The organism is Streptomyces thioluteus, assembly GCF_039535865.1.
Genome location: NZ_BAAAXZ010000034.1, coordinates 1 through 55948, shown reverse-complemented (window position 1 = coordinate 55948; position 55948 = coordinate 1). Strand labels below are relative to the sequence as shown.

Sequence of the window (55948 nt, the reverse complement as noted above, 5' to 3'; positions counted from 1 at the left end):
CCTGGGCTGCTTCTGGGGCGCCGAGCGCCGCTTCTGGCAGACCCCCGGCGTCTGGACGACCCTGGCCGGCTACCAGGGCGGCCGCACGCCGAACCCCACCTACGAGGAGGTCTGCAGCGGCCTGACCGGCCACGCGGAGGCCGTCCGCGTCGTCTTCGACCCCGCCCTCGTCTCCTACGAGTCCCTGCTCAAGCTCTTCTGGGAGTCCCACGACCCCACCCAGGGCTTCCGCCAGGGCAACGACCGCGGCACGCAGTACCGTTCGGCGATCTACACCCACTCCCCCGAGCAGCAGTCGGCCGCCGAGTCCTCCCGCGACGCCTACCGGTCCGTCCTCCGCGGCTCGGGCTACGGCGACATCACGACGGAGATCCGCCCGGCGGGCCCGTTCTTCCCGGCCGAGGAACACCACCAGCAGTACCTGGAGAAGAACCCGGCGGGTTACTGCGGGATCGGCGGTACGGGCGTCTCCTGCCCGGTGGGGATCGCCCCGGCAAGCGGCAGCTGACGCCCGGCGTTTCCGCTCAACCGACAGACAAAAAGGCCTCGTTAGACCGCCGACGCGACAGGCATGCCACTCGCCTGGGCCGCGTAACAAGTGACGCACCACACCCGCCGCACCCGCGCATGCCCGTGGGCGGCGCCCACGCCGTTCGGACGGTGGAGTTCCGGGCGGGTGACGCGGAGGTGCGCGGGGCAGAGGCCGGAGCTGCAGCCGTGGCAGACGGCGACCGCGGTCACGGCGGCGCCGTCGGTGGCATGGCAGTCGTAGCAGTTCATTCAGGGCTCTCCTTCAACGTCCGGGCGAAGCTCGTCGCCCCGGGGCCCGGCCTCCCGCCTTGACGGCGCAAACATGACAAAGCTTCCAAGTCTGGCTTCCCTCGGGGGCCACGAGCGTAGCAACTTTGGACGACGTTGCAACTTAGACAGAGTCTAAGTCAAGCGTCGGAAGGATGCTCGTGACCTCATCACCCGACTCGAAATCCGGGGTGACCTCGCCCCTCCGGGCGGCGGAACGGCCGCCCTCCACCCCCCGCCGCCTGCTCCCCTACGCCCTCGCGGTGCTGCTCGTCGGGATCAACATGCGGCCCGCCATCGTGGCGGTCTCCCCCCTCCTGGACGACATCCGGCACGCCACCGGCCTGTCCAACGGCGGCGCCGGCGCGCTCTCCACGCTGCCGCTGATCTGCTTCGGCGTCTTCGCCCCGCTCGCGCCCCGGCTGGCCCGGCGCTGGGGCATGGAGCGCACGCTCGTCGCGGTCCTGGCGGTGCTGCTGTGCGGCACCGCGGTGCGGCTCGTCCCGGCGACGTTCCCGCTGTTCGCCGGATCGTTCCTGGCCGGCACGGCGGTGGCGGTGGCCAACGTGGTCATCACCGCGTTGATCAAAAGGGACTTCGACCGACGGGTCGGGCTGATGTCCGGCCTGCACACCACCATGCTCGTCGGCGGCGGCGCGGTCGCGGCCGCCACGACCGTCCCGCTGCGCGACGCGCTGTCGCTGTCGTGGGCGGGCGGCCTCGCCCTGTGGAGCGTCCCGGCGCTGGTGGCGCTGGCGGTCTGGGCGCCGCGGCTCCCGGCGCCGGCGGCCACGGCCGGCGGTTCCGGAGCGGACGGGCGGTTCGGTGTGGCGCAGCGGAACGGCCTGGGCGGTCGCCCTGTTCTACGCGTTCCAGTCCCTGCTGTACTACACGGCGACCACCTGGCTGCCGTCGTTCGCCGTCGACCACGGCTGGTCCGAGGGCGGCGCCGGGGTCCTGCTGGCGGTCTGCATGGGCTCCGCGGTGATCACCTCGCTGCTGGTGCCGGTGTGGGCCCAACGGTCCCGTCGGCAGAGCTGGTTGGCGGTCGCCGGGACCGTGCTCTGCATGGCCGCGTTCCTCGGGATGCTGTCGGCACCGGCCGGGCCGGCGGCCGTGGTGTGGGCCGTCCTGCTGGGCCTCGGCCTGGGGGCCGTGCTCTCCCTGGGCATCGCCTACATGTCCCTGTGCGCCCGCACGGCGCACGAGGCGGGACTCCTGTCCGCGATGTCCCAGTGCGTGGGCTACCTGCTGGCCGCCGCGGGCCCCGTCGCCTTCGGCGCCGCCCGTGACCTCACCGGCGGTTGGACGGCGGGGCTGGTCGCGCTGGTGGTCCTGGCGGTGCCGATGGGGGTCGCGGGGGCGCTGGCGGGCCGCGGCGGCCGGGTCGGGCCGTAGCCGGGCCCGCTCAGCCCCCGGCCAGCCGGTCGACCGCCGCGACGACAGCGGCCGTTCCGTCCTCCGCGCGGATCCGGACCCCCAGGGCGCGGGCCCGCTCGCGGTAGGACGGGTCGGTGGTGACGCGCACCAGGGCGGCGATCAGGGCGTCCGCGGTGAGGCGGCGCAGCGGTACGGGCCCGGGCGAGACACCGAGCGCGGCGCCACCACCCGGACCAGCTGTCCGGCGCCGGTGGAACAGCGCTGCAGGGCACGCCCCTTCTCGGACTCCATCGCCGCGCGCGGATCGGTGGCCAGCGGCTGGAACGCGAGCCCCGCGTCGGCGGCCAGCGAAGCGAAACGCCCATGGGTGACCAGGGAAACCTCGTGCCCCGCCCGCCCCAGGGCGTGTCCCAGCCCGGTGTAGGGCGCCGCGTCCCCACGCGAACCGGCGGTCATCAGGGCCACTCGCATGGGCGGCAGTATGCCGCGCTCCGGGGCGCCACGGGGACGGCCCGTCACCCGTTCGGAGGGCAGGGCCCGATACCCCTGGGTAGGCTGACGAAGGGGGACGAAGATCGCGCCCATGGGAGAAGCAATGACCACGTCGGCCGCCGGTCAGCCCCTCATTCCCCAGCCCCCCGCGACGGTGACGGCGCTGCGGCAGGCGGTCGCGCAAATCGCCCCGGCGGCCCTTCCCGCGTTCACCCGCGAACTCGACCAGGCCGCGGACCAGTCCAGACAGGGTTCGGACCTGGCGCCCCTGCAACGGTTCGTCGCCCAGTGGGCCGTCTACGTGCACATCCAGCGGCAGCCCCGGCTCGCCTCCCGTTTCCGGGAACTGGAGGACCTGGCGACGACCGGCGACGCGGCACAGGCGCGCGGCGCGGCGTCGGAGATCGGCCGGATGCTGGACGACGCGCACACGGCTCTGTCCCTTCTCCCTCGGTGAGCAGCGACTGGCGCTGGGAGTACGACCCGGATGCCGCACATGTCACCGGAGGGATCCCCGCCGAAATCGTGACCGAAGCGGAGCGCCTGGCCGGCCAGTTGGCGGAGCTGGCCCACATGGGCGCCGACATCGGCGATTTGGGGAACGGCCCCCGGCCCGGAGGGCTGCGCCGCATGGACGCCGCAGGCGGCTGGTTCTCCTACCTCGCCGCTCCGCGCGACCAGTTGCTCGTCGTGGTCCGGATCGTCCCGCCGTACGACGCCCTGTAGGCCCTTACCGCAACCGCGCCTCGTCCGCCGCCTCCCGCCCCCGGGCCCAACCCTCCGCGTCGCGGCCGCGCAGGCGGTGGGACGTGGTGGTGGGGAAGAGGCGTTCGGCCGTCTCGCCGACGGCGAGGTCGCGGGCGGCGAGGACGGGGAGGACTTCCGAGGGGGCCTGCCGGGCCGTCACGTCGCGGGCCGTGGTGGACAGGCGGTCGCCGATGCGGGACGCGTAGGCGATCAGGAAGGACTCGCGGAAGTCGCGGGTCCGGCGCGAGCGGCGGTCGCGATGGTGGGCGTCGGCGGCGCGGCGCATGGCGGTGTCGGCCTGGACGAGGAGCGAGGTGTACATGAGCTCGACGAGTTCCAGATCCGCGTCGAAGCCGACGACCGTCGAGAAGCCGAGCTCGGACGACCACACCGCGCGGCAGTGGTTGGCCTCGGCGACGGCGCCGAGGAGCAGGGCCTTCGCGGGCTCGTAGGGGCCTTCGACGCCGAGGCGGCAGGAGGCCGGGCCGTCGCCCGCGGTGGCGTCCCCGGCCGGGAGCAGCGCCGCGTCGATGGAGTGACGCGCCATCAACTCCTGCGCCTTGGCGGAGAACGCCTCTGCCTCCTCGGGGAAGTCCGTGGACTCGGCCTTGGCGAGCAGCGCCCGGATCCGGCCGAGTGCCTTCGGCGGGGCGGTCACGGGCAGGGCGGCGGCGGGGCGTCCGGAGCGGGACGGCACGGGGCCCGCCGACTCGATCCGCGGCAGGCGGGCGATCAGCCGCAGCGCCGCCAGGGCCACCGCGACGGCCTCGAAGCGGGCGATCCGCTCACGCCGCGCGAAGCCGTCCAGGAACGCCCCGTCGCCGTCCCACCACACCGTCGCGGACAGGGCGTCGAGCTGTCCGGCCCAGCGGGCGTCGAAGGCCCCGGCCGGATACCGGCGGGCCTCCGCCGCGACGGCGTCGACGACGAAGCGGGCCGCGGCGGGCGCGGCGTCCCGCCGGGCGAGCCGGACGGCGTCCGCGGGCTGCCAGCCGCGCTCCCAGGCGCCGCGCACCGCGGCCTCGGCGGCGCGCAGGAGCGCCCGGCCGAGCGCCTCCGGCCCGGCGGGCGAGGCCGCCAGCGCGGAGGCCGAGGCGTCGGCGGCGTCCTCGGCGTCCGCCGCGGGGAGCGCGCACAGCCGTCGCACGGCCGCCTCGACGGCCTCGCGGAGCGCGGTCTCCCCGGGTGCTTCCCGGCGCTTGCCCATGGGTGCTTCCTTACGACACTTACGACACTTACGACACTTACGACACTTACGACGTGAAACGCCGGGCGGCGGCCGCGGTGATCAGCGGCCGCCGCCCGGCGGGGGGGAACGGGGGTCAGGGGATCAGGCGCCGGTGGCGCTGCCCTTGACCCACTCCGACCAGCTCATGTTCCAGCCGTTGAGGCCGTTGTCGGGAGAGATCGTCTTGTCGTCGGAGTTCTTGACGACGACGACGTCACCGATCTGGGAGTTGCTGAAGAACCAGGAGCCCGGCGTGTTCGGGTCGTTCGCGCCCTGCACGTCCTTGAGGCCCACGCAGCCGTGGCTGGTGTTCTCGTTGCCGAAGACGCCGCCGCCCCAGTAACTGCCGTGGATGAACGTGCCGGAGGTCGACAGGCGCATCGCGTGCGGGACGTCCGGGATGTCGTACTCGCCCTTGCCGTCGCCCTTGGTGAAGCCGACGGTCGAGCCGTCCATCCGGGTCTCCTTGAACTTCTCGGAGATCACCATCTTGCCGTTGTACGTCGGGTTGGACGGGCTGCCCGCCGAGATCGGGATGGTCTTGAGGACCTGGCCGTCCCGGACGACGGTCATCTGGTGGGTCTTGGCGTCGACCGTGGAGACCTGCGAGTGGCCGATCCGGAACTTGACCGTCTTGTTCTGGACGCCCTTGATCCCCGGGGCGGCCTCGACCTTGTCGAGGCTCATCTTCAGGGTGACCTCGGAGTTCGCCTTCCAGTAGTCCTGGGGGCGGAAGTCGAGGCGCTGGTCGTTGAACCAGTGGCCGACGACCTTCTGGCCGCTGCTGGAGGTGACCTCCAGGTTCGACTGGACGGCCTTCCGGTCCTTGATCGGCTTGTCGAAGTTGATCGACACCGGCATGCCGACGCCGACGGTCTGGCCGTCCTCGGGGGTGAAGGAGCCGATGAAGCTGTTGTTCGGCGAGACGGTGGAGAAGGACGAGTTCGCCACGGCCTTGCGGCCCTCGGAGTCCTTGGCCTCGGCGACGATCTGGTACTTGGTCGAGCGCTCGAGGTTCTTCTTCGGCTTCCAGGACTTCTTGTCCGCGGACAGCTCGCCCTCGACCGGGGCGGGCTTGCCCGTCTTCTCGTCGATGGACGTCATCTTGACGCCGGTGAGCTCGCCGTCGCCGACGGTGACCTGGGCGACGTCCGCGGTGACGCCAGCGTTGGCCGTGCCGGTCTTCGTGGCGATCTTGATCTGCGCCTTGGAAGCTTCCTTGGCGGCCGCGGCGTCGACCTTGCTCTGCGACTTGTCCTTGCCGCCGCCCTTGCCGTCGTCGCCGTCGCCGCCACCGCAGGCGGCGAGGGTGAGCACACCACCGAGCACGGCGGCCGCGGCCACCAGGCCCTTGCGGCGCTTGCCGTCCTTCATCACACGCATCTCCATCGCTCTGGACCCCGAAATCCCCGAACCGGGCCGCGGAGGCGCCTCCGCCCCTCGGCCTCACCCCGCCACCGCCGGGCTCCTCACGGGCACCCGGCCGTCCCGGTTACGCATAGGGAACGCCTGACCCGAATCGCCCGTTCCACCATTGGGAAAAGTGTGGGGAAGACCACGCCAGTAAAGACCCTAGAGGCGCACCCGCCCAAGCCGGGGTCCCCTCCGGGTCTCCGGACCCCGTACGGGTTCCGGTCGGCTCACGGCTTCCCCATCACCCGTGCGGGTCACTACCATCTGTTCGGTCGCGATCCGTTGACGCTCCACCGGACGGGCACGGTTCCGCGACGCCGCTCCACGACGTGGGGTCAACACCCTTGCCCCCGCTCGTCCTCCGCTCCCGAGCTCCGCCGAGGGGATGCGCCGTGACCGCACGCCGCCCGCTGCTGACCGCCGTCGCCGCAGGAGTGCTGCTGTGCGCGGGCTGGCTGGTGCCGACCGCGCATGCGACCCCGGAGCACGCCTCGTCCCCCACCGCGCCCGCGACCGGGAAGAACGGGCAGAAGGACGAGCAGAAGCCGACCCGCGGCGTGCGCCTCGCGGACACGGGAAGCGTGGACACCACGCCGTACGTCCTCGGCGGCATCGGTTTCGTGACGGCGGGCGGCGCGCTGGTGACGGTGGCCGTGCGCCGGTCGCGCACGGCGCACGACGGCTGAGCCGCCGGAGGCTCACCCCCGGCGACCCTGCGACTCTGCAGCTCAGCCCAGCGGGCCGGTCTCCCGCTCCGCGGCCTCGACGAGCTTCCCGGAGCGGACGAACGCCTCGGCGGCCGCCAGGTCGGGGGCGAGGAACCGGTCCTCCCCCGGCCCCTCCACGCCCGCCTCGCGCACCGCGCGCAGCACGGCGGCGGTGGCCGGGGACGGCGTCAGGCCGGTGCGCAGCTCGACGGCGCGCGTGGCGGCGACCAGTTCGACGGCGACGACGCGGGCCAGCGCGTCCAGCGCCGTACGCAGCTTGCGCGCCGCCGACCAGCCCATGGAGACGTGGTCCTCCTGCATGGCGGAGGACGGGATCGAGTCCACGGAGGCGGGCACGGCCAGCCGCTTCATCTCGCTGACCAGGGCTGCCTGCGTGTACTGGGCGATCATCAGGCCGGAGTCGACGCCCGGGTCGCCCGCGAGGAACGGCGGCAGGCCGTGCGAGCGGTTCTTGTCGAGCAGCCGGTCGGTGCGGCGCTCGGCGATCGAGGCGAGGTCGGCCGCGGCGATCGCGAGGAAGTCGAGGACGTACGCGACGGGCGCGCCGTGGAAGTTGCCGTTCGACTCGACGCGGCCGTCGGGCAGGACGACGGGGTTGTCCACGGCGGAGGCGAGCTCGCGGTCCGCGACCAGGCAGGCGTGCGCGAGGGTGTCGCGCCCGGCGCCCGCGACCTGGGGCGCGCAGCGGATCGAGTACGCGTCCTGGACGCGCGGTGCATCGTCCTGGTGATGGCCGGTGAGGCCCGAACCGGCCAGCACGGCCAGCATGTTGGCGGCGCTGGTCCCCTGGCCGGGGTGCGGGCGGATGGCGTGCAGCTCGGGGGCGAGGACCTTCTCGGAGCCGAGCAGCGCCTCCAGGGAGAGCGCGGCGGTGACGTCGGCGGAGGTGATCAGGCGGGCGAGGTCGGCGCAGGCCATGACGAGCATGCCGAGCATGCCGTCGGTGCCGTTGAGCAGCGCGAGCCCCTCCTTCTCGCGGAGCTCGACGGGCTCGACGCGGTGCGCGGCGAGCAGCTCGGCGGCGGGCCGGACGACGCCGTCCGGGCCCTCCGCCTCGCCCTCGCCCATGAGCGTGAGCGCGCAGTGCGAGAGCGGCGCGAGGTCGCCGGAGCAGCCGAGGGAGCCGTACTCGTGGACGACGGGGGTGATCCCGGCGTTGAGCAGGGCGGCCATCGTCTCGACGACGACCGGGCGGACGCCGGTGTGCCCCGAGGCGAGGGTCTTCAGGCGCAGGAACATCAGCGCGCGGACGACCTCGCGCTCCACGCGCGGGCCCATGCCGGCGGCGTGCGAGCGGACGATGTTGCGCTGGAGCTGGGCGCGCAGGTCGGGGCTGATGTGGCGGACGGCGAGGGCGCCGAAGCCGGTGGAGACGCCGTAGACGGGGTCCGGCTTGGCGGCCAGGTCCTCGATGACCCGGCGGGAGGCGGCCACGGCGGAGAGGGCCTCGTCGGACACGACGACGCGGGCGCCGTGGCGTGCCACGGCGATTACGTCGTCCGCGGTCGTTCCGGACGTGCCCACCACCACTTCGCCCTGCATCTGCATATCCATATTCAGGCACCCTAGAGACTGAATCGCGGTCTGTCACTAGGTGAGTTTGTCCGGTACAACGCCGTGGTGGGCGGGGAGATGCCCCGGTCCCGCCCTTTCACCGTTTCTCGCGCGCTCCGCGCGGGGCATCGCGGCTTCGCCGCGAGGTCCTCAAGCGCCGGACGGGCTGATTCAGCGCCGCCCGCGGAAGCGGCGCCGCTCCGCCGCCGCCGGCCGCGGCGGACGATCGGCGAGCCGGACCACCGGATCCGCGAGCCCCCCGTCGCGCCCCGCGACGACCGGCTTGCGCGACCCCGCCGCCTTCGCCCGGTACTGCGCCGCGTCCGCGAGCCGGAAGAGCCGCCGGGCGGACCGCACCTCACCGATGGGATCGCCCGTCGAGGCGATGCCGCACGCGACACCCTCGCCGAGCTCCAACCGCCCGGCGGACAGGCAGAGTTCCTCGGCCGCGCGCACCACCTCGTCCGCCGGCGGTCCGACGCTCAGCAGGCAGAACTCGTCCCCGCCCAGGCGCGCCGCGAGCGCGCCCGGCAGCCGGGCGCCGCACAGCGACAGCAGCGAGCCGAAGCGCTCCAGCAGCCGGTCGCCCTGCGCGTGCCCGAGGGTGTCGTTGACCCGCTTGAGCCCGTTGAGGTCGCACACGACGAGGCTGACGACCACGCCCTCCGCCAGGTGCCGTTCGACGGCCTCGTCCAGCCGGGCGTCGACGGCGCGACGGTTGCCGAGGCCGGTCAGCGGGTCCGTGTAGGCGAGCCTGCGGACCTCCTCCAGCCGCTCCGTCTGGACGATCCCCGCCGCCGTCACAGCCGCCAGCACGGTCGCGAAGTCGGCGTCCTTGCGGTCGAAGACCGGCGCGCCCTGCGGCCGGGCCACATACAGCTCGCCCCAGGCCCGCCCGTGCAGCACGATCGGCGCGATGACGCAGCTGCTGCGGCGGTGGCGCCGGAGGGAGACGACGCGGTGGCCCGCGTACTCCGCGCACTCGTCGGGCCCGTCCGCCCGCTCCACCCAGGCGTGCGGCCGCCCGCCGACCCACTCCTCGTGCAGGAACTCGGCGATCTCGGGGAAGTTGTGCACCGGGTACGACTCGTCGGCCGGCAGCCGCTCCTCGTCCCCGTCCAGCTCCCCCGCGTTGACGAGCACGCGCAGCCGGCCGCGCTCGCGCTCCCAGACCGAGACCGCGGCGAAGCTGCCGCGCAGGGCGCGCAGCGCGCCCTCCGCCGCGGCCGCGACGCCGCCCGGCAGGTCCGGTTCGGCCGCCATCGCCTGGGCCAGCGCCACCACCGCGGACAGGCGGTCGTCAAGCTCCCCGTCGTCCACCACCCGAGCCTCACATTCCCCGCCGTGCGCGGCGGCCCTCGCACCTCCAGCGTAGGAACGTCGCGCGCTTTCCGCTGGCCGAGCCGGACGCGCTGTCAGAGGCCGGGCCAGTCGGGCGTGCGCTTCTCGTTGAACGCCGCGACACCCTCGGCGCGGTCGGCGGAGAAGGCGACCGAGCGCCAGGCGGCGTCCTCGACCTCCAGCCCGGCCCGCAGGTCCAGACCGTGGCCCACCCGCAGGGCCCGCTTGGCCGCGCGCAGCCCGACGGGCGAGTGGGCCGCGATCCGGGCGGCCAGGGCGAGCGCCTCCTCCCGGTCCCGCCCCGCGGGCACGACCCGGTCCACCAGCCCCAACTCCCGCGCCTCGGCGGCCTCCACGCGTCGCGCACTGAAGATCAGCTCGGCGGCGCGGGCGGCACCGACGCGGCGCGGCAGCAACTGGGTGCCGCCACCGCCGGGGATCACGCCGACGGACACCTCGGGCAGGCCGACGACGGCGGTCTCGTCCGCCACGATCAGGTCGCAGGAGAGCGCGAGCTCGTAGCCGCCGCCGAGGGCGAAGCCGTGCACGGCGGCGATCGCGGGGACGGGCAGCTCCAGGACGCCGGTGTAGGCGGCCCGGGCGTGCGGGCGCTGGCGCGCGAGATCGGCGTCGGTGAAGGAGTTGCGCTCCTTGAGGTCGGCGCCGACGCAGAAGGCGCGCTCGTTGGTGGAGGTCAGGACGACGGCGCGGACGGCGGTGTCGGCGGCGAGCGCGGCGGTCGCCTCGGCGATGGCGCGGCCCATCTCCGTGGAGACGGCGTTCATGGCCTTCGGCCGGTCGAGGACGAGCTCGGCGACGTGGCCGTGCTCGTGCGTGCGGACGACCACGTGCTCGCCGTGGCGTTGCTCGTACTGCTGCTCGCTCACGATCGGTTCATCCTCTCGGCGCTGCGCTGCGGATGAACCGATCATGCACGGGGACGCGGCGCTTAGCCATACCCGGGGGGGAGGGTGCCCCGGTCCCGCCCTTTCACCATTTCTCCCGGGGCTGCGCCCCCTGCACCCCGCTTCCGGGGCTCCGCCCCGGGCCCCGCAATGCGGCTGCGCCGCATTGTCCTCAAGCGCCGGACGGGCTGATTCAGCCCGTCCGGCGCTTGAGGACAGCACCCGCAGGGCGCTTCGGGGGCCAGGGGGCGCAGCCCCCGGTGGGGCGCAGGGGCGAAGCCCCGCCCACCGCGCGAAGCGCGGACCCCTCGCCGCGGGGTTACGAAGGGGCGCAGCCCCTGCGGAAACGGTGAAAGGGCGGGGCAGGGGCACACCTCACGCGCGACGCGTGAGCAGCCACGGCTCCACCACCCCCAACCCCCGCACCGGCCGCTGCCACATCGGCTGCAGCGCAAACCGGTACGCCGCCGCCCCCGCCCCCGACTCCCCGGACTCCCCCGCGCTCGCCTCCAACTCCGCCTCCGACTTCGGCGCATCCCCGTTCCGCGCCAACTCCTCCGCCAGCGCGCTGTCGACGAGGACCGCGTCCTTCGGCGCTATCGACGTGAGCCGGCTCGCGAGGTTGACCGTCGTGCCGAAGACGTCGCCCATCCGCGTCGTCACCGTCCCGAACGCGATCCCGACCCGCAGCTCCGGCATCGTCTCGTCGTGGCCGAGCGTCTCGATCAGCCGCAGGCCGATCTCGGCGGCGGTCCCGGCGTCATCGGCGGCGTAAAGCACCTCGTCACCCAGCGTCTTGATGAGGCGGCCACCGTGCGCGGCGACCAGATCCGCCGCCGTGGTCTCGAACGCCTCGACCAGCTCGCCGAGTTCCTCCTCCTCCAGCCGCCGCGTGAGCCGCGTGAAGCCGACCAGGTCGGCGAAGCCGACGGCGAGGCGCCGGTCGACCATCTCCGCGTCGTCCTGGGCCTGGACGACCCGGCCGGTCGCCGCGGCCAGCTGGCGGCGCCAGACGTAGACGAGGAACTCCTCCAGCTCGGGCAGGAGCAGCTCGACCAGCGGGTAGGTGATCTCGGCCCGGGTCAGGCCCGGTTCCTGAGGCTCGGTCAGGCCCTCCAGGAAGGAGTCGATCTGCCAGTCGGCGAGCCGGGCCGTCGTCTGCCCGGTGGACCGCGCCACCTGCACGGCCATGGGCTCGCTGAGCAGCCCGGCCTCGACCAGACCGGCCAGCCGCCGCAGCGCGAGGACGTCCGCCTCGGTGAGCGCCTTGGCCTGGCCGATGTCGGCGAAGCCCATGGCGCGCCAGAAGCGCGCGGCCAGGTCCATGGAGACGCCCGCAGCGCGGGCGGCCTGGAAGGGGGTGTACCGCCGTTCCGCGCCGAGGATCAGCGCCTCCAGACGGAGCGCGAGGGGGTCTCCTTCCTCCTCACCGCCCGCGTCGATCTCCTCCGGTTCAACGGGACGGGGGGTCGCCCCGTCCTCGGCGGTCACCGCCCGCCCCCAGTCCGATCCGTGCGCACTGCCCTGCCGATCGCTCGCCCGCTTTCCGGGCACAACGATACGGCAGGTGTGCCCTAGCTCACTCTTCCGACGGCGCCGACGCCTCGGCCGGGCCGGACGAAGCGGGACGGAGGTGGACGATGTCCCCGGCCCCGACCGGCTCCTGCACCCCGTCCCCGGTCGCGAGCACGAGCCGCCCGTCCCCGTCGACGGCCACCGCCTCGCCGACGAGCGCGCGGTCGCCGGGGAGTTCGGCCCGTACGGTCCGGCCGAGGGTGGCGCAGCCGGCCGCGTACGCCTCCGCCAGGCGGCTGGGGCCGGGGTCGCCGCCGGCGTCGCGCCAGCGGAGGTACCAGTCCTCCAGGGAGCGGAGCACGGCGCGCAGCAGCGGGTCGCGGTCGAGCACCGCGGCGCCCGCGAGGGCGAGGGACCCGGCGGTGGGGACGGGCAGTTCGGCGGCGCGCAGCGAGACGTTGAGGCCGATGCCCACGACGACGGAGTCCCCGGCGCGCTCGGCGAGGATGCCGCCGGCCTTGCGCTCCTGCCCGTCGACGGTGACCAGCAGGTCGTTGGGCCACTTCAGGGCGGTGTCCACGCCGGCGGCGCGGGAGAGCGCGGTCGCGGTGGCGACGCCGGCGAGCAGCGGCAGCCAGCCCCAGCGGCCGACGGGCACACCGGGTCCGGGGGTGAGCCGGACGGAGAAGAAGAGGCCGGAGCGGGCCGGGGCGGACCAGGTGCGGTCCAGCCGCCCGCGCCCGGCGGACTGTTCCTCGGCGACGAGCACGGCGCCCTCGGGCCCGGCGGCCGCGGCGAGGTCGGTGTTGGTGGAACCGGTGTGCTGGACCACGTCCAGGGAGGTCCACAGCCCGCCGGGCCGCACCAGCGCGCGGCGCAGCCCGGTGGCGTTGAGCGGGGGCCGGTCCAGGTCGGACCAGCGGCCGCGGCGGTCGGAGGGGTCGGGGGAGGGCGTCATGACAGCCACCCTAGAAGGGGCGCGGGTGTGGCCAACGACGCACTGCCGGAACGCATCCGCGCCGATACGCTACGACCCGGTAGCCCCCAAGACGACCCGGTAGCCCCCAGGCGGGACCCGGTCCACCGACCGTCCCAGGACGAGCAGGAGCCGCAGCCCGATGTCCGAGCCAGCCACCGCCCCCGGCTCCGAGGGAGCCGACATCCACACGACCGCGGGCAAACTCGCGGACCTCCGGCGCAGGATCGACGAGGCGACGCACGCCGGTTCGGCCCGGGCGGTGGAGAAGCAGCACGCCAAGGGCAAGTTGACGGCCCGTGAGCGGATCGGACTGCTGCTGGACGAGGACTCGTTCGTCGAGCTCGACGAGTTCGCCCGGCACCGTTCGACCAGCTTCGGCATGGAGAAGAACCGCCCGTACGGGGACGGCGTCGTCACCGGCTACGGCACGGTCGACGGCCGCACGGTGGCCGTGTTCTCGCAGGACTTCACCGTGCTCGGCGGATCCCTGGGCGAGGTCTTCGGCCAGAAGATCATGAAGGTGATGGACTTCGCGCTGAAGACGGGCTGCCCGGTCGTCGGCATCAACGACTCCGGCGGCGCCCGCATCCAGGAGGGCGTGATGGCCCTCGGGATGTACGGCGAGATCTTCCGCCGCAACACCCATGCCTCCGGCGTGATTCCGCAGATCTCGCTGGTCGTCGGCCCCTGCGCGGGCGGCGCGGTCTACTCGCCCGCGATCACCGACTTCACGGTGATGGTGGACCGGACCTCGCACATGTTCATCACCGGCCCGGACGTCATCAAGACGGTCACCGGCGAGGACGTCGGCTTCGAGGAGCTCGGCGGGGCGCGCACCCACAACGCGACCTCCGGCGTCGCCCACCACATGGCGGGGGACGAGAAGGAGGCGATCGAGTACGTCAAGGCGCTGCTGTCCTACCTGCCGTCCAACAACCTCTCCGAGCCGCCGGCCTACCCCGAGGAGGCCGACCTGGAGGTCTCGGACGCCGACCTCGAACTGGACGTCCTCATCCCGGACTCGGCGAACCAGCCGTACGACATGCACACGGCCATCGAGCACGTGCTGGACGACGGCGAGTTCCTGGAGACCCAGGCCCTGTTCGCGCCGAACATGCTCACCGGCTTCGGCCGCGTCGAGGGCCGCCCGGTGGGCGTCGTCGCCAACCAGCCGATGCAGTTCGCCGGTTGCCTGGACATCGACGCCAGTGAGAAGGCCGCCCGTTTCGTGCGCACCTGCGACGCCTTCAACGTCCCGGTGCTGACCTTCGTCGACGTCCCCGGCTTCCTGCCGGGCGTGGACCAGGAGTACGGCGGCATCATCCGGCGCGGCGCCAAGCTGATCTACGCGTACGCGGAGGCCACGGTCCCGCTGATCACGGTGATCACCCGCAAGGCGTTCGGCGGCGCCTACGACGTCATGGGCTCCAAGCACCTCGGCGCGGACCTCAACCTGGCCTGGCCGACCGCCCAGATCGCGGTCATGGGCGCGCAGGGCGCGGTCAACGTCCTGCACCGCCGGGCGCTGGCGGCGGCCACCTCGGACGAGGAGCGCGAGGAGCTGCGCGCACAGCTGATCACGGACTACGAGGACGCGCTGCTCAACCCGTACACGGCGGCCGAGCGCGGCTACGTGGACGCGGTGGTCCTGCCGTCGGAGACCCGCCGCCACGTCGTCCGCGGGCTGCGGGCGCTGCGGGACAAGCGCGAGGCGCTGCCGCCGAAGAAGCACGGGAACATTCCGCTGTAGCGATCGGTCATGACAGAGGGGGCCGGTGACAGCGCACAGCGCGGAGAGGGAGCAGCTGGTGATCAAGGTCGTACGCGGCAACCCCCACGCCCGAGGAGCTGGCCGCCGCGCTGGCGGTGGTGCAGGCGCGCGCCGCCGCGCGCGCGTCCGCCGCCGCGCCCGGGGACGAGGCCGTGCGCCCGGAGTGGGCCAGCCCGGCCCGGCGGGCCCGCAACGCGCGGGCGCAGGCACCGGGCCCGCGGGCCTGGCGCACGTCCCTACTGGCCGGCCTGACGGCCGACGGGAGAGCCGTGTCACACCGAGCCTGAGTACCCGTACTCAGGCCGTGTCGCCCTGCCCGGCGGACCATGGGGGCGTGCTCTGGTCCGACCCGTCCGACAAACCCCCCGACGAGCTGCGCGAGGCCCAGGCCATGCTCCGGCGGGCGGGCCTGGTGCTCGCCGTCGGCATGGTCCTGCTGTTCCTGGTCCTGGGCATCCCCTGATGGCACAGGTAGCTCACAGGTTCCCTCCCGCCGCAACCGCACCTGTCCGCTTTCGCATCTTCCCCGGTGAATTGCCGCGAACCGGGGAGTTATGTCATGAACAAGCCCGTGCGACGTGTGGCGCTCTTCAGCGGACTGCTGGTGCTGTCGCTGCTGATCAGGAGCACGTGGTTGCAGTTTGCCCAGGCGGACGAGCTCGCCAACAACGAACACAACCGCAGAGTGAAGATCAACACCTATGCGCAGCCGCGCGGCGACATCGTCGTCGGCGGCAACCCGGTCACGGGCTCCGCACCCACCACGGGCGGCGATCTGAAGTACAAGCGCACGTACAAGAACGGGCCGATGTACGCCCCGGTCACCGGCTACACCTCGCAGATCTACGGCAGCAACCAGCTGGAGTACGTCTACAACAAGTTCCTCACCGGCACCGACGACAAGCTCTTCCTCCAGCGCACCACCGACATGCTCAGCGGGAAGAAGCCCCAGGGCGGCGACGTGGTCACCACCATCGACCCGAAGGCCCAGAAGGCCGCCTACGAGGGGCTCGCCAAGTACAAGGGCGCGGCGGTCGCGATCGACCCCTCCACGGGCAGGATCCTCGCCCTGGCCTCGACGCCCTCCTACGACCCCTCGGTCTTCTCCGGGGAGGGCTCCAAGGACCAGAAGGCCTGGGAAAAGCTGGAGAAGGACAAGGACAAGCCGCTCTCCAACCGGGCGATCAAGGAGCTCTACCCCTCCGGCTCCACCTTCAAGATCCTCACCGCCGCGGCCGCCATCGACCACGGCCTCTACACGGACATCAACGCCCCCACGGACTCCCCGTACCCGTGGAACCTGCCCGACACCGTGACCCCGATGAAGAACGAGAACGAGAGCGCGCCCTGCCGCAACGCCTCGCTCAAGGTCGCGATGCAGTACTCCTGCAACAACGTCTTCGCCAAGATCGCCGCCGAGCTGGGCCAGGACAAGATGCGCGAGACCGCGGAGAAGTTCGGCTTCGACAAGGACGTCTTCATGCCCGTCTCGGTCGTCAAGAGCATCTACCCGACCAAGCTCAACCGCCCGCAGACCGCGCTCACCGGCATCGGCCAGGGCGACCTGCGGGCCACCCCGTTTCCAGATCGCCATGATGACCGCCGCCATCGCCAACGACGGCAAGCTGATGAAGCCGACCCTGGTGGACAAGCTGCGCGGCCCGGACCTGTCCACCGTCGAGCAGACCAAGCCCGAGACCATGGACCAGGCCGTCTCCCCCGAGACCGCGAAGAAGCTCCAGGAGATGATGGAGTTCACGGCCAAGGAGGGCACCGGCAAGGCGGCGCTGATCGACGGCACCACCGTCGGCGCCAAGACCGGCACCGCACAGCACGGCGTGAACAACGACAAGATCCCGTACGCCTGGTTCGTCTCCTACGCCAAGCAGGCCGACGGCTCCCCGGTCGCGGTCGCGGTCTTCATCGACCCGGAGGGCTCGGGCGTCGACCGCGACGACGTGTCCGGCGGCGGGCTCGCGGGACCGATCGCGAAGAAGATCATGGAAGCGGTCATCAAGAAGTGAGCGTCGCCTAGTCTGGCCCCCATGACCGCAACGCCTGCCCGCCGCCTCGTCCTCGCCTCCCAGTCCCCGGCCCGCCTCGGCCTGCTGCGCCAGGCCGGGCTCGCGCCGGAAGTGATCGTGAGCGGGGTGGACGAGGACGCGCTCACCGCCGCGGACCCGGCGGCGCTGGCGCTGGTGCTGGCCGAGGCGAAGGCCGCGGCGGTGGCCGCCCGGCCGGAGGCGGCGGGCGCGCTGGTCGTCGGCTGCGACTCGGTGCTGGAGCTGGACGGGCGGGCGCTGGGCAAGCCGGCGGACGCCGAGGACGCCACGGCCCGCTGGAAGTCCATGCGGGGCCGTTCCGGGGTGCTGCGGACCGGCCACTGTGTGATCGACACGGCGACCGGGGGCCCGCACCTCCGCGACGGCCTCGACCACGGTCCGCTTCGGTGAGCCGACCGATGCCGAGATCGCCGCCTATGTGGCCTCCGGCGAACCGCTGTACGTCGCCGGGGCCTTCACGCTGGACGGCCGTTCCGCCCCCTTTGTCGAGGGCATCGACGGCGATCCGGGAAACGTGATCGGCCTGTCGCTGCCCCTGCTCCGCAGGCTGCTGGCGGAGCAGGGGATCGCGATCACCGATCTGTGGGCGTGACGCCCGAACCGCGGGTGTGCGCGGTGGTCAGAGGGGCAGCTGGCTGGCGACCTGGCCGACCTGCTTCAGCTGGCTGAGCTGGTTCACCTGCTTGAGCTTGCCGAGCTCGTTGACGGCGTCCGGGTAGAGGCTGGTGGGCGGCGACGAGGGCGGGGTCATCGCCTTCGGCGGGGGTCATGCCCTTGGGCGGGGTCGCCCCCTTGGGGGCGGCGGTCACCGGAGCCGCGCCCTTCGCGGCGGGAGCCGCACCCTTCGCGGGAGTCCCGCCCTTCGCCGCGGGGGTCCCGCCCTTCCCCGACGTCCCGCCCTTCGCGGGGGTCCCGCCCTTCGCGCCGGGGGCCGCGCTCTTCGCCGGGGCGGCCGCCGCCGGGGCGCCGGCCTCGGGCGGGGCGGTGGACGTCCCCGGCGCTCGCCGTGGGCGACTTCGGCTGCGGCAGGGGCAGGGGCGCCGCGGACGCGGTGGCGCCGGAGGACATGGAGAGGGCGGCCCCGGCCAGGGCGACAACTGCTGCGATGCGCTTGATCATGACTTCTTCAACGATGTCATGGCATATCGGTCACCCCTCCCCACCAACTCCGGGAATCCCGCCCTCCCCTGGAACACCCCGTGGAACACCCCGGGATTCGCACGGACTTCGGGCCACGCCGGTATGCGTGCGAATGACCGCACCCCGGACGCCACACCCGTACTCCCGCGCCACGACGCCCAGTTGACATACTCGCCGCGCTCATCACCCCCACGGGAGCCCCGTTCACCACCCACCCGCCCCATACCAGCCAGTAACCGGCTCCCCTGCGCGTCCGTCCCGTCACGCGCTGCCGCAAACTTTCCTTCACCCATTCGTAGGGTCTCCACAAAGATTCCGCCCACCCACCCCTCGAAGATCGCCGAGGACCTTGGCCACACCTACGCTCCGGCGGCACCCGAGCAGGGGCGGCGTACCGTGGGAGAGCAGGGAATTTCGCTCTGCGCTGGTCACGCGCCTAACGCTCCGTGTGGGCAAGGTCACCCTGGACGTCGGGTCGGCATGGAGTGTCGCCAGTACCTAAACTCACCTTGTTTCAAGGAGGGAGCCATCGTGCGCAAGGTGCTCATCGCCAATCGTGGCGAAATCGCTGTCCGCGTTGCTCGTGCGTGCCGGGACGCCGGGATCGCAAGCGTGGCGGTCTACGCGGACCCGGACCGGGACGCCGTGCATGTCCGGGTGGCCGATGAGGCGTATGCGCTGGGCGGTGACACTCCTGCTACCAGCTACCTCGACATGGCCAAGGTGCTTGCCGCCGCGGCCGAGTCCGGGGCCGACGCGGTCCACCCCGGTTACGGCTTCCTCTCCGAGAACGCCGAGTTCGCGCAGGCCGTCATCGACGCCGGGCTGACCTGGATCGGCCCGCCGCCGCAGGCCATCCGCGACCTGGGCGACAAGGTGGCGGCCCGTCACATCGCCCAGCGGGCCGGTGCCCCGCTGGTGGCCGGCACCGCCGACCCCGTCTCCGGGGCCGACGAGGTCGTCGCCTTCGCCGAGGAGCACGGCCTGCCGATCGCCATCAAGGCCGCCTTCGGCGGCGGCGGGCGCGGCCTGAAGGTCGCCCGCACCCTCGACGAGGTGCCCCGAGCTCTACGACTCCGCCGTCCGCGAGGCCGTCGCCGCCTTCGGCCGCGGCGAGTGCTTCGTCGAGCGCTACCTCGACCGCCCCCGGCACGTCGAGACCCAGTGCCTGGCGGACAAGCACGGCAACGTCGTGGTGGTCTCCACCCGCGACTGCTCCCTCCAGCGCCGCCACCAGAAGCTCGTCGAGGAGGCCCCCGCGCCGTTCCTGAGCGACGAGCAGAACGCCGAGCTGTACCGCGCCTCCAAGGCCATCCTGCGCGAGGCCGGCTACGAGGGCGCCGGCACCTGCGAGTTCCTCGTCGGCCAGGACGGCACGATCTCCTTCCTGGAGGTCAACACCCGCCTCCAGGTGGAGCACCCGGTCACCGAGGAGGTCACCGGCCTCGACCTGGTCCGCGAGATGTTCCGCATCGCCGACGGCGAGGAGCTCGGCTACGACGACCCTGCGGTGCGCGGTCACTCCTTCGAGTTCCGCATCAACGGCGAGGACCCGGGCCGCAACTTCCTGCCCGCCCCCCGGCACCGTCACCCGCTTCGACGCGCCCACCGGCCCGGGCGTCCGCCTGGACGCCGGCGTCGAGTCGGGCTCGGTCATCGGCCCGGCCTGGGGACTCCCTCCTCGCCAAGCTGATCGTCACCGGCGCCACCCGCGAGCAGGCCCTCCAGCGCGCCGCCCGCGCGCTGGGCGAGTTCCGCGTCGAGGGCATGGCCACGGCCATCCCCTTCCACCGCGCCGTGGTCACCGACCCCGCCTTCACCTCCGACCCGTTCCACGTCCCACACCCGCTGGATCGAGACGGAGTTCACCAACACCATCGAGCCCTTCGCGGGCGCCGTGGCGGAGGACGACGAGGAGGCACCCGGCCGCGAGACGGTCGTCGTCGAGGTCGGCGGCAAGCGCCTCGAGGTCTCCCTGCCGTCCTCCCTCGGCATGACCATCGCCCGCACGGCCGCGGCCGGCGGGGCCCGCCCCAAGCGCCGCGCGGCGAAGAAGACCGCCTCGGCCGCCTCCGGCGACGCGCTGACCTCGCCGATGCAGGGCACGATCGTCAAGGTCGCGGTCGAGGAGGGCCAGCAGGTGGAGGCCGGCGAGCTCATCGTCGTCCTGGAGGCCATGAAGATGGAGCAGCCGCTGAACGCGCACCGCTCCGGCACGGTCAAGGGCATCACCGCCGAGATCGGCGCCTCCGTCTCCTCCGGCGCCGTCATCTGCGAGATCAAGGACTGACGTCCGCACATCACGCCTCTCGGGCCCCGGCCGACCACGGCCGGGGCCCGTGGCGTTGATGGCATCCTTGAACGGGGAGCGAGCGGGAGGACACAGTCCCATGACGACGGATCTGACGGCTACGGCACGGCCCCCGCGGCCGATGCGCGCGGACGCGCGGCGCAACTACGAGCGGCTGCTCACCGAGGCCCGCACCGCCTTCACCGAGCACGGCACGGACGCCTCGCTGGAGGACATCGCCCGCCGCGCCGGCGTCGGCATCGGCACGCTCTACCGGCACTTCCCGCACCGCACGGCGCTGATGTGCGCGGTCTTCCAGGGCGAGGTGGACGGCCTGCTGACCCGCTCCCGCGAACTCCTCGCCGCCGAGGAGCCCTGCCGGGCCCTGGTCGACTGGCTCCGGGCCGTCATCACCCACGCCGCGACCTACCGGGGCCTGTCCAGGGCCCTGATGGCGGCCCAGAGCGACGAGGCGTCCGCCCTGGCCCGGTGCAACGTCCCGATGCGCGAGGCGGGCAGCACGCTGCTGGCCCGCGCCCAGCGGGCGGGCGCGGTCCGCGCGGACGTGGACATCACCGACCTGATGCAGCTGACGAACGCGATCGCCCTGTCGGTGGAAGAGGCACCGGGCGACCCGGAGTTGGGGGACCGCCTGCTGCGGCTGACGCTGGAGGGCATCAAGCCGCGGCACGCGTGACCCATGGGACTCCCGCTATCTCCTCCGCGGCGCCAGATCCGCCACCCGGGCCGTGGCCTGCGCCCCGTCCAGCGGCACCGCCCCCCGCAGCTGCCCCCCCGGCGGAGGCCCGCCGCGCTCCGGCCCGGGGTAGCGCCCGTCGACCGGCGGATGCCCCCGCCGCTGCCCCGGCAGCGGGGCCACGTCCCGCCGCCGCGGCGGCGACACCGGCTCCGCGTGGGCGGCGGCCCCCCCGACCCCCGGGCCCGACCCCGCGCCGGGCCCCGCGACCGAGATGTGCACGCCCTGATCGGCGAGCGCCTGCAACTCGGTGGCCGCACGGTCGTCATGCCCCGGCGGCTCATCCGTCACCAGTCTCGTAATGACATCGGTCGGCACCGTCTGGAACATGGTGTCGGTGCCCAGCTTCGTATGGTCCGCGAGGACCACGACCTCGGCCGCGGCCTGCACCAGGGCCCGGTCCACGCTCGCGGAGAGCATGTTGGGACGTGGAGAGCCCGCGCTCGGCGGTCAGGCCGCTCCCCGGACAGGAACGCCCGCGACACCCGCAGCCCCTGGAGCGACTGCTCGGCACCGCTATGCCGACCAGCGCGTAGTTGGAACCCCGGAGGGTGCCGCCGGTCATCACGACCTCGACGCGGTTGGCATGGGCCAACGCCTGGGCGACGAGCAGGGAGTTGGTCACCACGGTGAGCCCCGGCACGCGCGCGAGCCGGCGGGCCAGCTCCTGCGTGGTCGTACCGGCGCCCACGACGACGGCTTCGCCCTCCTCGACGAAGCTCGCCGCGAGATCGGCGATGGCCGTCTTCTCCGCGGTCGCTAGATGGGATTTCTGCGGGAAGCCGGACTCCCTGGTGAAACCACCCGGCAGCACCGCACCGCCGTGCCGGCGGTCGAGCAGTCCTTCCGCTTCGAGGGCCCGCACGTCACGCCGTACGGTCACTTCGGAGGTCTGGACGACGCGGGCGAGCTCACGGAGCGAAACCGCCCCGTTGGCGCGCACCATTTCGAGGATCAATTGACGACGTTCTGCAGCGAACACGAAACCGACAGTAACGCCAACGACCATCTGTTTTCAGCAGGTTGCTTCAATTAACGGAAGTTGTTCGCTGCGCAACCCAAGAAGTGGTATAGGGAACCGGAAGGAGAGCCACCCCATCCGGTCCCCCACGCCTCAACTCTCCCTCTGCGCCTTCCTGGTGTGCAGCTGTCGCGCCACCTCGGCGACAGACCCGGACAAGGAGGGGTACACCGTGAACGCGTTCGCGATCTGTTCGACGGTCAGATTGTTGTCGACCGCGATCGAGATCGGATGAATCAGCTCACTGGCCCGCGGCGCGACGACGACGCCGCCCACCACGATGCCGGTCCCGGGCCGACAGAACATCTTTACGAATCCGTCCCGGATTCCCTGCATCTTCGCGCGGGGATTACGCAGCAACGGCAGCTTGACGACGCGTGCGTCAATCAGCCCCTTGTCCACGTCCGCCTGGGAATACCCGACCGTGGCAATCTCCGGATCCGTAAACACGTTCGCGGATACAGCCTTGAGATTGAGCGGCGCGACCGCGTCGCCCAGGAAGTGGTACATCGCGATCCGCCCCTGCATGGCGGCGACGGACGCCAACGCGAGCACACCGGTGCAGTCACCGGCGGCGTACACACCCGGAGCGCTCGTACGCGACACCTTGTCGGTCCAGATGTGCCCCGACTCGGTCAGCCGGACCCCGGACTCCTCCAGCCCGATGCCCTCCGTGTTCGGAATGGACCCGACCGCCATCAAACAATGCGTACCACTGATGACCCGCCCATCCGCCAAGGTCACCTCCACCCGCTCACCGACCCGCTTCGCCGCGGCAGCCCGCGAGCGCGACATCACGTTCATCCCGCGCCGCCGGAAGACGTCCTCCAGCACCGCGGCCGCATCCGGGTCCTCACCCGGCAGCACGCGATCACGCGACGAGACCAGCGTCACCTCGGACCCCAGCGCCTGGTAGGCGCCGGCGAACTCGGCACCGGTGACACCCGAGCCCACCACGATGAGCTCTTCGGGCAGCGCGTCCAGGTCGTAGACCTGCGTCCAGTTCAGGATCCGCTCGCCATCGGGCTGCGCATCGGGGATCTCCCGGGGGTGCGCACCCGTGGCCACCAGCACCGCGTCCGCGACGAGCGTCTCCTCGACCCCGTCGGCCATCCGCACGACCACCTTGCGCGTACCGTCACCGGCCCGCTCGGGATCCAGCCGCCCCCGCCCCCGCAGCACCCGCCCACCAGCACGCGTGACCGACGCCGTGATGTCATGCGACTGCGCCAGCGCCAGCCGCTTGACCCGCCGGTTGACCTTCCCCAGGTCCACCCCGATGACGGTGCCGTCGTCCTGCACACCGTCCTCGACGGTGATGCCCAGCTCCTCGTACGACGAGTCGAAGGACGTCATCACCTCAGCCGTCGCTATGAGCGTCTTCGAGGGCACGCAGTCGGTCAGCACCGACGCCCCCGCCCAGACCGTCGCAGTCGACGACGGTCACCTCCGCACCGAGCTGCGCGGCGACGAGCGCCGCCTCATAGCCGCCGGGTCCGCCACCGATGATCACGATCCGAGTCACGTACTCCATTGTCCCGCACCCATCAAAGCGACTCCTCTCGGGTCCTCCCCCACTCCGCCCGGCGCACGTCGCGCCCCGCACTCCCTTCGAGCCTGCCATCCCAAATGCGGTCCCGCCTCACTCCCGTACCCTCAGAACCATGTCGCTCTACGCCGCGTACGCCGGCAACCTCGATGCGCGGCTGATGACGCGCCGCGCCCCCCACTCGCCGCTGCGCGGCACGGGCTGGCTCGCCGACTGGCGCCTGACCTTCGGCGGGGAGCAGATGGGCTGGGAGGGCGCCCTGGCCACCGTGGTGGAGGAACCCCACTCACAGGTCTTCGTGGCCCTCTACGACATCGCCCCGATGGACGAGGAATCCATGGACCGCTGGGAAGGCGTCGGCCTGGGCATCTACCGCCGCCTCCGCGTACGCGTCCACACCCTGGACGGCGAGGAAACAGCCTGGACCTACGTCCTGAACGGCTACGAAGGCGGCCTCCCCTCCGCCCGCTACCTGGGCGAGGTCGCCGACGCGGCCGAATCCGCCGGCGCCCCCCACGACTACGTCATGGAACTCCGCAAGCGCCCCTGTTAGAGCCCACTCGTCACAACACACGAGACGATCGCCGCAGGACCGTAACCTGCGACATCTACGCGCGTAGGCGAAGCTCGGATACCCTCGTCCGCGTGAACGCATCAGTTACCCCCCAGGCCGACCCGTACGCCGCAGCGGACGCCGCCGCAGCGCGCCTCCGCGAGCTCACCGGCGCCGAGACCCACGACGTCGCCCTGGTGATGGGCTCCGGCTGGCTCCCCGCCACCGAGGCGCTCGGCACTCCCGAGGCCGAGTTCCCCGTCACCGAGCTCCCCGGCTTCTCCGCGGCCGCCGTCGCGGGCCACGCGGGCACCGTCCGCTCGTACAAGGTCAACGACAAGCGCGCGCTGGTCTTCCTCGGCCGTACGCACTACTACGAGGGCCGCGGCGTCGCCGCCGTCGTCCACGGCGTGCGCAGCGCCGTCGCCGCCGGCTGCAAGACCGTCGTCCTGACCAACGGCTGCGGCGGTCTCCGCGACGGCATGCGCCCCGGCCAGCCGGTACTGATCAGCGACCACCTCAACCTCACGGCGACCTCGCCGATCGTCGGCGCCAACTTCGTCGACCTCACCGACCTGTACTCGCAGCGTCTCCGCACCCTCTGCCAGGAAGTGGACCCCACCCTGGAGGAGGGCGTCTACGCCCAGTTCCCCGGCCCGCACTACGAGACCCCGGCCGAGGTCCGCATGGCCCGCACCCTGGGCGCGGACCTGGTCGGCATGTCCACCACCCTCGAGGCGATCGCCGCCCGTGAGGCCGGCGCCGAGGTCCTGGGCATCTCCCTGGTCACCAACCTCGCCGCGGGCATGACCGGCGAGCCCCTCAACCACGAAGAGGTCCTCCAGGCCGGCCGCGACTCGGCCGTCCAGATGGGCACCCTCCTCGCCCAGGTGCTCCCGCGCCTGTAAGAAGCACCCCCAAGGCGCGCGCCCGGCTCCCACGCCCGACGCGCGCCTTCGGCACGTCCGCCCGCCCACACGCCCGGCAGACGGCATACGGCGGAAGGGGGCGGGGCGGGACGGGGTCTGGAGAGGGCGTAAAGCGTTATTTGCGGCCAAGGACACGGCACTAATCCCACGGACCCGCACGGCCGTAAATAATGCAGCCCCGGAAGACCCCGTCCCGCCCCGCCCCGCCCCCGACCCACCACCGACCCGCACCGCACCCCCAGACAACCTCCGGAGGAAACCCGTGGAGCAGGAGCGAGACCTCCTCGCCCGAGCCCGGACCTGGCTCGCCGAGGACCCCGACCCCGAGACCCGCGCAGAGCTCGCCGCCCTCATCGACGCGGAGAACCTGCCCGAACTCAAGGCCCGCTTCGCCGGCACCCTCCAGTTCGGCACCGCCGGCCTCCGCGGCGAGATCGGCGCCGGCCCGATGCGCATGAACCGCACGGTCGTCATCCGCGCCGCGGCAGGCCTGGCCGCCTACCTCAACAAGCAGGGCCACGCGGGCGGCACCGTCGTCATCGGCTACGACGCCCGCCACAAGAGCGCCGACTTCGCCCGCGACACCGCCGCGGTCATGGTCGGCGCCGGCCTCAAGGCGGCGCTCCTCCCCCGCCCCCTGCCCACCCCCGTCCTCGCCTTCGCGATCCGCCACCTCGGCGCCGTCGCCGGCGTCGAGGTCACGGCCAGCCACAACCCGCCCCGGGACAACGGCTACAAGGTCTACCTGGGCGACGGCTCCCAGATCGTGCCCCCCGCCGACGCCGGCATCGCCGCCGAGATCGCCGCGATCGAGTCCCTCAACGACGTCCCCCGCCCGAACGCCGGCTGGGAAACCCTCCGCGACGGCGTCCTCGACGCCTACCTGGAGCGCACCGACGCCGTCCTGACCGGCGGCTCGGCCCGCGACATCGGCGTCGTCTACACGCCCATGCACGGCGTCGGCCGCACCGTCCTCACCGCCGCCTTCGAGCGCGCCGGCTTCCCGGCCCCGCTCGTCGTCGCCGAACAGGCCGACCCGGACCCGGACTTCCCGACCGTCGCCTTCCCCAACCCCGAAGAGCCCGGCGCGATGGACCTCTCCTTCGCCACGGCCCGCGACGCGGCCGCCCGCGGCGAGGCGCCGGACATCATCATCGCCAACGACCCGGACGCCGACCGCTGCGCCGTGGCGGTCCCCGACCCCGACTCGGTCGAGGGCTGGCGCATGCTCCGCGGCGACGAGGTGGGCGCCCTCCTCGCCGAGCACCTCGTCCACAAGAACGCGGCCGGCACCTTCGCCACCACCATCGTCTCCTCCTCCCTCCTCTCCCGCATCGCCGCCGCGAGCACCGGCACCCCCTACGAGGAGACCCTCACCGGCTTCAAGTGGCTGGCCCGTGTGGGCGGCCTGCGCTACGCCTACGAGGAGGCGCTGGGCTACTGCGTCGACCCCGAGGGCGTCCGCGACAAGGACGGCATCACCGCCGCCCTGCTGATCGCCGAACTGGCCGCGGAGCTCAAGGAGAAGGGCCGCACTTTGACGGACCTCCTCGACGACCTGGCCGTGGAGCACGGCCTCCACGCCACCGACCAGCTCTCGGTCCGCGTCGAGGACCTCTCCCTGATCGCCGCGGCCATGCGCCGCCTGCGCGAGCAGCCCCCGACGACCCTCGCAGGGCTGCAGGTCACCACCGCGGACGACCTCTCCAAGGGCTCGGAGTCCCTCCCGCCCACGGACGGCCTCCGCTACCACCTCTCCGGCGACGAGGCGGGCACCGTCTCCGCCGCCCGCGTCATCGTCCGCCCCAGCGGCACCGAGCCCAAGCTCAAGTGCTACCTGGAGGTCGTCGTCCCGGTCGCCTCGGCCGCGGCCCTGACCGACGCCCGCGCCCATGCGGCGGAGGTCCTGGCCTCGGTCAAGACGGACCTGGCCCGGGCCGCGGGGATCTGACCCGAGGCATGGACGAGGCCCCGGCTCCGGCCGGGGCCTCGCGCATGTTCCGGTGGCCCCGACACCCTTCAGGCGCCGGTACGCCCGATGTGCTCGATGTGAACGGTCTTCGCGTCCATGTCGATCCGGTACAGGACCCGCCAGCCTCCATGCCGAAGACGACGGTGATCAGTACCCCAAGGACGGGACTCCTGCGGACGCGGGTCATCAACAAGGCGGTCCGTAGCCCGAAGGAGCGCGTCAACGCTCCCGGTGTCGTCCTTGAGATGACCGGCGGCAGCATTGAGAGCCGTGGGCTCCCACTGGACCTGCCAGGTCACGTACCCCTCCCGGCTGCCTCGAGCAGGGCGCGCCGCGCTTCGTCATGCGGGACGGAAGCTTCGGTACGGCCGAGGGCACGGTCGCGCTCCAGCCGGGCGAGCGCGAGGGCGTCCTCGAGGTCTTCGAGCTCGGCAGGGGAGATGAGGACCGCCGCGGGAACCCCCCGGTCGGTCAGGGTGATGTGCTCGTGCTGAGCGGCGCGGCGGACAAGGTCACCGAGTCTGCCCCGCGCTTCGGCAATGGGAAACGTAGTGGACATACACCTACAGTACAGTTCACTACATCTCGCTGTCCGCCCTTCCTGCAGCGAGCCCCCGCTTTCCCCCGAGGCCGACATCATGGGTGCATGACGGAGTCGACGCAGGACATCGCAGTGGCACGTGGGCTCCGGGGCCGGATCCTGGACGAGTACCTTGCGGACTACGAGAAACGCTGCGGTACACCCTCCGAGCAGATCGAGGCAGAAGCTCGGCAGATCCTCGACGAGGCGCTCGCGGAGGACACGTCGTGATCGGCAGAAGGCGTTGACCGACCTCTGAGAGGCCGACGAGACGGTCGATGACATCGCGTACGAGTGCGAGATGAGACCGGAACAAGTGGAGTTGATCTGCTGGGCCATGGTGACCTTGTCGCCTGGGTCTTCCTCCTGGACCGGGAGATCCAGCCGGTGAGAGACCTCGGCGCCGTGCTCTGCCACCTCGACAACCAGCAGCTCGGCAGCATGGAGATGGTCGCGGCTCCACGCCCACCGGGAGGCGATGCACAGGGCCGCCGCCCGCGGCGGGCCCGCGGCCTACACCGTTCGGCAGGACCGGATCGAGCGAACCCGGCCCTGACGAGTCCGGAACGGGAGGCCTCGGCTGCACAAGGCCTCCCGCCTCCTCCGTAAGCCTCAACGAACCGGATCGGCCAACAGGTTGGTGATCAGCTTGCGCAACCGCCCCTCGGCGACCGGCAACACGCCGTGCACGAGCTGCGCACCGTAAACGATCGCAGTCCCGGCCGGCGGCGCACTGGTCCAGCGGGTACGCGGAACGGCCCGCAACTCGGCAAGCGCAGCGGCCGGCGCATCATGCGAGATATCCCGGGCGAACCGCGTACCGGGCACGAACCCGCTCCCCGCCCCGGCGAAGCGATCGGTCCACAGCGCCTCGGAGGCGGAGGTGTCGACGAAGAACTCCCCGCCGCGCTCGGCCTCCTGGAGGTGGAAGGCCACCCGGGCGACCCGCTGCCGCCGCGCCCGGGGCTCGTCCACACCGTGGAGGTGCGGCTCGATGCCTGCCCCCGGCCCGAAGTCGTGGTAGTCCCACGGCGTGGGCCCGGCGACGGACGGGAACACCCGCCGGATGGACGGCAGGGCGCGCTCGACGGCGGCGTTCAGGATCTCCTGGACGTCCTCGGGCGCCCGCACACCTTCCTCGGGACGTGCGGGGATCCGTCCCGTCACGGCGAGGTACTCGTCCAGCATCTTGATCACCTGGACGGTCTCGTCGGGGGCGAGGAACCCCTCGACGGTGTGGACGGCCAGTGTCTCGGTCATGTGAATCACGCGGTGACTCCCACCTCTCGCAGTGGTCGGCGTGGAGCGCTCCGTTCGTGCGCATTCCAGTCCCGCGCCCCGGGAAGGCGCAAGCGCCGGGCCGCACTTTGGCGTGTTCACTCGCCCATCACCGTCGGTCGCGCCCCGGACTTCGCCCGGCCTACCGCTGCTCCGGCATCTCCAGCGCCTGCGCCAGCGCCGCACCGAGACCGGCGGCCTGCCCGGGCGCGTACCGCCCGGCCCACGTACGCATCAGCCGCAGGACGTCACCCAACTCCCGCTCCACATCGGCCAGCAGTCGACGAAGCTCGGCGACCGGCAGCTCGATCAACGGACTGCCGTCCTGCTCGCAGTCCACGGTCAACCGGACGATGTCACCGAGCCGTTCGGCAAGCGGCCAGGGATCGTGCCCGAACCCGGCCGTGCCGCCGCCGTCCACGACGTCGAACCACGTCCGCCATTCCTCCAGCCCTTCGCAGCAGCCGGGCCGGAAGGTGACTCCGGTAACCGTGTCGGTGACACGCAGCCCGCCGAGCGCGACCGGGACCTCCGCCGTGAGGAGCCCGTGCAGGAAGACCCCGAGGGGTTCGGCGGGTTCCGGCCCCTCGCCCGCACCGGCGTTGCAGTGGGCGACCGACATCACGGCCGTGCCGACCTCGGCGGAGGTAAGCCCGCCACCGAGGGGAAGGAACGCATACGGTTCGGCCCCGGCGACCGGCCAGAGGGCGAAGCCGTCGTCGGGCATGTGCACCTCCAACACGGCCTGCATCGCGACCACTTGTGCACTCGCCCTTCCTTATCCGTCCGGCCCCGCACATACTCACAGGAGCGGCACGGATTCCTCAACCGCGATTCGCTGGTATCGACGAAGGGCACGCCTCGATTCACCGGACTTCCTGCCGGATGCCGAGCAGGTCATCGTGCCGACGATTCCCCGGCGGGGCAGGGCAGTTCGACGGAAACACGGTTCGGTGAACAGGCCACCACGGCCAAGCTGAGGAACTGCGGTCGTGCCAGGTAGTAGCCGACGGATACGTCCTGGCCCCCGGCCAGGGTGTGAGTGATGTACGCGACCCTCCGTTCGCACCGGACGCGGTCCCGATCGGCAGGTGATGCGAGACGCGGAGCGTACTCGGCCAGTCGGTCAACCACCCAATCCGCGGCGCACTTTGGGTGATCCCAAGTGCCTCGGATCAGCTTGGCCGGCTTGATCAGCCAGTACGCCGTTTCGAGGGGCGGAACACCCGTCACCGGCCATTCGGCCACGGCTTCCCGGTAGCGTTCCAGAACCTCTGGCGGGCTGGTAACTGTCGGTTCGACCGTCGAAGGCGGGCGGCGGAGACGCTCCTTGTCGAAGTCGGCTTTGTCGCCCACCCATTGATAACCGTGAAAGTGCACGGGCTTCCATTCCTGTGCGCGACCAAGACGGCTCCCGGTCTTCCGGGGAACAGAAGACCGGGAGCCGCCGTTCCAAGGGGTCAGGCCGAAAGGCCGAAGCGCGCCGGATCGATGCCGGCCGCGTCCAGCTCGGCCGTGGTGAACCGCAGAGGTTCAGCGTCCGGGCGCTTGCTGTCGCCCATGGCCCAGGCGTCGTCGCCGATCCGTGCGAGCGTTACGCAGGCCTCCCCGTCGGGGTGCGTGTTGCCCCCGCAGGCCCGGGAGAACCGGACGCCGTCGACGACGAGCCCGTACAGGTCCATTCCACTCATGGATATGCCTTCCTGAGCGCCGGAAGAACACCGATCGTCAGTCGCCGCCGTATTTCAGCTGTTCCCTCGTGCGCTTCTCGGAGTGTGCGTAGATGAGGGCATCGACCAGCTTCCGAGCCGTGGCCAAGGGAACAGTGCCCAGATACACATACGGCTCGCCGGACAGAGACGCCCGGCCCTGCAACTGCGGCCAGGAATCCCGGTCCCCCACCCTGATGCCCATCTCCGCCAGCACCCGATCCAGCATGAAGGCCATGTCATCGGCACGCTTCTTGCCTGCCACGAAGGCATCGGACGGCTGCGCGACTGCTTCGGTGTCCGTTGTCACCTGCATATCGTGATGCCACTGCAGGCCAGCCGCTAGCAGGTTTCCTGTTCACTCAAGAACTCGTCACGGAGGCTCACCACAAAGCTACGCATTCCTTCGCCGTAGACGGCCACATCCTCGAAGGCCGCGAATTTGGAAACGTACAGCTCCACGTCCCGCAGCTCACTTGTGGTGATCTCCGCGTGCGGGACTTCAACGATGACGAGACGGGCGTCGAACACCACGAAGGAAGACGTAGGGAGTGTGGGCATCATCCCCGACAACGGGACGATGCCGATGGCGATATTCGGCATCCTTGACATGGTGACGAGCTTGTCCAACTGGGCTGCCATCATCGGGGGTGGGACGATCCGCCAACGCAGCACCGACTCAGTGATCAGGAAGTGGAAGCTGCGCTCTCTGTCGTAGAGCACTCCCTGTCTCCGAAGACGGGCACCAAGCATCTTCTCCAGCGCGTCCTCAGTGAGATCTCGGTTGCGGAGCACACCCCGCACGTACTCCGGCGTTTGGAGCAGTCCAGGGACACACGACGGCTGGAACAGCCTCATCAAATGAGTCTGCGCCTCAACAGCTCCGATGGCGTCTTGATGTTTGTGAAGACCTGAGCGGTGATAGATCCGCCACGCAGTGGCCTCCGTCGCAACCTGCCGTGCGACCTCGGTCAGCTGGCCCTTGACTTCATCGGAGACTTCCAGAGCCGTGAGCACCCGCTCGACATCGATAACACTAGGAGGCAGGGCTCCGTTCTCAATCTTACTCAGCTTGCTCGGGGACATGGCGGCGCTGCGGGCGACCACCTTGGCCTGCTTTCCACTGGCCAATCGTAGTTCCCGCAGCGCCTTTCCCAAGTCCGTCGGGTTCACTCCGCGCCGAACCGCTCCCACCATTCTTGGAGCGGAACGGAGTTGGCGAGAGCGACGTCCCTGTACTCGATCCACCGCGACACGTCGGAGCGCGACTCCGCATCGTGAAACTTTCCGTTCTCCCCATAGTTCATGGAGACAACAGAGGATTCATCGAACATCCAGAAGTCGGGAACGCCGGCCAAGGGGTTGGGCCGCTCAGTTGTGTCGAGGATGAAGAACTCCTCGCCCGCCTCGGCGTTCTTGGCGTAGCCCCAGCCGAGTTCGAACCGGAGGTAGTCCGTCAGCGGTCGGGACAGGATGTGCACGCGGTACATGCGCTTGCCTGCCTGAGCGTTGGCGCGCACATCGTCGACCCACTCCTGGTTGTAGTTCGGAGGCTGCGGTTCACCGGCCATGAAGGCCCGCAGATAGGCCGGATTCGAGGATCCGCTGTAGTCGTCCAAGGTCTCCAGCCTGAATGCCTCCCTCTGGAAGTCCGTGAAATGCTTCTCGAACTCTTCACGCGAGATGTTCACGAGCCAGCCTCCGAAGCAGCTCCATGGGAATTCGCACAGCCGTCTCGTCTGCGGGGAGCTGCATGGTCTCCAGTGTTACCGGGTCCTCCACCTTGAGACCCTGGACTATCGCGTCGTCCGTCCCGTCAACAGCGAAGACCTGCGGACAAGTCCCATTCTCGCACTCGCCGACAAGCAGTGTCAGTGCCACGCTGCGCCCCCTGCTCCACAGTCTGCGGTTGTGTCCAGTCCGATGCTCCCGAAACCGTGACTCACGGGTCAAGACTCGGCAGTTGAGAGAACAGGAAACCGATGGGAGCCGCCGAGGCGCACACCGTTCGCAGCCCAACCATGAGGCTGGAAGGCCGCGTCACGCCGAATCCTTCACGTACTGCGCAAACGGAACGGATGCCGAGACAGCGATCCGCCTCCACCTCCGGCAAGGCTTCGGGTCCCCGTTGAAGAGAACCCGCCCGATCTGCGTGCCGTCGGTACGGTAGTTCAGGTGGACGACCGTCGAATCGTCGAACAGCCACCAGTCGCGGCCGCCGAGTGGAAGCCCATAGTCGTCGCCGGTGACATCGAGGACACGGATGTCTTCCCCGGCACCCACGTTGCCCGGGATGCTCCAAGCGAACTGATACCGCTGGTAGTCCGTGAGCGGCCGCCGCACGACTCGGACCCGTCCGACGCTCTTGCCCTCCGCGCGGTACCCCTGAACTCTTGTGTGCCAGGCCGAGTTGTGGTCAGCCGGCTTCGGCTCTCCTCGGAGGAACCGGTCCACACTCATCGCTTCTCTGGGCATGGTGTACGTGGGCTGCGCCTCGAAACGCCAGGCATCGTGCTGAAACGAGTCGAACACCTCTCGCCACTCACCGTCCGACAGCATGGGCAGCCTCCTTCACAACGTGCCCAAGAACGTACCTCGCCGTTTCAGGGGCGGGACAGACATATGCCGCGCCGCCTCACGCTCCACCGGATCCCGGAGAACCGCGCCCCGGTTACCCCCAACTCCCCTTTAAAGAACCGGAGGAAGAACCCTTCCCAACCCCTCCCCCTCCCCTCTCACCCCATCGGGTGACACGGTGGCAAGCGCCGGGAACGGCGCGGTACGGTCGCGCCAACAACCGCAAACGAAGACGGCCCCCGCCGGGACGGGCAATCCCGGGCGAGGGCCTGATCATCAAGGAAGAAGAGACCTTCCCCATGACTGTCGCGCAGTCTAGCGCGCCCGCGCGCGCCGGCGTCGTGCACATCCGACACCGCCACACCTCCCACTTCGTCGTCATCGGCAACCACCTCGCCCAGCACCCCCACCTCTCCCTGGTGGCGCGGGGGTTGGCCGTCTACGTGCAGTCGCTCCCCGACGGCGTCACCATCGGCATCAAGGACCTCACCCGTCGCTTCAAAGAGGGCGCGGACACCGTCTCCGCCGCCCTGCGCGAGCTGGAGAAGGCCGGATACCTGGAGCGGGAGCGCGTACGCACCGACCGAGGGAGGGTTGTCACCGTCACCCGGTGGCACGAGTGCCCGCAGGCTGCCACGCGTCATGTTGCCGAGCCCCGCCTCGCCCCCGTACCGGCGGCGCCCGAACCCGAGCCGGTTCAAGAACCGGCTCAAGCCCCGGTCCAGGACCGCGAGCCCGAGCCCCCGCTCGCGCCCCTCGACCAGCCCGCCGCCGACATCCTCGCCGCGCTCCGCCGCCTCGACCCCCGGCTGACACTCTCCTCGAAGGACGTACGCCGCCTCGCCCCCGCCGTCCGCGCCTGGCTCGACCGTGACATCGGCGCCCGGCAGATCGTCCGCACCCTGACCACCGACCTGCCCACCGGCCGCATCCCCTGGCCCGCCCGCCTCCTCAACTACCGCCTCACCAACTGGCTACCGCCCCAACTCCCCACCACACCCCTCGAACCACAACCCGAGGCAGCACCCCGTCCCCACCCCCTCCAGAACTGCAACGGCTGTGAACGCGCCTTCCGTTCACCCGCCCCCGGCCTCTGCCGGGACTGCAGAGAGGCAGCAGTTGCTTAGGGGACGGAGAGTTGCCACGGATAGGACGTGTGGAGCTCACCGGGGCCGTACGTGAGATCCAGCCGCGAGGGCTTCGTCTCCGCTGTGAACACATACTCCAGCCGCGTCGACTCGCCCTCCAACACCTTTGCATCCTGACCGGAATTGAGCGCTGCCGGGTAGCCCGTGAGCCGTCTGACGCCCGGGTTCTCCCCTGCGTGGCTTCCCATGTCGTAGCTGCGCAGTTCCACCGGAGCACCGCTGTGGTTCGTGACGGTGACGGGCACCCGGTAGGTGTGCGCTGCCGTCGCATCGCCGCCTGCCATGTCCTCCTTGGCCAGGCTGATCGGCCGGACGGGGCCGATGGTGACCTGAACGCCGTCGTCGTAGGTGACGGTCCCTTCCCGGGCCGGGGACTTGCCGGCGGCTGCCGCGCCCGTGCGATCGCGTGCGGTGACCCCGCCGTCGCGCCGGTAGCGTACGCAACCGCCGTCGGTCGACAGAACGGGCTTGCCGGTGTACCAGTCGATGCCGATGGCGATGACGACGCCGTGGTCGTCGGTGGTCCGGATGCCCGGCCACTGCGGTATCGGGTGTTGGGGGTTCAGGGTCTCCGGTGCCGACGTGTCCTCGGTCTTCCAGCCGCGGCGCTGCCATTCGGCCCGGAGCCTGCCCAGGTCGGTCAGGTAGTCGGCCTTGCCGGAGTACTGGAGCTTCCATTTGTAGTGGGGCTGCTCCCTGCGCACACCGTCACGGTCGAACCCCAGATCGTCGACGCATGAGGTGCTGCCTTCCTCCTGCATCCAGCTCGCGTCACCGGCGCCCGGCCGCAGGCCGCCGACGGCCTGCCTTCCGGCTTCCCGGGTCTTGATGTCCCGCATGCGGTAGTCCGCCGCGGACCGCACCGGGCCGCCCCCGAGGTTCTCGAAGAAGTCGGAGACCGCGGAACACGCCCAGAAGATCGCCCCGACGGCGGCCAGGCAGAGGAGCCAACGCCGCACCACCACCTTGCGGCTCACCCCTGTGGTCGGGGTGTCCACGGAAGCGGCGGCGGGTTCCTGGGGCGGGTTGATCTCCATGGGACGATCCCACGTCATGGGGTCGGCTCGCCGACAGAGATGACGTGCTCAATCCGAGCTGAGTAGGGATACCCATGGAGCGTGCGAGTCGGGTAGGCACGAACTGGCCGACCGGTCACGCCGTCGGACGGTGTACTCGTCGTGCGGCATCCTCTGAAGCTTCAGGGCCGTTGCCACACGCCTCCGGCTCCGCTCATGACTCGCCGATCCCTAACAGGCCACGTTGACCTGGTAGGACCGCTGGCCGGAGTCGATGTCCTGACTCCCGTCAGTCCAGTACGGGCCGTTCTGGTGGAACGTCATGGTGACGTCGTACGTGCCGCAGGCGCTGAGGGCTGCGGGTGAGCCGCCGCCGGGCCGAACCGTTGGCGGACCCTTGTGTGACGGGGTTGGGGGTGGCGTAGTTTCCCGACTTGCCACCAGTGCTCACCGAGCCGCTGGCGTACCACTTGGCGGGGTAGCTCGACGACGCGTTGTACCAGGAACTGCCCCAGTAGTACTGGACGTTGCGGTTGTTCACGATCACTTGGTTCCCACCGGAACCGAAGCGCAGGCACACCTGAACCTCGGCGTAGGTGTACTGCCCTCCGCCGTAGAGGGACTCGGTCGCGCCGCAGTAGTCGCCCGCCGGGACGGCGGCGGCTCGCTGTTGTGCAGCGGTGGCGGGGGTGGCGAGGGCGGACCCGGACAGTGCCAGCAGGGTGGCGCCGAGGCCGGCCGCGATTCTCCGGGATCGTTGCCCGTACACGGTGGGAGGGGATACGGAGTGGGTGGGCGCCGGATTGGTGCGTCGTGAAAGCTGCATGAGCCGCCTCCTGGATCGCGCTACCGCCCTTTGTTGCGGGGTGCGTTCAGGACAGCAGGGGCATCCATCGCATGACACCCCTACGGGCGTAATTCACCCATGAGGGTGGCCGTGGCCACTGCTGTATCAATCGCCCTCCACGCGACGACCAGCGGTTCGAAGCGATCAGGGTCGGCCGCCGTGGCGCGTTCGCAGTCGGTCGCGAGTCGCGCGCGGCATGCCCGCCACCACGCATTCCCAGGAGTGCTCGATCATCTCGGCGAGTTCATCGGCGGGCACGGTGCCGTCCAGGACCACGGTGTTCCAGTGCCGCAGGCGCGCGTAGTAGCTGGGGCCCACCGCCGGGTACTGCTCGCGCAGGTGCAGGGCGAGACCGGGTTCGCATTTGAGGGTCACCTGGTCGGGGCGCGAGCCGGTCGCCCCGGTCAGGACGGCGAACACCTTGCCGTTCACTCTTGTACAGGCACACACATCCCCGGGCCGGGCTCGCCCTCGTCCGTCGCCTCCGGCAGGCTCATGGCGAATTCCGCGACGTCCTCCGGGGTCATGGGCAACCCTCTTTCCCACCGCTCATCGCGCCGACTTTAGTGCGGAAGTGCAGCCCATCACCGACCTTTGGGGATATAGGTCACGGATGGACCTATATCGGTGCCAAGCTCTTCGTACGACTTCCCAAGGGCACGAAAGGCCGACGACGGTGAACAGCAACAAGGGTTTACGCGGACGTCAAACGAACTCGTCCACGAGTGGGTGGACGCTACAACGAGCAGACTTCGAACGCTTCGGGGCGGTGTTCACCGACGACGTCGTCTACGCCTGCGGGGCCTTCGGTCTCGCCTTCACCGGCCGGGACGCCTTCGTCGGCCATGTGCGCGGGAGTACGCGGGCGCTGTTCCGGACCGGGAAGCTGACCCTCAAGCGGGTCATCGCCGAGGGCGATGCCGTCGCCCTCGAATACCGGCTTCGCGGGCACCAGCTCCGGCGCCCACCCCGGCCTGCCCCCGGCCGGGCAGCACGGTCAGCGTCGGATTCTGCACCGTCCTGCAACTGCGCGGACGGCAGCGAATCGCCTCGCAGTCCGACTACCTCGGCGCGGGCAGTGACGCCGTCCGGGACGGGTGGCGGCCACCCCAACGGACTGCCGAATTACCGGCGCAGCGTGCGCGGGACTTCTCAGCTGCCTCTCGCCCCAACCCCGAGCAGGAAACAGAACTCGTTCCCCTCGTGGGTCGGCCCATGACCTGAAAGCTGCCCTGGTCGTCGGTCACCGGCTCGCCCAGGCGCGTCGCTCCCAGCCGCAGCGCCTCGGCGACGGCCGGTTCGGGCGCCTCGACCTCCAGGTCGAGGGTGCAGCCGGTTCTTCACCTGCTTGCTCTCGGGACCTGCTGACAAGGCCAGCCGGACGAACTCCGGTGGGGTTCACATAGGACCAGTCCGGGCTGCGATCCACCGGTTCACCGCCGAGAGCACCGCGCCGAAGCGCACCCCCGAAGCGGACCAGTCGCCCGGGGTCCTGACAGTCCACGACGATTTCACCCACACGAAGCACGCATGATCGGCGAAGGCTACGTTCCCGGGTCCGAAAGACGCGGGATCACAGCCCGAATCCATCAGAGAAGGCCGCGGCCACTCCTCACAGAAATCCGCACAGGATCCGCCGGGCTGCTCACGCCACCCCGTACAGCACCACGAACAGCACCAGCCCCAGCCACCAGACGGAGCGATCAGCTCGTACGCCCAGCGCACCACCGCCGCGCCCTGCGCCCCCTCCCGCTTCGCGCCGCGCTCCGGCGAGTTCGCGCAGGTCCTCGATGGCCTGGTCGGAGGGGGCGCGCAGGGGACCCGACGAGGCGGGCTGCAGGAGCGACGCGCGGCCCGTGACGTCCTCGGCCGCGTCCCGCTGCACCCGCCGCGCCGCGCGCTTGCGCTGGCGCAGGGAGACGGGGATGGCCCAGAGCTGGTACTTCGTACCGCCCTCCGCGAGGACCTCGCTGGAGTATCCGGCGCGGACGGTCGCGACGCGCGCCCACGGCAGCGTGATCGTCCGGAACGGGTTGCGGACGAGGAGGCGGTCCTCGTTCGCCCACACCGCGGGGCGCAGCGTGAACGCGATCACCAGGGGTACGCGCAGAGCAGCCCGGCGAGGGCACAGCCAGGGCGCCCGGCCCTCGCCGCGCACGATCGCGTCGCCGCCCAGCCACGCGGCCAGCGCCAGCAGCAGGACGCCGGCGGCGATGCCGGCGGAGGAGCGGTAGCGCCGGTCCGCGTAGGACGGCTGCTGCGGTGCCTCGGGGGAGCTCGTCATGGGGCCGATTCTGCCGGACCGGAGGGCGGATGGAGGTTGCAGTACGGCAACGCCCGCACCCCCTCGTACCAGCGAAAACGCCGGCGGAAACGCGGCGGGGCGGGCCGCTGGTGACGTCGGCCCGCCCCGCCTCGGGGAGTTGTTGCCCGAGTTACTTGACGTGGTTCACGACCGTGCAGCCCTTGGGCAGCTTCGGGAAGAGCGTGGTGGCGTAGCGGGCACTGCCGCCCTCCGCCTTGGTGATGAGCTTCGGCTGCGGCGGTGTTGATGTCGGTGATCTTGGCGAGGATGCCCGCACTCTTGGGGAGGGACGGGTGCTTGCGGTCCAGGTGTCCCACGATCACGCTGCGGTCGCCCATGTCCTGAGCCAGACCTCCGGGCCCCTTGGCCGAGTTGGTCAGGACCGCGAGGGTGCCCCGCGCCGATGTCCTGCTTCTTCTCCGCGAAGCAGACGCGGGTGACCGGGCCCTGGCCGTTGCTGCCCTTGTCCTGCAGCGCGGTGACCCGGCCGGTGCGGGCGTCGAGGCGGACGAGGTAGTCGCCGTGCTTGCCGGTCAGCACGGTCGGGTGCGCACCGTTGAGGAGCTTCACGAACTTTCCGTCCGAGACGACGTAGGCCGTGAACTCGTGGGGCGACTGCCGGTACACGACGGCAACGGATGCCGCCCGCGAGCGCCCGGTTGCCGACGTACGCGCCACGGGTTGTAGCGGTTTGCCCTGGTCCTTGCCCAGGCCGATGTTCTTCTGCTGCGACCCAGGTGACCCTGCCGTTGCGGACGTCCATCTCGACGAACAGGTTGTGCACGGTTGCGTACGGCCGCTTGCCGTCGAGGACGGCGAGCATGATGTCGCCCTTGGAGACGGCCACCTGGAAGTGCCCGGCCTTCGGCTCGTGGACGCTGGCCCGCGCTGCCGTCCGGGAGCTTGTAGGTACGGATCGGGCCGGACTTGTCGGCGGAGCCGGCGGCCACCGACGGGGCCTGCGGCGCCGCGAACGCGGACGAGACCGGGGCGAGAACGCTCCCGCCACGGCGGCGGAGGCGAGGGCGATGCGCAGGGTGTTACGGCGACGAGACATGCGTGGCTCCTGGATGAACGAGCGCTGAGGGATGGACGATCCGCATGCCGCATTCCTCTGCCGGGTGGGGCCGTCGAGTCGGGCGGTGCTGGCTGAGAAAGAAGTTATTGATCTTGTGTCATCGCGGGGTCTTTCGAATGTCACCGGGCCCGCGACAGCAAAAGGAAGGCGAATCACCACTTCCCACCCACAGACCCGGGGGTGTACACACGCTACGCGCGTAGATATGCTCGGCTGGTGACCATGCCCACTGTTCCTTCCATGGCAATGAAGCCGCGGAGCGACTGGCGTCGATGGCCGACGTGACCGCCTCCGACGGCGCGTTGCGCCGATTCCTGCACGGGCTTCCGGGAGTGGACCCGGTCGGGCTCGAGGCCCGCGCCGCGGCGCTCGGGACCCGTTCGATCAAGACCACGGCGAAGGCGTACGCCATCGACCTGGCCATCTCGATGATCGACCTGACGACCCCTGGAGGGCGCGGGACACCCGGGCAAGGTCCGGGCGCTGTGCGCCAAGGCCCTCAACCCGGACCCGACGGACCGCACCACCCCGCGCACCGCCGCGATCTGCGTCTACCCGGACATGGTGGCCACCGCCGCCGAGGCCCTGGAAGGGCTCGGACGTCAAGGTCGCCTCGGTCGCCACCGCGTTCCCGGCCGGGCGCGCCGCGCTCCCCGTCAAGCTGGCGGACACGGCCGACGCCGTGGCCGCGGGCGCGGACGAGATCGACATGGTGATCGACCGCGGCGCGTTCCTCGCGGGCCGCTACCTCTCCGTCTTCGAGGAGATCAAGGCCGTCAAGGCGGCCTGCCGTCGCCCGGACGGCACCGCCGCCCGGCTGAAGGTGATCTTCGAGACGGGCGAGCTGTCGACCTACGACAACATCCGCCGCGCCTCCTGGCTCGGCATGCTGGCGGGCGCCGACTTCATCAAGACCTCGACCGGCAAGGTCGCGGTGAACGCCACCCCGGCGAACACCCTGCTGATGCTGGAGGCGGTCCGCGACTTCCGTGCCGCGACCGGCGTCCAGGTCGGCGTGAAGCCGGCCGGCGGCATCCGCACCACCAAGGACGCGATCAAGTTCCTGGTGCTGGTGAACGAGACCCGTGGGCGAGGAGTGGCTGACGAACCAGTGGTTCCGCTTCGGCGCCTCCAGCCTCCTCAACGACCTGCTGATGCAGCGTCAGAAGCTGAGCACCGGGCGTTACTCCGGTCCCGACTACGTGACGGTGGACTGACCATGGCCTTCGAATACACCCCGGCCCCCGAGTCGCGCGCGGTCGTCGACATCGCGTCGTCCTACGGGCTGTTCATCGACGGCGAGTTCCGCGAGGCCTCGGACGGCAAGGTCTTCAAGACCGTCTCCCCGTCGACCGAGGAGGTCCTCTCCGAGGTCGCGCAGGCGTCCGCCGAGGACGTCGACGCGGCGGTCAAGGCCGCCCGCAAGGCCTTCGAGAAGTGGTCCGCGCTGCCCGGCTCCGAGCGCGCCAAGTACCTCTTCCGCATCGCCCGCATCATCCAGGAGCGCTCCCGCGAGCTCGCCGTCCTGGAGACGCTGGACAACGGCAAGCCGATCAAGGAGACGCGCGACGCCGATCTCCCGCTGGTCGCCGCGCACTTCTTCTACTACGCGGGCTGGGGCCGACAAGCTGGAGCACGCGGGCTTCGGGCCGAACCCGAAGCCGCTGGGCGTGGCCGGGCAGGTCATCCCGTGGAACTTCCCGCTGCTGATGCTGGCGTGGAAGATCGCCCCGGCGCTGGCAGCGGGCAACACGGTCGTCCTCAAGCCCGCCGAGACGACCCCCTCTCCGCGCTGTTCTTCGCGGACATCTGCCGCCAGGCCGGGGCTGCCCAAGGGCGTCGTCAACATCCTGACGGGCGACGGCTCGACGGGCGCCGCGCTGGTGGCCCACCAGGGCATCGACAAGGTCGCGTCACACCGGCTCCACCGGTGGGGGCCGGCAGATCGCCCGCACGGTCGCCCGGCACCGACAAGAAGCTCACCCTCGAACTGGGCGGCAAAGGGGCGCGAACATCGTCTTCGACGACGCCCCGATCGACCAGGCCGTCGAGGGCATCGTCCACGGCATCTTCTTCAACCAGGGCCAGGTCTGCTGCGCCGGTTCGCGCCTGCTGGTGCAGGAGTCGATCCAGGACGAGCTGCTGGACGCGCTCAAGCGCCGGATGTCCACGCTGCGCGTCGGTGACCCGCTGGACAAGAACACCGACGTCGGCGCCATCAACTCGGCGGCGCAGCTGGCCCGGATCACGGAGCTGGCCGACAGCGGCACCGCGGAGGGCGCCGAGCGCTGGGCCCCGTCCTGCGAACTCCCCTCCCAGGGCTACTGGTTCGCGCCGACGCTGTTCACGAACGTCACCCAGGCCCACCGGATCGCCCGCGAGGAGATCTTCGGCCCGGTGCTGTCCGTCCTGTCCTTCCGCACCCCGGCGGAGGCCGTCGCCAAGGCCAACAACTCGCAGTACGGCCTGTCGGCGGCATCTGGACCGAGAAGGGCTCGCGGATGCTCGCGGTCGCGGACAAGCTCCGCGCCGGCGTGATCTGGGCCAACACGTTCAACAAGTTCGACCCGACCTCGCCGTTCGGCGGCTTCAAGGAGTCGGGCTTCGGCCGCGAGGGCGGCCGTCACGGTCTGGAGGCCTACCTCGATGTCTGAGCGACTGAGCGTTTCTCAAGACCTACAAGCTGTTCGTCGGGGGCAAGTTCCCCCGGTCCGAGAGCGGGCGGGTGTACGAGGTGACGGACTCGAAGGGCAATTGGCTCGCGAACGCGCCGCTTTCGTCGCTGCAAGGACGGCCGTGACGCGGTCGTCGCCGCGCGCAAGGCGTTTCGGCGGCTGGTCGGGGGCGACCGCGTACAACCGCGGCCAGATCCTCTACCGCGTCGCCGAGATGCTGGAGGGCCGCCGCGACCAGTTCACCGCCGAAGTGGCCGACGCCGAGGGCCTGTCGAAGGCCAAGGCCGCCGCCCAGGTGGACGCGGCGATCGACCGCTGGGTCTGGTACGCGGGCTGGACCGACAAGATCGCCCAGATCGCGGGCGGCACCAACCCGGTGGCGGGGCCGTTCTTCAACGTCTCGTCCCCCGCGCCGACCGGCGTGGTGGCCGTGGTGGCCCCGCAGGAGTCGTCGTTCCTGGGCCTGGTCTCGGTGATCGCCCCGGTGATCGCCGCCGGCAACACGGTGGTCGTCGTCGCCTCGGCGGAGGCGCCTGCTGCCGGCGCTCTCGCTGGGCGAGGTGCTCGCCACCTCCGACCTGCCCGGCTGGTGTCGTCAACATCCTGTCCGGCCGCGCGGCCGAGATCGCCCCGTCGCTGGCGGCGCATCAGGACGTCAACGCGATCGACCTGGCGGGCGCGGACGCGGAGCTGGCCAAGGAGCTGGAGACGGCCGCGGCGGACAACCTCAAGCGCGTTCTCCGTCCACAGCCTGTGGACTGGTCCGCGGCGCCGGGGACCGGCCGGCTGATGGCCTTCCTGGAGACGAAGACCGTCTGGCACCCGACGGGGTCGCTGGGCGCGGGCGGTTCGTCGTACTGACCGCAGGCGCGCCGAGGGGCGGACGGGAAGGATCCCGTCCGCCCTCGGGCGTTCCCGGCGTCAGTGCGGCAGCAGGTTCAGCCCCGGCACGTCGTGCACCTTGCCCCCGTCGGAGAGCGTCCCGGTCACCTGCCGGGTGCTCACCGGCTTGAGGTTGCCGATCTTGGTGCCGACGGTGTTTGTTGAGCGGGTCGATCCCGGTGCGCGCGAAGGGGTTGACCGGCAGCCGGCCCAGGATCGGGGCGAGCGGCGCCGTCGCGTGCTGAAGACCGATCATGGCGCCGTCGCGGGCGGCCACGAGGTCGATCTGCCCGAGCTGGGCCCGGGCGGGCGAGGCCGGGGTGTGCAGAGTGGGACCGGCGGGCGGGGCCTCGGGATCGGCGCTCGCGGCGGACGCCGCGCCGACGGCGATCGCGGCGCCCGCGGAGAGGGTGACACCGGCCCGCGCCAGTGAACGAGGGAGGCGCGAGGGGGAGCGGAGTGCGTGACGTGCGTGCGAGGCCATGACCACCTGCCGGGGCGTGAGCGGAAACCGTTCAGCCCACGCAGCGTATCCGAACCGTCACGAACAGCGCACATCCGTACCCGGGGGGATCCCCCCTGCGGGTCAATGCGTCACACTGGTGTTCCGTGACTGTCCTACCGCCTCCGCGCCGCACGCGCGCGTCATCCTGCTGGCCGGCCCGTCCGGCTCCGGAAAGTCGTCCCTCGCCGCCCTGACCGGGCTGCCGGTCCTCAACCTCGACGACTTCTACAAGGAGGGCACGGACCCCACGCTCCCCCAGCTCCCCGACGGCTCGGGCGCCGACTGGGACTCCCCGCTGTCCTGGGACGGGGACGCGGCGGTGGCCGCGATCGAGGAGCTGTGCCGCACGTCCCGCACCTCGGTCCCGGTGTACGACATCGGCACCAGCTCCCGGACGGGCGCGAGCGTGCTGGAGATCGGCCGCACCCCGCTCTTCGTCGCGGAGGGCATCTTCGCCGCCGACGTCATCGGGCGCTGCCGCGAACTGGGCGTCCTGGCCGACGCGCTGTGCCTGCGCGGCCGTCCGTCGACGACGTTCCGCCGCCGCCTCGCCCGCGACCTGCGCGAGGCCCGCAAGCCCGTGCTCTACCTGGTGCGCCGCGGGCTGCGGCTGATGCGCGGGGAGCGCGGGATCGTGGCCCGGCAGACCGCGCTCGGCGCGTTCCCCTGCGGGCGGGACGCCGCGATGGGCCGGATCGCGGCCGCGGCGGCCGGCCGGTGCGAGAAGGGTCGCTTCCCCGCCCGCCACGCCGCCCGCGCAAGCGGCGGCGGAGCCGGTACAGAGCGGACGCTGAGCAGGTCGGACGAAGTCCACTCGGCAGCGCCCCGAAAGGGGCGCGCGGCTGTTACGACCGTGCGGCTCCGCCGCGGCGAACGCATCGCGGAGCCCGTACGGCGCGAGCCGCCGGGCCCCGCTCGGCGCGGGTGCCGGAACTCCCTCGGCACGGTCGCCGGAACCCCGCCGGGCGATCGCCCGGCAAACGCGGAAGCGGGCGGACAGACCCCCCGGCCGTCCGCCCGCTTCCCTTTCCCTCCCCCGTTCCCCCCCTCTTTCTTCCTCCCCCTCGTTTCCCCCGTGGTCCCCCCGTCGTTCTAGGCCACCAGCTCGCCGAACGACTCCTCGACGCCCCGGCCGCAGCCGATGGCCTCGTCCTCGCGCAGCCGGCGCAGCGAGCGCCAGATGCTGCTCTTGACCGTGCCGACGCTGATGCCCAGGATCTCGGCGATCTCCGGGTCGGTGCGGCCCTCGTAGTAGCGCAGGACCAGCATCGTGCGCTGGAGCTCGGGCAGCCGGGCGCGAGCGCCTGCCACAGGACGGCCCGCAGCTCGGTGCCGCGCATCGCGTCCTGCTCGCCGGCCGTCTCCGGGAGCTCCTCGGTCGGGTACTCGTTGAGCTTGCGGCGCCGCCAGGCGCTGATGTGCAGATTGGTCATCGTGCGGCGCAGGTACCCGCCGACCGCGGCCTTGTCCGTGATGCGGTCCCAGGCGCGGAAGGTGGAGAACAGCGCGCTCTGGAGCAGGTCCTCGGCCTCGTGGCGGTCGCCGGTGAGGTGGTAGGCGGTCGCGTAGAGGGAGGCGCGGCGCTCCTGGACGTACGCGGTGAACTCGGCCTCGGCGCGGGACGTCTCCGGACCGGTGCGCTTCTCCTCCGCGGCCTTCGGCGCGGCGGGCTCGCCGTAGACGGCCGCGTCGATGGCGGTCAGGTACATGCCCTGCGAACGGGCCCGGCCGGTGCCGCGGGTGTACCCGTGACCGCCCGTCGCCGCGTCGTGCAGGCGCGTGCGAACTGCGCCGGTGGTGATCGTGTGCAGTGCGTTCATCTCGCGCCCCCCGTCGGTGGTGCCCGTTGGTCCGTGGTCCGGACCGCTCTCCGCCCGGTGAACAGAAGCCTGCCGGGCCAGTTTCATGGCGCTGTCCGCCGAGTGTCACAGCCGTGCAACAGCGGTGGGGCCCCGCGACGGGCCCGGGCGCGGGGGCGCCGGAGCGGAAGTCGAACTACCGCCCTGACGTAGGCCAGAATGACCGGGTGCCTTTCCTGTTGCTGATCGAGGACGACGACGCCATCCGCACGGCCCTCGAGTTCTCCCTGTCGCGCCAGGGTCACCGCGTGGTGACCGCGGCCTCGGGCGAGGACGGCCTGAAGCTGCTGCGCGAGCAGCGGCCGGACCTGATCGTGCTGGACGTGATGCTGCCCGGGATCGACGGCTTCGAGGTCTGCCGCCGCATCCGGCGCACCGACCAGCTGCCGATCATCCTGCTCACGGCCCGCAACGACGACATCGACGTCGTGGTCGGCCTGGAGTCCGGGGCGGACGACTACGTGGTCAAGCCCGTGCAGGGCCGGGTGCTGGACGCCCGGATCCGCGCGGTGCTGCGCCGCGGCGAGCGCGAGTCCAGCGATTCGGCGACCTTCGGCTCGCTGGTGATCGACCGCTCGGCGATGACGGTCACCAAGAACGGCGAGGACCTCCAGCTCACGCCGACCGAGCTGCGGCTGCTGCTGGAGCTGAGCCGCCGCCCCGGGCAGGCGCTCTCCCGCCAGCAGCTGCTGCGGCTGGTCTGGGAGCACGACTACCTGGGCGACTCACGCCTGGTGGACGCCTGTGTGCAGCGGCTGCGCGCCAAGGTCGAGGACGTGCCGTCCTCCCCCACCCTGATCCGTACGGTCCGGGGCGTCGGCTACCGCCTCGACTCACCGCAGTGACAGCACCGCAGTGACATCAGTGAATGACGAGGTCGACGAGACAGTGACGGAACGGCCCGGTCGAGTGCGGGGCTGGGCGGCGGTCAGGAACCTGATGCGGCTCAGCATGCGGTGGATCAGCCTGCGGCTGCGGCTGATGCTGGTCTTCGCGCTGGTGGCGCTGGCCGCCGCCGTGTCCGCGTCCGCCATCGCCTACTGGCTCAACCGCGACGCGGTCCTCACCCGGACCCAGAACGCGGCACTGGACGACTTCCGCAAGTCGCTCCAGGACAACACCGGCACGCTGCCGCTGACCCCGACCTGCCCCGAGCTCCAGGAGGCCGCGGACCGGATGGCGGCGACCTCGCAGAAGTACGAGGTGCTGCTGATCGGCCGGGTCAAGGGCGGCGGCGACTGCGCCGCGCCCTCCAACCGCGACCTGTTCACCCTGAAGGCCGTGCCGAAGTCGCTGGTCACCGCGGTGAACCGGGAGCGCAAGGTCGACGATTCGAACCCGTACCCGTACCACCTGTACTGGCAGCGGATCACGCTCGACGGCAAGCCCTACCTCGTCGGCGGGGCCAAGGTGATCGGCGGCGGCCCCACCGGCTACCTGCTCAAGTCGCTGGAGAACGAGCGCCAGGACCTCAACTCGCTCGCCTGGTCGCTGGGGATCGCCACCGGCCTCGCCCTCATCGGCTCGGCCCTGCTCGCCCAGGCGGCGGCCTCGACGGTCCTGCGGCCCGTGCAGCGGCTCGGGGAGGCGGCGCGCCGCCTCGGCGAGGGCAAGCTGGACACCCGGCTGGACGTGTCGGGCACCGACGAACTGGCCGATCTGTCGCGCACGTTCAACAAGGCCGCCGAATCGCTGGAGAAGCGGGTCGAGGAGCTGAGCGCGCGGGAGGCGTCGAGCCGGCGGTTCGTCGCGGACATGTCGCACGAGCTGCGCACCCCGCTGACCGCGATCACGGCGGTCACGGAGGTGCTGGAGGACGAGGCCGACTCCCTCGACCCGATGATCGCCCCCGCGGTGCAGCTCGTGGTGAGCGAGACCCGGCGGCTGAACGACCTGGTGGAGAATCTGATGGAGGTCACCCGCTTCGACGCGGGCACGGCCCGGCTCGTCCTGGACGACGTGGACGTCGCCGACCAGGTCACCGCCTGCATCGACGCGCGCGCCTGGCTGGACGCCGTCGAACTGGACGCCGAGCGCGGGTTCATGGCCCGGCTCGACCCGCGCCGCCTGGACGTCATCCTCGCCAACCTGATCGGCAACGCGCTCAAGCACGGCGGCTCGCCGGTGCGGGTGAAGGTGCGCCCGGTGGACGACCGGCTGGTCATCGAGGTCCGCGACCACGGCCCGGGCATCCCCGAGGACGTCCTGCCGCACGTCTTCGACCGCTTCTACAAGGCGAGCGCCTCGCGCCCGCGTTCCGAGGGCAGCGGGCTGGGCCTGTCCATCGCCCTGGAGAACGCCCACATCCACGGCGGCGAGATCACCGCCGCCAACTCGCCCGAGGGCGGCGCGGTCTTCACCCTGACCCTGCCCCGCGACGACTCCGCCGCGGACGGCGGGCCCGACGCCGCGGACGGCGAGGGTACGGAGCGGGGGGACGCCACATGAGGCGCGCGGCACGCGGGGCCGCGTTCGTCGCGGCGGTGTCCGCGGTGTGCGCACTCGCCTCGGGATGCGGGATCCGGGGCACCGCCGTCCCCGTCGACGCCGGCAGCGCGCCCTCGCGGGCGACGTGCCTGGTGCGGCCGGGCACCGCGACCGCCACGCCGCGGAACGGCACCGCGCTGCCCGTGCAGCTGCTGTGCGCCTCCCAGCTGGTGGCCGTCGTCCGGCCGGTCGCGGCGCCCGGCCGCGGCGGGGCGCTGGGCGTCGCCCAGGTGCTCCTGGACGAACTGCGCCGCCCGCTCTCGTCCGCGGAGGAGTCCGCCGGCTTCTCCAGCGAGGTGCCGCAGCACCTCACCGTCGCCGGCGGGCGCCGGGACGACCCGCCGGGGACGCTGCGCCTGAGCACCGCGCCGGACGCGCTGTCGACGAAGGCCCTGTCACAGATCGTGTGCACCTTCGCGGGCACGGCGGCGGCCGGCGGCCGGGACACGGTGCTGCTGGGCGGCCCGGGCGGCGAGGCGCCGCGCGCGTACCCGTGCACGGACGAGACGCGCGCCCATCCGGAGAGCGCCCCGGGCGCCTGACGCGCCCGACGCGCGGGGCGCTCGTCGTGGCTCGTCGTGGCCGGAACCGCGCGCCCCGCGCACCGCGTCCTGTGGGGCGTGCAGCGTCATGGTTACGGCGGTACGCCCGCCCTACGACACCGCTACCGCCTCGCGGGCCGCGTGCTCCTCGCCGCCCACCTGGTCGTGGTGGGCTGGCTGGCCGTACGACCCCTGTCCGCCCCCTGGGTGTCCGCCGCGCACCTGGAGCCCTTCGCCACGCTCCGTGCGGACCTGGCGCTGGGCCCCTGGGAGGCGGCGCGCACGATCGGCTCGGCGGTGCTTCCGTTCGCCCCCCTCGGGGTGTTGCTGCCCTGGGCGGGCGGCCGGATCGCGGCGTCCCCGCTGGGCTCGCTGGCCCGGACGGTCTTCACGAGCGCGATGATCGCGCTGGTGTTGCAGGTGGTTCGGGGGGGTGTGGTGGGGCAGGTGCTGGATCTGGATGCGCTGCTTTTGAATGTGGTGGGGGTTGTTCTCGCGCACGTGGCGGTGGTGCCGGCCGTGCGCGCCCGGCTGCGGCGTTGCGCCCCCACCGTTCCGCCGCCTCCCGCGACGGCCGCGACGCCGTCGCAGGGCCTGGCGCCGACGCGACCGCGCGCCCGGGTGGGGGTGGCCCGATAGGTTTGCCCCTGTCCCGCCCTTTCACCGTTTCTCACCGGGCTTCGCCCGGAACCGCCCTTCGGGCGAAGTCCTCAAGCGCCGGACGGGCTGAAACAGCCCGTCCGGCGCTTGAGGACAACCCGCGCGGAGCGCGGCGAGAAACGGTGAAAGGGCGGGACAGGGGCAAACCCCCGTAGGGCAACCCCCACCCACCTCAGCCGCGGTTGCCGCCCAGCAGGTTCGGCGTCGACAGCCCCTTCGGCAGGCCACCCGACGGCACCAGGCCGAGCAGCCCGCCATTGCCCTTGTTGTCCGCGGGCGCGGCAGCCTCCGGCGCGGCCTGCGGGGCGGATTGCGGCGCGGATTGCGGCGCGGCCTCGGGCGCCTTCGGCGCAGGCGCCGGGAAGAACGCCTTGTCCAGAGCCGCCGCCGTGGACTTCATCGCCGAGGACCCCAGCGCACGATTCCCCGCCTCGATCAGCGGCCCGCCCGGCAGCAGCGGGGCGACCTGCTCGATCGGAAGGCTGCGGCTCGTACCGGCCGCGATGCCGGTCGCCCGCTCCAGCGGACCCGCGTGGGGAGCCGCGGCCGACGCGGTGCCCGCCGTGGCGACGGCGATGGCCGCGCCGAGGGCCGCGGCACCGATGGTCTTGATGGTTCCCTGCTTCATCTGCGATCTGTCCTCGTGACGGTGATGGATGAATTCCGGGCGGCTTTGCAACCTAGTCACGACAACGAGGGGCCCGCATCGAATGACACGGCCGGGAGATTTGAATTCCCGGCCGCGTCGTTCAACTTCCGCTGTATTCAGGGCCGATAGACGGTCAGTCGTACCGGCGGCTCCGCCCTAGCGGAACAGCCACTCCGACTTGATCTCGGCATAACCCGGCTTGATCACATCGTTGATCATGGCCAGACGCTCGTCGAAAGGAATGAAGGCGGACTTCATCGCATTGACGGTGAACCACTGCATGTCGTCGAGCGTGTAGCCGAACGCCTCCACCAGGTGCTCGAATTCACGGCTCATGCTGGTCCCGCTCATGAGCCGATTATCGGTGTTGACGGTCGCGCGGAAACGCAGCTTGCTCAGCAGGCCGATCGGGTGCTCCGCGTACGAAGTCGCCGCCGCGGTCTGGAGGTTGGAGGTGGGGCACATCTCCAGGGGGATGCGCTTGTCGCGCACGTAGGAGGCGAGCCGGCCGAGCTTGACCGTGCCGTCCTCGGCGATCTCGATGTCGTCGATGATCCGCACGCCGTGGCCGAGCCGGTCGGCACCGCACCACTGGAGCGCCTGCCAGATCGACGGGAGGCCGAAGGCCTCGCCCGCGTGGATGGTGAAGTGGTTGTTCTCGCGCTTGAGGTACTCGAAGGCGTCGAGGTGGCGGGTGGGAGGGAAGCCCGCCTCGGCGCCCGCGATGTCGAAGCCGGCGACGCCGGAGTCGCGGTAGCGGTTGGCGAGTTCGGCGATCTCCAGGGCGCGGGCGGCGTGCCGCATGGCGGTCAGCAGCGCGCCGACGCGGATGCGGTGGCCGTTCGCCTTCGCCCGGCGCGTCGCCCTCGCGGAAGCCCTCGTTGACCGCCTCGACGACCTCTTCGAGGGTGAGCCCGGCCTCCAGGTGCTGCTCGGGGGCGTAGCGCACCTCGGCGTAGACGACGCCGTCCGCGGCCAGGTCCTCGGCGCACTCGGCGGCGACCCGGACCAGCGCCTCGCGGGTCTGCATGACGGCGCAGGTGTGCGCGAAGGTCTCCAGGTAGCGCTCCAGCGAGCCCGAGTCGGCGGCCTCGCGGAACCATATCCCCAGCTTCTCGGGGTCGGTCTCGGGGAGGCGGTCGTAGCCGGTCTCGCGGGCCAGCTCGACGATCGTGGCGGGACGCAGGCCGCCGTCGAGATGGTCGTGGAGGAGCACCTTCGGGGCGCGACGGATCTGTTCGGGCGTGGGAACGGTCCCGGGGAGGTTGGTGGTCTCGCTCGTCATTTCGGCACTGTAGCCCCTACGCGCGTAGATAGGGCGGAACGATACGGAACGGTGACCCGTCGGCGGGGTGGACAGCGTGCGTCGTTCTGCCATCGTTGTCTGCCATGGTTCAGCAAGCGTTGCCGCAGCCGGAGCCAACGGAATCACAGGGTCCGGTGGGGCCACAGGGACCCATGAGGTTTCTGAAGATCCAAAAGGCCCAGGCCCCCTCCCCCGGCCTGGGCAAACCCCTCGGGGCGGGCCGCCCCGGGGACACCGTCAACGGGGTCGCCCTGATCCTGCCCGGGGGCCCGCGCGGCCGGGACGCGCCGCCCGCCGCTCCGGCCCCCGGCCGCCCAGCGGCGGCTGGCCCGCCGGCTGGAGCGGGCGGGCGCCGGCGAGGGCCTGGCCACGCACCTGGTCCGCTACCGCCACCGCGGGTGGAACGGTTCGGCGGCCCACCCCGTGCACGACGCCCTGTGGGCCGTGGAGGAGGTGGTGCGGCGCTACGGCGACGTACCGGTGTGCCTGGTCGGTACGGACATGGGCGGCCGGGCCGCGCTGCGCGCCGCCGAACACCCGGCGGTCACCTGCGTGGTGGCCGTCGCGCCCTGGCTGCCGGAGCCGGAGGCCGTCCTCGACCCCGACCCGGGTGCGCCAGCTCAAGGGCCGCCGGGTGCTGCTCGTCCACGGCACCGACGACGAACGCACCGACCCCGACCTCTCCTACCGGCTGGCCGAGCGGGCCAAGAAGGTCAACCGGGACGTGTGCCGGTTCGAAGTGCACTCCGACGGGCACGGGTTGCGGCAGCACCGGGACGAAGTCCTGGCGCTGACGGCCGACTTCGTGCGCGGGTCGCTCTTCGGCCACCCCTACGCCCGGCCGCTGGCCGACGCGCTGGCCGCACCGCCGCCGCTGGGCCTGCGCATGCCGCTGGCCTACGGGTTCGGGACGACGCTCGGGCACTGAGGCACGGCTCAGCGGTGGAGCAGCAGTTGGCCGCGGCGCGAGAGCAGGAAGCGTTTGAAGGCGGCGACCGGCGGGGTGTCCGGGTGGCCGTCCAGCCAGGCGACGCCGATCTCGCGGACGGCGCGCGGCGCGGTGACGGCGAGCTCCACCACGCCGGGGCGCGGCACGGCGGGCGGCGGCAGCAGGGCCACGCCGAGCCCGGCGGCCACCAGGCCGCGCAGCGTCTCGGGGTCCTCGCCCTCGAAGGCGATCTTCGGGCTGAACCCGGCCTCGGCGCAGAGCGCGTCGGTGATCCGGCGCAGCCCGTAGCCGGGTTCGAGGGTGACGAAGAGCTCGGCCGAGGCCTCGGCGAGGCGGATGCGCCGGCGGACGGCGAGCGGGTGGTCGTCGGGCACGACGAGCCGCAGCTTCTGCTCGTCGAGGCGGCGGGCGACCAGGTCGGGCGCGTCCGGGACGGGCGAGGTGAGGCAGAGGTCTAGGTCGCCGTCGCGGAGCCGCTCGATCATGGCCTCGCCGTAGTTCTGCACGAGTTGGAAGCGGACGCGGGGGTGGTCGGCGCGGAAGGCGCGGATGAGCTCGGGTACGGTCTCCGAGCCCATCGTGTGCAGGAAGCCGAAGGCGATCTTGCCGACGGCGGGGTCGGCGTCGGCGCGTACGGACTCGGCGGCGCGGTCCACGTCGGCGAGGGCGCGTTCCACGGCGGCGAGGAAGGTGCGGCCCGCGGCGGTGAGCGAGAGCGTCCGGCCGTGCCGGGCGAACAGCGCGACGCCCATGTCCTGTTCGAGGCGGGCCATCGAGCGGCTGAGCGTCGGCTGGGGCATCTCCAGCTGGCGCGCGGCGCGGGTGACGTGCTCGTGCCGCGCCACGACCGCGAACTGCGCGAGGCGCGGCGTGAGCGTGGCCGCCCAGGAGTCCGGGCCCATGTCGGCCGTCAAGAATTCGCCAGTAACAGGGATGTCTTTTCTGTTGCCAACTGGTGACAGAGGCCGTTCTGACCTGCGTTCATGCATCACGGAATGGATTATGGCCGTTCCATGCATTGGACGCATTTATTGCGGCGTGCCTACGGTGTGGTCATGCCTCCTGCCGATACCGGGGCATCCGTCGTCGTCGCACGCGCGGATGCCTCCCCCTCGCCGTCCCCCACTTCCTCCGCCGCCGATTCCCGGATGGTGCCGGGCGGCCCCGGCTACCGCCGGATGAGCTTCGCGCTCTTCGCCGCGGGCGTCGCCACGTTCGCCCTCCTCTACTCCACGCAGGCCCTGCTGCCCGCCCTCTCCGACGGGCTCGGGGTGACGGCCGATCAGGCCAGCTGGACCGTTTCCGCGGCGACCGGCGGGCTGGCGCTCGCGGTCGTCCCGCTGAGCGCCCTGTCCGAGCGGTACGGACGGCGGGCGATGATGACGGCGGCGCTGTGCGTGGCCGCGTTCGTCGGGCTGCTGGTGCCCTTCGCCCCGGACCTCGGCTGGCTGGTGGGGCTGCGCGCGCTGCAGGGCGCCGCGCTGGCGGGCGTCCCCGCCTCGGCGATGGCCTACCTGGCGGAGGAGGTCCGGCCCAGGGCCCTGGTGGGCGCGGTCGGTCTGTTCGTGGCCGGCAACGCGATCGGCGGCATGTCCGGCCGGATCCTCGCGGGCTGGACGGCCCAGGCGTGGGGCTGGCGCGCGGGCCTGGCGGCGGTCGGCGTCCTGGCGGTGGTCTGCGCGCTGGTCTTCCGGCTGCTGATACCCAAGGCGCGGCACTTCACGCCCGGTTCGGTCTCCCCGCGGGCCCTGGCCCGTACGGTCGGACGGCATCTGTCCGACCCGCTGCTGGTGCGCCTGTACCTGATCGGCGCGCTCTTCATGACCGTCTTCGGCGCGGTCTACACGGTCATCGGCTACCGCCTGGCGCAGGCGCCGTTCTCGCTGCCGCCCGGCCTCGTCGGCTCGATCTTCCTCGTCTACCTGGTCGGCACGGCCTCGTCCGCCGCGGCCGGCAAAACTGGTCGGCCGCCTCGGCCGGCGCGGGGCGCTGTTATCTAACCGATGTGCGCGGTTCATGGCAGGGCGAGCCCGACGGGAGAGAAAACGGTGGCTGCGGTCTAGGTCTGCGTGGGTACTGCGGTGACGCTCCTCGCTGGTCGGCGGTGCTCCTCGGCCTCTAGTTTGCTTCATCACGGGAGGGGCGTTCTTCGCAAACAGTGGGGGCGATGCGCGGGTCGATGCCCTCGTCGTCCGTGTGAGCCGGACGGGCGACGTAGTGGCCGCGCCAGGCCTCGCGCTCTACCAGACGGCGTACTTACGTGGGGTTCGTCGGTGGAGGCGTCGACGGTGGGTTGCGGGTAATGAAAGCGCTTCCATGCGGGGGGCTGGGACGGCGGGTGCCGTCGGCTTGGGCCTGGGGGTCGCGATGGTGGCCGCCGTGCGGTGCGATCGCGCTGGTAGCGCGACGGCGAAGGCGCTCGTGGAGGCGGCGTTTTCGACGACGGCGCGTGCGGTGCTAGCGCTCGGCACCTGCGCCGGGTCCCTTTACGAAAGGGACCCCCGGAGGGGCACGGTCCCACAAAAAACAACTGGTTCTGGTGGGGCCGGCCCCTTCGCCGTCAGTCCACACCGCTGGGGGAAGCCGGCTCGTCGGTGGTCGGAAATCGCTCACTCGAGACGGGCGTGGGCGCGGTTCGATATCCGGCGGGCGCCGAACTTGCCCCGGCTTGCCAGCCACTCGGTCGACATCGTCCGTGGGACCTCCCCGTAAGAGGCTTTACGGTCGGGGCCCGCCGGAGTCCATCGGTTCGAGTGAGCAGGTAGAGGCGGAGACTTGGCGCCCGTGGCATAGCCGCGCCTTCTTGATGGGCGGTGTGATTGGCATTGTGCTTCGAGGTGATCTCAACGATGAGCTCGGCCCGGAACGGCGACGAGCATTGGCTGGGACCCCCTAGGTCTGGCCCTCAGGGCGATAGTACGGCCGCTGGGGGGATTAGGGTTCGGCACGATCGCAAGTCCGGGATGACAGTCCCTCCCCGCGGCGGCACTGGCAGTCACCAGCGTTTGGTCATGCCCCAGTTCTTCGTGGTAAAGTCACGGTGTACAACGGCGCTGATACGATTGCCGCGTGGATGTCGTTGGTGGTGTCGATGTGACAGGCGCTGGTGACAGAGGGTGACGATCCCCCTCAATGATCCCACCTTGCCATGCCACCAGGGCCGTCCGTCTCCCTCCCAGATCCTGACGGAGCTCCTCGGCGCCGAGGATAGCAGTCGTGCTGTGTCAGACCTGGTGGCGGGCGGTCAGCAGCGAGTGCGGGCTCAAGGCGGTCTCCTTCTGATCGGTAGAAACGTCACCCTCGATGCCCAGCAGGTGGCGAGGAGCCGGACCGGTCGGTGGGGGCGCGGGTCGCGACTGCAGTGCCCACTTCACCCTGAATGGGAGTTGTGGTAGGAACGGGGCAGGTGGAGGCGACGGGGAGTGGTGTTGCTGTGCTGAGCTTGCAACGATGGTGGGGCGGCGCACAGGCCCGGCACTCGTCCGTGTGAATGGTGTGCCGCGGGTCCGGCCCGCGCCATGCGGCCGTTTGTCAGACCTCCCTGCCACCATGTGGCGGGCGCAGTGAAAACCAGCTCACAACGTGACCCTGCTCCACGACAACTGGCCCCGGAAGAGCGGCGATTACTTCGCATCGCTCGCAGTGGACCCAACCGGACGGAGTTCGCGAGTTGCCACCCAAAGACCATGGGGCACCAACCCCGGGCATACCGGTACCCCGCGGGCGCCCAGCGAGTTCCGACCACGCCATTCGCAGCGTGTGGGAGGGGGC

The 55948-nt window shown here is 71.4% G+C and carries 47 protein-coding genes and 19 pseudogenes (1 of these 66 cut by a window edge); 31 read left to right on the top strand and 35 right to left on the bottom strand.

Annotated features, from left to right (window positions below):
* Positions 1-508, top strand: the 3' portion of a protein-coding gene (msrA, locus tag ABD794_RS04700) for a peptide-methionine (S)-S-oxide reductase MsrA (RefSeq protein ID WP_344961024.1). The gene continues 161 nt to the left of window position 1, outside the view; 508 of the gene's 669 nt are visible here — the last part of the coding sequence; the start codon falls outside the window, past its left edge; the stop codon is at positions 506-508.
* A gap of 41 nt (positions 509-549) precedes the next feature.
* Here the strand turns inward: msrA and ABD794_RS04695 are convergent, their stop codons facing one another.
* Positions 550-780, bottom strand: coding sequence for a DUF2180 family protein (locus tag ABD794_RS04695; RefSeq protein WP_344961023.1), 231 nt, complete (start codon positions 778-780; stop codon positions 550-552).
* 173 nt (positions 781-953) lie between these two features.
* Between ABD794_RS04695 and ABD794_RS18555 the strand changes: the two are divergent.
* Positions 954-2196: pseudogene (locus ABD794_RS18555) on the top strand (MFS transporter).
* Positions 2197-2397: 201 nt separating this feature from the next.
* Here the strand turns inward: ABD794_RS18555 and ABD794_RS04680 are convergent.
* A pseudogene (locus tag ABD794_RS04680) lies at positions 2398-2634 on the bottom strand (glycosyltransferase); the annotation flags it as partial.
* Positions 2635-2773: 139 nt separating this feature from the next.
* On the opposite strand from ABD794_RS04680, the gene ABD794_RS04675 reads away from it, so the two are divergent.
* Positions 2774-3127: a hypothetical protein gene (locus tag ABD794_RS04675; protein WP_344961020.1), complete on the top strand. Its 354-nt coding sequence runs from the start codon at positions 2774-2776 to the stop codon at positions 3125-3127.
* On the top strand, positions 3124-3396 hold the full coding sequence (locus ABD794_RS04670) for a hypothetical protein (protein WP_344961019.1): 273 nt from the start codon (positions 3124-3126) through the stop codon (positions 3394-3396). Before ABD794_RS04675 ends, ABD794_RS04670 begins: the two co-directional genes overlap by 4 nt.
* Before the next feature lie 4 nt (positions 3397-3400).
* On the opposite strand, the gene ABD794_RS04665 is transcribed toward ABD794_RS04670, so the two are convergent.
* Both ABD794_RS04665 and ABD794_RS04660 read right to left on the bottom strand, forming a co-directional pair.
* Positions 3401-4624: a DUF2786 domain-containing protein gene (locus tag ABD794_RS04665; RefSeq protein ID WP_344961018.1), complete on the bottom strand. Its 1224-nt coding sequence runs from the start codon at positions 4622-4624 to the stop codon at positions 3401-3403.
* A 123-nt stretch (positions 4625-4747) separates the two neighbouring features.
* Positions 4748-6019: a L,D-transpeptidase gene (locus ABD794_RS04660; protein ID WP_344961017.1), complete on the bottom strand. Its 1272-nt coding sequence runs from the start codon at positions 6017-6019 to the stop codon at positions 4748-4750.
* A gap of 431 nt (positions 6020-6450) precedes the next feature.
* Between ABD794_RS04660 and ABD794_RS04655 the strand changes: the two genes are divergently transcribed.
* Complete coding sequence (locus ABD794_RS04655) at positions 6451-6744, top strand: hypothetical protein (protein WP_344961016.1); 294 nt, start codon at positions 6451-6453, stop codon at positions 6742-6744.
* Positions 6745-6786: 42 nt separating this feature from the next.
* Here the strand turns inward: ABD794_RS04655 and hutH are convergent, their stop codons facing one another.
* The 5 genes from hutH to ABD794_RS04630 all read right to left on the bottom strand — a co-directional run bounded on the left by hutH (position 6787) and on the right by ABD794_RS04630 (position 13059).
* Positions 6787-8340 (bottom strand): histidine ammonia-lyase, encoded by a 1554-nt coding sequence (hutH, locus tag ABD794_RS04650; protein ID WP_344961015.1) that lies wholly within the window; start codon positions 8338-8340, stop codon positions 6787-6789.
* A 171-nt stretch (positions 8341-8511) separates the two neighbouring features.
* Positions 8512-9603, bottom strand: a complete 1092-nt coding sequence (locus tag ABD794_RS04645) for a GGDEF domain-containing protein (protein WP_344961041.1) — start codon at positions 9601-9603, stop codon at positions 8512-8514.
* A gap of 152 nt (positions 9604-9755) precedes the next feature.
* Entirely contained in the window at positions 9756-10613 is an 858-nt protein-coding gene (locus ABD794_RS04640) for an enoyl-CoA hydratase/isomerase family protein (RefSeq protein WP_425585922.1), read from the bottom strand.
* A 348-nt stretch (positions 10614-10961) separates the two neighbouring features.
* A complete protein-coding gene (locus ABD794_RS04635; protein ID WP_425585921.1) occupies positions 10962-12077 on the bottom strand; it encodes an adenylate/guanylate cyclase domain-containing protein in 1116 nt (371 codons plus the stop codon).
* Positions 12078-12165: 88 nt separating this feature from the next.
* Positions 12166-13059: a biotin--[acetyl-CoA-carboxylase] ligase gene (locus ABD794_RS04630; RefSeq protein ID WP_344961013.1), complete on the bottom strand. Its 894-nt coding sequence runs from the start codon at positions 13057-13059 to the stop codon at positions 12166-12168.
* Positions 13060-13219: 160 nt separating this feature from the next.
* On the opposite strand from ABD794_RS04630, the gene ABD794_RS04625 reads away from it, so the two are divergent.
* The 5 genes and pseudogenes from ABD794_RS04625 (at position 13220) to ABD794_RS04605 (ending at position 17506) form a co-directional block, all read left to right on the top strand.
* Entirely contained in the window at positions 13220-14830 is a 1611-nt protein-coding gene (locus ABD794_RS04625) for an acyl-CoA carboxylase subunit beta (protein ID WP_344961012.1), read from the top strand.
* A gap of 58 nt (positions 14831-14888) precedes the next feature.
* Positions 14889-15103, top strand: a pseudogene (locus ABD794_RS04620) (acyl-CoA carboxylase epsilon subunit).
* Positions 15104-15185: 82 nt separating this feature from the next.
* Complete coding sequence (gene mmpB, locus ABD794_RS04615) at positions 15186-15314, top strand: morphogenic membrane protein MmpB (protein WP_344024552.1); 129 nt, start codon at positions 15186-15188, stop codon at positions 15312-15314.
* 96 nt (positions 15315-15410) lie between these two features.
* A pseudogene (locus ABD794_RS04610) lies at positions 15411-16875 on the top strand (peptidoglycan D,D-transpeptidase FtsI family protein).
* 21 nt (positions 16876-16896) lie between these two features.
* Positions 16897-17506, top strand: a pseudogene (locus tag ABD794_RS04605) (Maf family protein).
* A 27-nt stretch (positions 17507-17533) separates the two neighbouring features.
* On the opposite strand, the gene ABD794_RS04600 reads toward ABD794_RS04605, so the two are convergent.
* Together ABD794_RS04600 and ABD794_RS04595 are read right to left on the bottom strand one after the other, a co-directional pair.
* Positions 17534-17665 carry a hypothetical protein gene (locus tag ABD794_RS04600; protein ID WP_344961011.1) on the bottom strand — a complete coding sequence of 44 codons (132 nt, stop codon included), beginning with the start codon at positions 17663-17665 and terminating at the stop codon, positions 17534-17536.
* Positions 17662-18033: a hypothetical protein gene (locus tag ABD794_RS04595; protein ID WP_344961010.1), complete on the bottom strand. Its 372-nt coding sequence runs from the start codon at positions 18031-18033 to the stop codon at positions 17662-17664. The genes ABD794_RS04600 and ABD794_RS04595 overlap by 4 nt, the downstream gene beginning before the upstream one ends.
* 552 nt (positions 18034-18585) lie before the next feature.
* Here ABD794_RS04595 and ABD794_RS04590 point away from each other — a divergent pair.
* Both ABD794_RS04590 and ABD794_RS04585 read left to right on the top strand, forming a co-directional pair.
* Positions 18586-20344: pseudogene (locus ABD794_RS04590) on the top strand (acetyl/propionyl/methylcrotonyl-CoA carboxylase subunit alpha).
* A gap of 142 nt (positions 20345-20486) precedes the next feature.
* Positions 20487-21041, top strand: coding sequence for a TetR/AcrR family transcriptional regulator (locus ABD794_RS04585; protein WP_486389111.1), 555 nt, complete (start codon positions 20487-20489; stop codon positions 21039-21041).
* Between the two features lie 15 nt (positions 21042-21056).
* On the opposite strand, the pseudogene ABD794_RS04580 reads toward ABD794_RS04585, so the two are convergent.
* Positions 21057-22047: pseudogene (locus ABD794_RS04580) on the bottom strand (DeoR/GlpR family DNA-binding transcription regulator).
* A 168-nt stretch (positions 22048-22215) separates the two neighbouring features.
* A pseudogene (locus ABD794_RS04575) lies at positions 22216-23656 on the bottom strand (NAD(P)H-quinone dehydrogenase).
* Positions 23657-23786: 130 nt separating this feature from the next.
* Here ABD794_RS04575 and ABD794_RS04570 point away from each other — a divergent pair.
* The 3 genes from ABD794_RS04570 (at position 23787) to ABD794_RS04560 (ending at position 27104) form a co-directional block, all read left to right on the top strand.
* Positions 23787-24224 carry a gamma-glutamylcyclotransferase family protein gene (locus ABD794_RS04570; RefSeq protein ID WP_344024564.1) on the top strand — a complete coding sequence of 146 codons (438 nt, stop codon included), beginning with the start codon at positions 23787-23789 and terminating at the stop codon, positions 24222-24224.
* Positions 24225-24316: 92 nt separating this feature from the next.
* On the top strand, positions 24317-25132 hold the full coding sequence (locus tag ABD794_RS04565; protein ID WP_344961008.1) for a purine-nucleoside phosphorylase: 816 nt from the start codon (positions 24317-24319) through the stop codon (positions 25130-25132).
* Positions 25133-25415: 283 nt separating this feature from the next.
* On the top strand, positions 25416-27104 hold the full coding sequence (locus ABD794_RS04560; protein WP_344961007.1) for a phospho-sugar mutase: 1689 nt from the start codon (positions 25416-25418) through the stop codon (positions 27102-27104).
* Between the two features lie 68 nt (positions 27105-27172).
* On the opposite strand, the gene ABD794_RS04555 is transcribed toward ABD794_RS04560, so the two are convergent.
* Positions 27173-27424, bottom strand: a complete 252-nt coding sequence (locus tag ABD794_RS04555; protein ID WP_344961006.1) for a type II toxin-antitoxin system RelE family toxin — start codon at positions 27422-27424, stop codon at positions 27173-27175.
* On the bottom strand, positions 27421-27684 hold the full coding sequence (locus ABD794_RS04550) for a type II toxin-antitoxin system prevent-host-death family antitoxin (RefSeq protein WP_344961005.1): 264 nt from the start codon (positions 27682-27684) through the stop codon (positions 27421-27423). The genes ABD794_RS04555 and ABD794_RS04550 overlap by 4 nt, the downstream gene beginning before the upstream one ends.
* Before the next feature lie 114 nt (positions 27685-27798).
* Here ABD794_RS04550 and ABD794_RS04545 point away from each other — a divergent pair, with 114 nt between their 5' ends.
* Positions 27799-27936, top strand: a complete 138-nt coding sequence (locus ABD794_RS04545) for a hypothetical protein (protein ID WP_344961004.1) — start codon at positions 27799-27801, stop codon at positions 27934-27936.
* 381 nt (positions 27937-28317) lie between these two features.
* Here the strand turns inward: ABD794_RS04545 and ABD794_RS04540 are convergent, their stop codons facing one another.
* From ABD794_RS04540 to ABD794_RS04500, 9 genes are all read right to left on the bottom strand, one after another.
* Positions 28318-28965, bottom strand: a complete 648-nt coding sequence (locus tag ABD794_RS04540; protein ID WP_344961003.1) for a hypothetical protein — start codon at positions 28963-28965, stop codon at positions 28318-28320.
* A gap of 160 nt (positions 28966-29125) precedes the next feature.
* Positions 29126-29734, bottom strand: coding sequence for a hypothetical protein (locus ABD794_RS04535; protein WP_344961002.1), 609 nt, complete (start codon positions 29732-29734; stop codon positions 29126-29128).
* Between the two features lie 146 nt (positions 29735-29880).
* Positions 29881-30363: a hypothetical protein gene (locus tag ABD794_RS04530; protein WP_344961001.1), complete on the bottom strand. Its 483-nt coding sequence runs from the start codon at positions 30361-30363 to the stop codon at positions 29881-29883.
* Between the two features lie 80 nt (positions 30364-30443).
* On the bottom strand, positions 30444-30674 hold the full coding sequence (locus ABD794_RS04525; protein ID WP_344961000.1) for a DUF397 domain-containing protein: 231 nt from the start codon (positions 30672-30674) through the stop codon (positions 30444-30446).
* Between the two features lie 37 nt (positions 30675-30711).
* Positions 30712-31002, bottom strand: coding sequence for a hypothetical protein (locus tag ABD794_RS04520; protein ID WP_344960999.1), 291 nt, complete (start codon positions 31000-31002; stop codon positions 30712-30714).
* Between the two features lie 32 nt (positions 31003-31034).
* Positions 31035-31865, bottom strand: a complete 831-nt coding sequence (locus tag ABD794_RS04515) for a helix-turn-helix domain-containing protein (protein ID WP_344960998.1) — start codon at positions 31863-31865, stop codon at positions 31035-31037.
* Complete coding sequence (locus ABD794_RS04510; protein ID WP_344960997.1) at positions 31862-32383, bottom strand: DUF6879 family protein; 522 nt, start codon at positions 32381-32383, stop codon at positions 31862-31864. Before ABD794_RS04510 ends, ABD794_RS04515 begins: the two co-directional genes overlap by 4 nt.
* Positions 32367-32573 carry a hypothetical protein gene (locus ABD794_RS04505; RefSeq protein WP_344960996.1) on the bottom strand — a complete coding sequence of 69 codons (207 nt, stop codon included), beginning with the start codon at positions 32571-32573 and terminating at the stop codon, positions 32367-32369. Before ABD794_RS04505 ends, ABD794_RS04510 begins: the two co-directional genes overlap by 17 nt.
* 159 nt (positions 32574-32732) lie before the next feature.
* A complete protein-coding gene (locus tag ABD794_RS04500) occupies positions 32733-33251 on the bottom strand; it encodes a DUF6879 family protein (protein WP_344960995.1) in 519 nt (172 codons plus the stop codon).
* A gap of 317 nt (positions 33252-33568) precedes the next feature.
* Here ABD794_RS04500 and ABD794_RS04495 point away from each other — a divergent pair, with 317 nt between their 5' ends.
* A complete protein-coding gene (locus ABD794_RS04495; RefSeq protein WP_344960993.1) occupies positions 33569-34396 on the top strand; it encodes a MarR family transcriptional regulator in 828 nt (275 codons plus the stop codon).
* On the opposite strand, the gene ABD794_RS04490 is transcribed toward ABD794_RS04495, so the two are convergent.
* The 3 genes from ABD794_RS04490 to ABD794_RS04480 all read right to left on the bottom strand — a co-directional run bounded on the left by ABD794_RS04490 (position 34393) and on the right by ABD794_RS04480 (position 36730).
* On the bottom strand, positions 34393-35472 hold the full coding sequence (locus ABD794_RS04490) for a hypothetical protein (protein WP_344960992.1): 1080 nt from the start codon (positions 35470-35472) through the stop codon (positions 34393-34395). The two genes, ABD794_RS04495 and ABD794_RS04490, sit on opposite strands and share 4 nt — an antisense overlap.
* 250 nt (positions 35473-35722) lie before the next feature.
* Positions 35723-36259 (bottom strand): hypothetical protein, encoded by a 537-nt coding sequence (locus tag ABD794_RS04485; protein ID WP_344960991.1) that lies wholly within the window; start codon positions 36257-36259, stop codon positions 35723-35725.
* 165 nt (positions 36260-36424) lie between these two features.
* Complete coding sequence (locus tag ABD794_RS04480) at positions 36425-36730, bottom strand: MmcQ/YjbR family DNA-binding protein (protein ID WP_344960990.1); 306 nt, start codon at positions 36728-36730, stop codon at positions 36425-36427.
* A gap of 163 nt (positions 36731-36893) precedes the next feature.
* On the opposite strand from ABD794_RS04480, the gene ABD794_RS04475 reads away from it, so the two are divergent.
* A complete protein-coding gene (locus ABD794_RS04475; RefSeq protein WP_344960989.1) occupies positions 36894-37499 on the top strand; it encodes a nuclear transport factor 2 family protein in 606 nt (201 codons plus the stop codon).
* A 426-nt stretch (positions 37500-37925) separates the two neighbouring features.
* Here ABD794_RS04475 and ABD794_RS04470 read toward each other — a convergent pair.
* The 3 genes and pseudogenes from ABD794_RS04470 to ABD794_RS04460 all read right to left on the bottom strand — a co-directional run bounded on the left by ABD794_RS04470 (position 37926) and on the right by ABD794_RS04460 (position 39642).
* Positions 37926-38564: pseudogene (locus ABD794_RS04470) on the bottom strand (PH domain-containing protein).
* A gap of 151 nt (positions 38565-38715) precedes the next feature.
* Complete coding sequence (locus ABD794_RS04465) at positions 38716-38862, bottom strand: hypothetical protein (protein WP_344960987.1); 147 nt, start codon at positions 38860-38862, stop codon at positions 38716-38718.
* Between the two features lie 99 nt (positions 38863-38961).
* Positions 38962-39642: a hypothetical protein gene (locus ABD794_RS04460; protein WP_344960986.1), complete on the bottom strand. Its 681-nt coding sequence runs from the start codon at positions 39640-39642 to the stop codon at positions 38962-38964.
* A 293-nt stretch (positions 39643-39935) separates the two neighbouring features.
* Between ABD794_RS04460 and deoC the strand changes: the two are divergent.
* From deoC to ABD794_RS04425, 7 genes and pseudogenes are all read left to right on the top strand, one after another.
* Positions 39936-40880, top strand: a pseudogene (deoC, locus tag ABD794_RS04455) (deoxyribose-phosphate aldolase).
* A 2-nt stretch (positions 40881-40882) separates the two neighbouring features.
* Positions 40883-41245: pseudogene (locus ABD794_RS04450) on the top strand (aldehyde dehydrogenase family protein); the annotation flags it as partial.
* A gap of 127 nt (positions 41246-41372) precedes the next feature.
* Positions 41373-41516 (top strand): annotated as a pseudogene (locus tag ABD794_RS18550) (aldehyde dehydrogenase family protein); the annotation flags it as partial.
* A 91-nt stretch (positions 41517-41607) separates the two neighbouring features.
* A pseudogene (locus tag ABD794_RS04445) lies at positions 41608-42317 on the top strand (aldehyde dehydrogenase family protein).
* A pseudogene (locus tag ABD794_RS04435) lies at positions 42310-43199 on the top strand (aldehyde dehydrogenase family protein). Before ABD794_RS04445 ends, ABD794_RS04435 begins: the two co-directional pseudogenes overlap by 8 nt.
* A gap of 136 nt (positions 43200-43335) precedes the next feature.
* Entirely contained in the window at positions 43336-43653 is a 318-nt protein-coding gene (locus ABD794_RS04430) for a hypothetical protein (protein ID WP_344960984.1), read from the top strand.
* Positions 43654-43873: 220 nt separating this feature from the next.
* Positions 43874-44476: pseudogene (locus tag ABD794_RS04425) on the top strand (ATP-binding protein); the annotation flags it as partial.
* Positions 44477-44817: 341 nt separating this feature from the next.
* Here ABD794_RS04425 and ABD794_RS04420 read toward each other — a convergent pair.
* Positions 44818-45545: pseudogene (locus tag ABD794_RS04420) on the bottom strand (SigE family RNA polymerase sigma factor).
* 206 nt (positions 45546-45751) lie between these two features.
* Here ABD794_RS04420 and afsQ1 point away from each other — a divergent pair.
* The 4 genes from afsQ1 to ABD794_RS04400 all read left to right on the top strand — a co-directional run bounded on the left by afsQ1 (position 45752) and on the right by ABD794_RS04400 (position 49252).
* The gene (afsQ1, locus tag ABD794_RS04415; RefSeq protein ID WP_199893074.1) at positions 45752-46429 is read left to right on the top strand and encodes a two-component system response regulator AfsQ1; all 678 of its coding nucleotides are present in this window, start codon (positions 45752-45754) and stop codon (positions 46427-46429) included.
* Positions 46430-46523: 94 nt separating this feature from the next.
* Positions 46524-48032, top strand: coding sequence for an ATP-binding protein (locus ABD794_RS04410; protein WP_344960983.1), 1509 nt, complete (start codon positions 46524-46526; stop codon positions 48030-48032).
* Entirely contained in the window at positions 48029-48613 is a 585-nt protein-coding gene (locus tag ABD794_RS04405; protein ID WP_344960982.1) for a hypothetical protein, read from the top strand. Before ABD794_RS04410 ends, ABD794_RS04405 begins: the two co-directional genes overlap by 4 nt.
* Positions 48614-48691: 78 nt before the next feature.
* Positions 48692-49252, top strand: a complete 561-nt coding sequence (locus ABD794_RS04400) for a VanZ family protein (RefSeq protein ID WP_344961037.1) — start codon at positions 48692-48694, stop codon at positions 49250-49252.
* A 193-nt stretch (positions 49253-49445) separates the two neighbouring features.
* Here ABD794_RS04400 and ABD794_RS04395 read toward each other — a convergent pair whose 3' ends face one another.
* Both ABD794_RS04395 and ABD794_RS04390 read right to left on the bottom strand, forming a co-directional pair.
* Positions 49446-49901 carry a hypothetical protein gene (locus tag ABD794_RS04395; protein ID WP_344960981.1) on the bottom strand — a complete coding sequence of 152 codons (456 nt, stop codon included), beginning with the start codon at positions 49899-49901 and terminating at the stop codon, positions 49446-49448.
* A gap of 177 nt (positions 49902-50078) precedes the next feature.
* Positions 50079-51207, bottom strand: a pseudogene (locus ABD794_RS04390) (adenosine deaminase).
* A 173-nt stretch (positions 51208-51380) separates the two neighbouring features.
* Here ABD794_RS04390 and ABD794_RS04385 point away from each other — a divergent pair.
* Positions 51381-52156, top strand: a pseudogene (locus tag ABD794_RS04385) (alpha/beta hydrolase family protein).
* Positions 52157-52164: 8 nt separating this feature from the next.
* Here the strand turns inward: ABD794_RS04385 and ABD794_RS04380 are convergent.
* A complete protein-coding gene (locus ABD794_RS04380; protein WP_344961036.1) occupies positions 52165-53079 on the bottom strand; it encodes a LysR family transcriptional regulator in 915 nt (304 codons plus the stop codon).
* Positions 53080-53232: 153 nt separating this feature from the next.
* On the opposite strand from ABD794_RS04380, the pseudogene ABD794_RS04375 reads away from it, so the two are divergent.
* A pseudogene (locus ABD794_RS04375) lies at positions 53233-54169 on the top strand (MFS transporter); the annotation flags it as partial.
* 1232 nt (positions 54170-55401) lie between these two features.
* Here the strand turns inward: ABD794_RS04375 and ABD794_RS04370 are convergent.
* The gene (locus ABD794_RS04370) at positions 55402-55551 is read right to left on the bottom strand and encodes a hypothetical protein (RefSeq protein ID WP_344960980.1); all 150 of its coding nucleotides are present in this window, start codon (positions 55549-55551) and stop codon (positions 55402-55404) included.
* Between the last annotated feature and the right edge of the window lie 397 nt (positions 55552-55948).

Excerpts from the sequence above, each read along its gene's own strand:
- ABD794_RS04630 (WP_344961013.1), bottom strand. The coding sequence starts at position 13,059 with ATGACGCCCTCCCCCGACCCCTCCGACCGCCGCGGCCGCTGGTCCGAC.
- ABD794_RS04525 (WP_344961000.1), bottom strand. The coding sequence starts at position 30,674 with ATGAGTGGAATGGACCTGTACGGGCTCGTCGTCGACGGCGTCCGGTTC.
- ABD794_RS04395 (WP_344960981.1), bottom strand. The coding sequence starts at position 49,901 with ATGAAGCAGGGAACCATCAAGACCATCGGTGCCGCGGCCCTCGGCGCG.
- ABD794_RS04595 (WP_344961010.1), bottom strand. The coding sequence starts at position 18,033 with ATGATCAAGCGCATCGCAGCAGTTGTCGCCCTGGCCGGGGCCGCCCTC.
- ABD794_RS04550 (WP_344961005.1), bottom strand. The coding sequence starts at position 27,684 with ATGTCCACTACGTTTCCCATTGCCGAAGCGCGGGGCAGACTCGGTGAC.
- ABD794_RS04675 (WP_344961020.1), top strand. The coding sequence starts at position 2,774 with ATGACCACGTCGGCCGCCGGTCAGCCCCTCATTCCCCAGCCCCCCGCG.
- ABD794_RS04645 (WP_344961041.1), bottom strand. The coding sequence starts at position 9,603 with ATGGCGGCCGAACCGGACCTGCCGGGCGGCGTCGCGGCCGCGGCGGAG.
- ABD794_RS04535 (WP_344961002.1), bottom strand. The coding sequence starts at position 29,734 with ATGCAGGCCGTGTTGGAGGTGCACATGCCCGACGACGGCTTCGCCCTC.
- ABD794_RS04660 (WP_344961017.1), bottom strand. The coding sequence starts at position 6,019 with ATGAAGGACGGCAAGCGCCGCAAGGGCCTGGTGGCCGCGGCCGCCGTG.
- ABD794_RS04410 (WP_344960983.1), top strand. The coding sequence starts at position 46,524 with ATGCGGCTCAGCATGCGGTGGATCAGCCTGCGGCTGCGGCTGATGCTG.
- ABD794_RS04600 (WP_344961011.1), bottom strand. The coding sequence starts at position 17,665 with ATGACCCCGCCCTCGTCGCCGCCCACCAGCCTCTACCCGGACGCCGTC.
- ABD794_RS04695 (WP_344961023.1), bottom strand. The coding sequence starts at position 780 with ATGAACTGCTACGACTGCCATGCCACCGACGGCGCCGCCGTGACCGCG.
- ABD794_RS04585 (WP_486389111.1), top strand. The coding sequence starts at position 20,487 with ATGCGCGCGGACGCGCGGCGCAACTACGAGCGGCTGCTCACCGAGGCC.
- ABD794_RS04640 (WP_425585922.1), bottom strand. The coding sequence starts at position 10,613 with ATGATCGGTTCATCCGCAGCGCAGCGCCGAGAGGATGAACCGATCGTG.
- ABD794_RS04490 (WP_344960992.1), bottom strand. The coding sequence starts at position 35,472 with ATGACGTGGGATCGTCCCATGGAGATCAACCCGCCCCAGGAACCCGCC.
- ABD794_RS04460 (WP_344960986.1), bottom strand. The coding sequence starts at position 39,642 with ATGTCTCGTCGCCGTAACACCCTGCGCATCGCCCTCGCCTCCGCCGCC.
- ABD794_RS04665 (WP_344961018.1), bottom strand. The coding sequence starts at position 4,624 with ATGGGCAAGCGCCGGGAAGCACCCGGGGAGACCGCGCTCCGCGAGGCC.
- ABD794_RS04500 (WP_344960995.1), bottom strand. The coding sequence starts at position 33,251 with ATGCTGTCGGACGGTGAGTGGCGAGAGGTGTTCGACTCGTTTCAGCAC.
- ABD794_RS04475 (WP_344960989.1), top strand. The coding sequence starts at position 36,894 with ATGGACCTATATCGGTGCCAAGCTCTTCGTACGACTTCCCAAGGGCAC.
- ABD794_RS04570 (WP_344024564.1), top strand. The coding sequence starts at position 23,787 with ATGTCGCTCTACGCCGCGTACGCCGGCAACCTCGATGCGCGGCTGATG.
- ABD794_RS04625 (WP_344961012.1), top strand. The coding sequence starts at position 13,220 with ATGTCCGAGCCAGCCACCGCCCCCGGCTCCGAGGGAGCCGACATCCAC.
- ABD794_RS04380 (WP_344961036.1), bottom strand. The coding sequence starts at position 53,079 with ATGGGCCCGGACTCCTGGGCGGCCACGCTCACGCCGCGCCTCGCGCAG.
- ABD794_RS04485 (WP_344960991.1), bottom strand. The coding sequence starts at position 36,259 with ATGCAGCTTTCACGACGCACCAATCCGGCGCCCACCCACTCCGTATCC.
- ABD794_RS04540 (WP_344961003.1), bottom strand. The coding sequence starts at position 28,965 with ATGACCGAGACACTGGCCGTCCACACCGTCGAGGGGTTCCTCGCCCCC.
- ABD794_RS04495 (WP_344960993.1), top strand. The coding sequence starts at position 33,569 with ATGACTGTCGCGCAGTCTAGCGCGCCCGCGCGCGCCGGCGTCGTGCAC.
- hutH (WP_344961015.1), bottom strand. The coding sequence starts at position 8,340 with ATGGATATGCAGATGCAGGGCGAAGTGGTGGTGGGCACGTCCGGAACG.
- ABD794_RS04405 (WP_344960982.1), top strand. The coding sequence starts at position 48,029 with ATGAGGCGCGCGGCACGCGGGGCCGCGTTCGTCGCGGCGGTGTCCGCG.